Source organism: Kocuria sabuli (assembly GCF_040981185.1).
Taxonomy (GTDB): Bacteria; Actinomycetota; Actinomycetes; order Actinomycetales; family Micrococcaceae; genus Kocuria; species Kocuria sabuli.
In genome coordinates, this window is the sequence record NZ_JAVHZE010000012.1 from 55,120 (window position 1) to 109,842 (window position 54,723).

General features: G+C 74.6%; 56 protein-coding genes (2 of these 56 cut by a window edge). 23 read left to right on the forward strand and 33 right to left on the reverse strand.

The annotated features are described in order from the left end of the window. Positions 1 to 433 carry the 5' portion of a TetR/AcrR family transcriptional regulator gene (locus RE027_RS12385; protein ID WP_368808575.1) on the reverse strand. It extends 113 nt beyond the left edge of the window, so only the first 433 of its 546 coding nucleotides appear in the window; the start codon lies at positions 431 to 433; the stop codon falls past the left edge of the window. A 121-nt stretch (positions 434 to 554) separates the two neighbouring features. Between RE027_RS12385 and RE027_RS12390 the strand changes: the two genes are divergently transcribed. From RE027_RS12390 to fmdA, 6 genes are all read left to right on the forward strand, one after another. Then, the gene (locus tag RE027_RS12390; protein WP_368808576.1) at positions 555 to 2,072 is read left to right on the forward strand and encodes an MFS transporter; all 1,518 of its coding nucleotides are present in this window, start codon (positions 555 to 557) and stop codon (positions 2,070 to 2,072) included. Between the two features lie 121 nt (positions 2,073 to 2,193). Next, entirely contained in the window at positions 2,194 to 2,718 is a 525-nt protein-coding gene (locus RE027_RS12395; RefSeq protein ID WP_368808577.1) for a mycothiol transferase, read from the forward strand. Between the two features lie 223 nt (positions 2,719 to 2,941). Next, entirely contained in the window at positions 2,942 to 4,726 is a 1,785-nt protein-coding gene (locus tag RE027_RS12400; RefSeq protein WP_368808578.1) for a M23 family metallopeptidase, read from the forward strand. A 149-nt stretch (positions 4,727 to 4,875) separates the two neighbouring features. Next, positions 4,876 to 6,291, forward strand: coding sequence for an FAD-binding oxidoreductase (locus tag RE027_RS12405; RefSeq protein ID WP_368808579.1), 1,416 nt, complete (start codon positions 4,876 to 4,878; stop codon positions 6,289 to 6,291). A gap of 136 nt (positions 6,292 to 6,427) precedes the next feature. Next, positions 6,428 to 6,712, forward strand: a complete 285-nt coding sequence (locus tag RE027_RS12410) for an FmdB family zinc ribbon protein (RefSeq protein WP_368808580.1) — start codon at positions 6,428 to 6,430, stop codon at positions 6,710 to 6,712. 46 nt (positions 6,713 to 6,758) lie between these two features. Continuing rightward, entirely contained in the window at positions 6,759 to 8,012 is a 1,254-nt protein-coding gene (gene fmdA / locus RE027_RS12415; RefSeq protein ID WP_368808581.1) for a formamidase, read from the forward strand. A gap of 85 nt (positions 8,013 to 8,097) precedes the next feature. Here the strand turns inward: fmdA and RE027_RS12420 are convergent, their stop codons facing one another. Next, positions 8,098 to 8,631: an alpha/beta fold hydrolase gene (locus tag RE027_RS12420; RefSeq protein WP_368808582.1), complete on the reverse strand. Its 534-nt coding sequence runs from the start codon at positions 8,629 to 8,631 to the stop codon at positions 8,098 to 8,100. Between the two features lie 73 nt (positions 8,632 to 8,704). Further along, complete coding sequence (locus RE027_RS12425) at positions 8,705 to 9,346, reverse strand: maleylpyruvate isomerase family mycothiol-dependent enzyme (protein ID WP_368808583.1); 642 nt, start codon at positions 9,344 to 9,346, stop codon at positions 8,705 to 8,707. 74 nt (positions 9,347 to 9,420) lie between these two features. Here RE027_RS12425 and RE027_RS12430 point away from each other — a divergent pair, with 74 nt between their 5' ends. The 5 genes from RE027_RS12430 (at position 9,421) to RE027_RS12450 (ending at position 13,498) form a co-directional block, all read left to right on the forward strand. Next, positions 9,421 to 9,858, forward strand: coding sequence for a MarR family winged helix-turn-helix transcriptional regulator (locus RE027_RS12430; RefSeq protein WP_368808584.1), 438 nt, complete (start codon positions 9,421 to 9,423; stop codon positions 9,856 to 9,858). Positions 9,859 to 9,972: 114 nt separating this feature from the next. Continuing rightward, positions 9,973 to 10,965 carry a dehydrogenase gene (locus RE027_RS12435; RefSeq protein ID WP_368808585.1) on the forward strand — a complete coding sequence of 331 codons (993 nt, stop codon included), beginning with the start codon at positions 9,973 to 9,975 and terminating at the stop codon, positions 10,963 to 10,965. A gap of 27 nt (positions 10,966 to 10,992) precedes the next feature. Next, positions 10,993 to 11,409, forward strand: a complete 417-nt coding sequence (locus RE027_RS12440) for a 6-pyruvoyl trahydropterin synthase family protein (RefSeq protein ID WP_368808586.1) — start codon at positions 10,993 to 10,995, stop codon at positions 11,407 to 11,409. Continuing rightward, positions 11,406 to 12,632 carry a glycosyltransferase family 4 protein gene (locus RE027_RS12445; RefSeq protein ID WP_368808587.1) on the forward strand — a complete coding sequence of 409 codons (1,227 nt, stop codon included), beginning with the start codon at positions 11,406 to 11,408 and terminating at the stop codon, positions 12,630 to 12,632. The genes RE027_RS12440 and RE027_RS12445 overlap by 4 nt, the downstream gene beginning before the upstream one ends. After that, on the forward strand, positions 12,629 to 13,498 hold the full coding sequence (locus tag RE027_RS12450) for a class I SAM-dependent methyltransferase (protein WP_368808588.1): 870 nt from the start codon (positions 12,629 to 12,631) through the stop codon (positions 13,496 to 13,498). The genes RE027_RS12445 and RE027_RS12450 overlap by 4 nt, the downstream gene beginning before the upstream one ends. Here the strand turns inward: RE027_RS12450 and RE027_RS12455 are convergent. Beyond that, positions 13,491 to 14,258: a CDP-alcohol phosphatidyltransferase family protein gene (locus RE027_RS12455; RefSeq protein ID WP_368808589.1), complete on the reverse strand. Its 768-nt coding sequence runs from the start codon at positions 14,256 to 14,258 to the stop codon at positions 13,491 to 13,493. The two genes, RE027_RS12450 and RE027_RS12455, sit on opposite strands and share 8 nt — an antisense overlap. 92 nt (positions 14,259 to 14,350) lie before the next feature. Here RE027_RS12455 and RE027_RS12460 point away from each other — a divergent pair, with 92 nt between their 5' ends. The 5 genes from RE027_RS12460 to RE027_RS12480 all read left to right on the forward strand — a co-directional run bounded on the left by RE027_RS12460 (position 14,351) and on the right by RE027_RS12480 (position 20,477). After that, positions 14,351 to 15,238 carry a lysylphosphatidylglycerol synthase domain-containing protein gene (locus tag RE027_RS12460; RefSeq protein ID WP_368808590.1) on the forward strand — a complete coding sequence of 296 codons (888 nt, stop codon included), beginning with the start codon at positions 14,351 to 14,353 and terminating at the stop codon, positions 15,236 to 15,238. A gap of 77 nt (positions 15,239 to 15,315) precedes the next feature. Then, complete coding sequence (locus RE027_RS12465) at positions 15,316 to 16,752, forward strand: sensor histidine kinase (protein WP_368808591.1); 1,437 nt, start codon at positions 15,316 to 15,318, stop codon at positions 16,750 to 16,752. Beyond that, the gene (locus tag RE027_RS12470) at positions 16,746 to 17,438 is read left to right on the forward strand and encodes a response regulator (protein WP_368808592.1); all 693 of its coding nucleotides are present in this window, start codon (positions 16,746 to 16,748) and stop codon (positions 17,436 to 17,438) included. Before RE027_RS12465 ends, RE027_RS12470 begins: the two co-directional genes overlap by 7 nt. Before the next feature lie 214 nt (positions 17,439 to 17,652). Further along, entirely contained in the window at positions 17,653 to 20,007 is a 2,355-nt protein-coding gene (locus RE027_RS12475) for a coiled-coil domain-containing protein (protein ID WP_368808593.1), read from the forward strand. A 134-nt stretch (positions 20,008 to 20,141) separates the two neighbouring features. Next, entirely contained in the window at positions 20,142 to 20,477 is a 336-nt protein-coding gene (locus RE027_RS12480; RefSeq protein WP_368808594.1) for a DUF6907 domain-containing protein, read from the forward strand. Between the two features lie 136 nt (positions 20,478 to 20,613). Here the strand turns inward: RE027_RS12480 and allB are convergent, their stop codons facing one another. From allB to aceB, 5 genes are all read right to left on the reverse strand, one after another. Next, positions 20,614 to 22,263, reverse strand: a complete 1,650-nt coding sequence (gene allB, locus RE027_RS12485; protein WP_368808595.1) for an allantoinase AllB — start codon at positions 22,261 to 22,263, stop codon at positions 20,614 to 20,616. Further along, on the reverse strand, positions 22,260 to 23,477 hold the full coding sequence (locus RE027_RS12490; RefSeq protein ID WP_368808596.1) for a glycerate kinase: 1,218 nt from the start codon (positions 23,475 to 23,477) through the stop codon (positions 22,260 to 22,262). Before RE027_RS12490 ends, allB begins: the two co-directional genes overlap by 4 nt. 99 nt (positions 23,478 to 23,576) lie before the next feature. Beyond that, complete coding sequence (locus RE027_RS12495) at positions 23,577 to 24,398, reverse strand: bifunctional allantoicase/(S)-ureidoglycine aminohydrolase (protein ID WP_368808597.1); 822 nt, start codon at positions 24,396 to 24,398, stop codon at positions 23,577 to 23,579. Position 24,399: 1 nt separating this feature from the next. Then, positions 24,400 to 25,752, reverse strand: coding sequence for a DUF6986 family protein (locus RE027_RS12500; RefSeq protein ID WP_368808598.1), 1,353 nt, complete (start codon positions 25,750 to 25,752; stop codon positions 24,400 to 24,402). Next, a complete protein-coding gene (aceB, locus tag RE027_RS12505; protein WP_368808599.1) occupies positions 25,749 to 27,365 on the reverse strand; it encodes a malate synthase A in 1,617 nt (538 codons plus the stop codon). Before aceB ends, RE027_RS12500 begins: the two co-directional genes overlap by 4 nt. Before the next feature lie 374 nt (positions 27,366 to 27,739). Between aceB and RE027_RS12510 the strand changes: the two genes are divergently transcribed. Then, complete coding sequence (locus RE027_RS12510) at positions 27,740 to 28,504, forward strand: IclR family transcriptional regulator (RefSeq protein ID WP_368808600.1); 765 nt, start codon at positions 27,740 to 27,742, stop codon at positions 28,502 to 28,504. Positions 28,505 to 28,563: 59 nt separating this feature from the next. Here RE027_RS12510 and pucL read toward each other — a convergent pair whose 3' ends face one another. The 3 genes from pucL to uraD all read right to left on the reverse strand — a co-directional run bounded on the left by pucL (position 28,564) and on the right by uraD (position 30,359). Continuing rightward, positions 28,564 to 29,475 (reverse strand): factor-independent urate hydroxylase, encoded by a 912-nt coding sequence (gene pucL, locus RE027_RS12515; protein ID WP_368808601.1) that lies wholly within the window; start codon positions 29,473 to 29,475, stop codon positions 28,564 to 28,566. A 63-nt stretch (positions 29,476 to 29,538) separates the two neighbouring features. Next, complete coding sequence (uraH, locus tag RE027_RS12520; RefSeq protein ID WP_368808602.1) at positions 29,539 to 29,865, reverse strand: hydroxyisourate hydrolase; 327 nt, start codon at positions 29,863 to 29,865, stop codon at positions 29,539 to 29,541. Further along, positions 29,862 to 30,359, reverse strand: coding sequence for a 2-oxo-4-hydroxy-4-carboxy-5-ureidoimidazoline decarboxylase (gene uraD / locus RE027_RS12525; RefSeq protein ID WP_368808632.1), 498 nt, complete (start codon positions 30,357 to 30,359; stop codon positions 29,862 to 29,864). Before uraD ends, uraH begins: the two co-directional genes overlap by 4 nt. Before the next feature lie 192 nt (positions 30,360 to 30,551). Between uraD and RE027_RS12530 the strand changes: the two genes are divergently transcribed. Continuing rightward, the gene (locus RE027_RS12530) at positions 30,552 to 31,334 is read left to right on the forward strand and encodes an SDR family oxidoreductase (RefSeq protein ID WP_368808603.1); all 783 of its coding nucleotides are present in this window, start codon (positions 30,552 to 30,554) and stop codon (positions 31,332 to 31,334) included. A 135-nt stretch (positions 31,335 to 31,469) separates the two neighbouring features. On the opposite strand, the gene RE027_RS12535 is transcribed toward RE027_RS12530, so the two are convergent. Further along, entirely contained in the window at positions 31,470 to 32,270 is an 801-nt protein-coding gene (locus tag RE027_RS12535) for a RibD family protein (RefSeq protein ID WP_368808604.1), read from the reverse strand. A 4-nt stretch (positions 32,271 to 32,274) separates the two neighbouring features. Continuing rightward, the gene (locus RE027_RS12540; protein ID WP_368808605.1) at positions 32,275 to 32,811 is read right to left on the reverse strand and encodes a hypothetical protein; all 537 of its coding nucleotides are present in this window, start codon (positions 32,809 to 32,811) and stop codon (positions 32,275 to 32,277) included. A gap of 190 nt (positions 32,812 to 33,001) precedes the next feature. Between RE027_RS12540 and RE027_RS12545 the strand changes: the two genes are divergently transcribed. Both RE027_RS12545 and RE027_RS12550 read left to right on the forward strand, forming a co-directional pair. Next, on the forward strand, positions 33,002 to 33,265 hold the full coding sequence (locus RE027_RS12545; RefSeq protein WP_368808606.1) for a DUF3072 domain-containing protein: 264 nt from the start codon (positions 33,002 to 33,004) through the stop codon (positions 33,263 to 33,265). A gap of 24 nt (positions 33,266 to 33,289) precedes the next feature. After that, entirely contained in the window at positions 33,290 to 34,321 is a 1,032-nt protein-coding gene (locus tag RE027_RS12550) for an NAD-dependent epimerase/dehydratase family protein (RefSeq protein ID WP_368808607.1), read from the forward strand. A 46-nt stretch (positions 34,322 to 34,367) separates the two neighbouring features. On the opposite strand, the gene RE027_RS12555 is transcribed toward RE027_RS12550, so the two are convergent. The 4 genes from RE027_RS12555 to RE027_RS12570 form a co-directional block, all read right to left on the reverse strand. Continuing rightward, positions 34,368 to 35,693 (reverse strand): MFS transporter, encoded by a 1,326-nt coding sequence (locus RE027_RS12555; protein WP_368808608.1) that lies wholly within the window; start codon positions 35,691 to 35,693, stop codon positions 34,368 to 34,370. 69 nt (positions 35,694 to 35,762) lie between these two features. Next, positions 35,763 to 36,668, reverse strand: coding sequence for a hypothetical protein (locus RE027_RS12560; protein WP_368808609.1), 906 nt, complete (start codon positions 36,666 to 36,668; stop codon positions 35,763 to 35,765). Then, entirely contained in the window at positions 36,665 to 37,369 is a 705-nt protein-coding gene (locus RE027_RS12565; protein WP_368808610.1) for a response regulator transcription factor, read from the reverse strand. The genes RE027_RS12560 and RE027_RS12565 overlap by 4 nt, the downstream gene beginning before the upstream one ends. Further along, positions 37,369 to 38,784 (reverse strand): sensor histidine kinase, encoded by a 1,416-nt coding sequence (locus RE027_RS12570; protein ID WP_368808611.1) that lies wholly within the window; start codon positions 38,782 to 38,784, stop codon positions 37,369 to 37,371. The genes RE027_RS12565 and RE027_RS12570 overlap by 1 nt, the downstream gene beginning before the upstream one ends. Positions 38,785 to 38,963: 179 nt before the next feature. Here RE027_RS12570 and RE027_RS12575 point away from each other — a divergent pair, with 179 nt between their 5' ends. Further along, positions 38,964 to 40,352, forward strand: a complete 1,389-nt coding sequence (locus tag RE027_RS12575; RefSeq protein WP_368808612.1) for an acyltransferase family protein — start codon at positions 38,964 to 38,966, stop codon at positions 40,350 to 40,352. 28 nt (positions 40,353 to 40,380) lie between these two features. Here RE027_RS12575 and RE027_RS12580 read toward each other — a convergent pair whose 3' ends face one another. Continuing rightward, positions 40,381 to 40,854 (reverse strand): hypothetical protein, encoded by a 474-nt coding sequence (locus tag RE027_RS12580; protein ID WP_368808613.1) that lies wholly within the window; start codon positions 40,852 to 40,854, stop codon positions 40,381 to 40,383. Between the two features lie 268 nt (positions 40,855 to 41,122). Between RE027_RS12580 and RE027_RS12585 the strand changes: the two genes are divergently transcribed. Beyond that, positions 41,123 to 41,332, forward strand: a complete 210-nt coding sequence (locus tag RE027_RS12585) for a hypothetical protein (protein ID WP_368808614.1) — start codon at positions 41,123 to 41,125, stop codon at positions 41,330 to 41,332. A gap of 14 nt (positions 41,333 to 41,346) precedes the next feature. Continuing rightward, positions 41,347 to 41,847: a DUF1990 domain-containing protein gene (locus RE027_RS12590; protein WP_368808615.1), complete on the forward strand. Its 501-nt coding sequence runs from the start codon at positions 41,347 to 41,349 to the stop codon at positions 41,845 to 41,847. A gap of 64 nt (positions 41,848 to 41,911) precedes the next feature. Here the strand turns inward: RE027_RS12590 and RE027_RS12595 are convergent, their stop codons facing one another. From RE027_RS12595 to RE027_RS12660, 14 genes are all read right to left on the reverse strand, one after another. Beyond that, positions 41,912 to 42,163, reverse strand: coding sequence for a hypothetical protein (locus RE027_RS12595; protein ID WP_368808616.1), 252 nt, complete (start codon positions 42,161 to 42,163; stop codon positions 41,912 to 41,914). 118 nt (positions 42,164 to 42,281) lie between these two features. Further along, positions 42,282 to 43,130: an urease accessory protein UreD gene (locus tag RE027_RS12600; RefSeq protein WP_368808617.1), complete on the reverse strand. Its 849-nt coding sequence runs from the start codon at positions 43,128 to 43,130 to the stop codon at positions 42,282 to 42,284. After that, positions 43,127 to 43,789: an urease accessory protein UreG gene (gene ureG / locus RE027_RS12605; protein WP_368808618.1), complete on the reverse strand. Its 663-nt coding sequence runs from the start codon at positions 43,787 to 43,789 to the stop codon at positions 43,127 to 43,129. Before ureG ends, RE027_RS12600 begins: the two co-directional genes overlap by 4 nt. A gap of 45 nt (positions 43,790 to 43,834) precedes the next feature. After that, positions 43,835 to 44,557, reverse strand: coding sequence for an urease accessory protein UreF (locus tag RE027_RS12610; protein WP_368808619.1), 723 nt, complete (start codon positions 44,555 to 44,557; stop codon positions 43,835 to 43,837). Continuing rightward, complete coding sequence (locus tag RE027_RS12615; RefSeq protein WP_368808620.1) at positions 44,538 to 45,026, reverse strand: urease accessory protein UreE; 489 nt, start codon at positions 45,024 to 45,026, stop codon at positions 44,538 to 44,540. Before RE027_RS12615 ends, RE027_RS12610 begins: the two co-directional genes overlap by 20 nt. 82 nt (positions 45,027 to 45,108) lie before the next feature. Continuing rightward, on the reverse strand, positions 45,109 to 46,821 hold the full coding sequence (gene ureC, locus RE027_RS12620) for an urease subunit alpha (protein WP_368808621.1): 1,713 nt from the start codon (positions 46,819 to 46,821) through the stop codon (positions 45,109 to 45,111). Continuing rightward, positions 46,818 to 47,162, reverse strand: a complete 345-nt coding sequence (locus RE027_RS12625) for an urease subunit beta (protein ID WP_368808622.1) — start codon at positions 47,160 to 47,162, stop codon at positions 46,818 to 46,820. Before RE027_RS12625 ends, ureC begins: the two co-directional genes overlap by 4 nt. Positions 47,163 to 47,183: 21 nt before the next feature. After that, positions 47,184 to 47,486: an urease subunit gamma gene (locus RE027_RS12630; protein ID WP_368808623.1), complete on the reverse strand. Its 303-nt coding sequence runs from the start codon at positions 47,484 to 47,486 to the stop codon at positions 47,184 to 47,186. A 279-nt stretch (positions 47,487 to 47,765) separates the two neighbouring features. Beyond that, complete coding sequence (locus RE027_RS12635) at positions 47,766 to 48,308, reverse strand: hypothetical protein (protein ID WP_368808624.1); 543 nt, start codon at positions 48,306 to 48,308, stop codon at positions 47,766 to 47,768. A gap of 191 nt (positions 48,309 to 48,499) precedes the next feature. After that, positions 48,500 to 50,083, reverse strand: a complete 1,584-nt coding sequence (locus RE027_RS12640; RefSeq protein WP_368808625.1) for a thiamine pyrophosphate-binding protein — start codon at positions 50,081 to 50,083, stop codon at positions 48,500 to 48,502. 74 nt (positions 50,084 to 50,157) lie between these two features. After that, positions 50,158 to 51,561, reverse strand: coding sequence for an NAD-dependent succinate-semialdehyde dehydrogenase (locus tag RE027_RS12645; protein ID WP_368808626.1), 1,404 nt, complete (start codon positions 51,559 to 51,561; stop codon positions 50,158 to 50,160). 143 nt (positions 51,562 to 51,704) lie between these two features. After that, positions 51,705 to 52,361, reverse strand: a complete 657-nt coding sequence (locus RE027_RS12650) for a cyclase family protein (RefSeq protein WP_368808627.1) — start codon at positions 52,359 to 52,361, stop codon at positions 51,705 to 51,707. Beyond that, on the reverse strand, positions 52,348 to 53,694 hold the full coding sequence (locus tag RE027_RS12655) for a purine-cytosine permease family protein (protein WP_368808633.1): 1,347 nt from the start codon (positions 53,692 to 53,694) through the stop codon (positions 52,348 to 52,350). The genes RE027_RS12650 and RE027_RS12655 overlap by 14 nt, the downstream gene beginning before the upstream one ends. A 191-nt stretch (positions 53,695 to 53,885) precedes the next feature. Beyond that, on the reverse strand, positions 53,886 to 54,723 hold the 3' portion of the coding sequence (locus RE027_RS12660; RefSeq protein ID WP_368808628.1) for a sodium:solute symporter family protein. Its footprint extends 647 nt past the window's final position; only the last 838 of its 1,485 coding nucleotides appear in the window; its start codon lies off the right edge, out of view — the gene reads right to left on this strand; the stop codon is at positions 53,886 to 53,888.

Consider the following 54,723-nt stretch of genomic DNA (forward strand, 5'->3'; position numbering starts at 1 on the left):
CACCCATCTGCTGCACGGCGGTGGCGACCACGGGGTCCCCCACGTCGGCGAGGATCAGCTCGTACCACGCGTCCTCGAGCCGCTTCAGGCCCGCCCGGGCGTTCTCGTCCCCGGACTGGGCCAGGCGGGAGGCCACGATCAGGGCCCGGTCGAGCTGGCTGTCCTCGAACAGGGACGTGACGAGGAAGTACCGCGCGGCCCCGTCCGGGGCCGCGGCCATCGCCTCGAGGTCCAGGCGCATGAGCTCCTCCAGCCGCTGGAGGGTGGCGTCCACGAGGGCCCGGCGGTGGGGGAAGTGGTAGAGCAGGCCCCCCTTGGAGACCCCCGCTGCGCCGGCGACGGCGTCGAGGGTCGCGGCGCGCTCGCCCTCGGCGAGGACGAGCTGCTCGAAGGCGGCCAGGAGCTTGTCCCGGGCCACGGGTGGGCGCGGCATGTGAGGAAGACCTCCTTGGGTCGGACGTGGTGACCATTGTGCCAGCCTGTTCTTAACTGTACCGTCTAGACGGTACAGTTATGTCGCTGTGCGACCCCGATCCGACTCCCGGAGGTGAACCATGACCACTCTGCTGACGCCCCGCCCCACGGCCGGCGCACGCGAATGGGCTGCGCTCGCGGTCCTGATGATGCCCGTTCTGCTCGTATCGGTGGACAACACCGCGCTGAGCTTCGCCCTGCCCACCATCTCCCAGGCGCTCCGTCCCACCGGGACCCAGCTGCTGTGGATCGTGGACGTCTACCCCCTCGTCCTCGCAGGCCTGCTCGTCCCCATGGGCGCGCTCGGGGACCGGATCGGGCGGCGCCGGCTGCTGCTGGTCGGCGGCACCGGCTTCGCCGCCGTCTCCGCGGCGTCGGCCTTCGCGCCCACCGCCGAGGCGCTCGTGGCCGGGCGGGCCGCCATGGGGTTCTTCGGCGCGATGCTCATGCCCGCCACCCTGTCGCTGCTGCGCAACATCTTCCTGGACCCGGCCCAGCGGCGGATCGCCATCGCGGTGTGGGCCGGCGGGTTCAGCGGGGGCGCCGCCCTGGGCCCGGTCGTCGGCGGCTTCCTGCTCAACCACTTCTGGTGGGGCTCGGTCTTCCTGATGTCCGTGCCGGTGCTGCTCCCGCTGCTGGTGCTCGGGCCGCTGCTGGTCCCGGAGTCGCGTGATCCCCGTCCCGGACCGGTGGACCTGCCGTCCGTGCTGCTCGCCATGCTGGCCATGACCCCGGTGGTCTACGGCATCAAGGCGGCGACCGCCTCCGGGGAGCTCTTCCACGGTCTGCTCAGCGCGGCCTTCGGCGTGCTCGCGGGCGTGCTGTTCGTCCGCCGCCAGGCGGTCCTGGAGCACCCCGTGCTGGACCTGGAGCTGTTCCGGTCCCCGGGCTTCAGGGGCGGGGTGACCGTCAACGTGCTGGGCAACGTGGGGCTCTACGGGTTCCTGTTCATGCTCACCCAGTACCTCCAGCTGGTGGTCGGCCTCGACCCGATGACCGCGGGCCTGACCATGGTGCCCGGCCTCGCCCTGACCGTCCTCGCGGGCTTCCTGGCGGTGCGGGCCGTGCGGCGGTTCACCGCGCGGACGGTGATCACGGCGGGCATGCTGGTCTCCGCGGCCGGCTTCCTCGTGGTGGCCCTGGCGGACCTGTCCGCGGACGGGGGGCACGTGGTGGTCCTGGCAGCCTTCTGCCTGGTCGGCACCGGCATCGGGTTCGCCGAGACGCTGTCCAACGACCTCGTCCTCACGGCGGCCCCGCCGCACAAGGCCGGTGCGGCGTCGGCGATCTCGGAGACCGGCTACGAGGTCGGCGCCGTGCTGGGCACGGCCGTGCTCGGCGGCCTGCTGACCGCCTTCTACCAGCGCCACCTCGACCTGCCGGCGGCCCTGGGCGCCGGCCCGTCCGCCGCCGCGCACGAGACCCTCGGCGGCGCCGTCGAGATCGCGGACGGCGCGGGGGCTCTCGGCCCGGCCGTGCGGGAGGCGGCGTTCGGTGCCTTCACCGCGGGCATGCACTGGACGGCGCTCGTCATGACGGCCGTGGTCCTGCTCTCCGGGCTCACGGTCGCCCGCGTGCTGCGGCCGGCCACTCGCTGACGTCCCCGGCGTCGCTCCGGGCGGGGAAGCCGCCGCGCGGCCGCGCCGGACGGAGAGGCCGCGCCGGACGTAGGCTCGGCAGCGAGGACCGTCCCGGGTCCGTGCGGAAGGAGCGATCACGATGACACCGCAGGAGCTGTTCGAGGACGCCGCCCGCCGGCCGTCCCAGGTGGCGCAGCACGTGCTCGGGGGGATCTCGCCCGAGGTGCTGAACACCATGCCGGGCGGGACGGCGAACTCCGTGGCGTGGCTGGTGTGGCACGCGGCCCGGCAGCAGGACGCGCAGGTGGCCGGTCTGGCCGGCACCGAGGAGGTGTGGACGGCGCAGGGCTGGAACGGGCGGTTCGGCCTCGACCTCCCCGACTCCTCCATGGGCTTCGGTCACGGACCGGACGACGTGGCGCGGGTCCGGGTGGCGTCCGCCGAGCCGCTGCAGGGCTATCTCGACGCGGTCGTCGAGCGCACCGTGGACTACGTGCACGGCCTCACCGACGCGCAGCTCGACGAGGTCGTGGACCGGTCCTGGGACCCGCCCGTCACCCGGGGGGTGCGCCTGGTCAGCACGGTCGACGACGCCGCCCAGCACCTCGGCCAGGCCGCCTACGCCCGGGGCCTGGTGGACGACGGGTGGTCCGGACCGTTCTGACGGCTCCGGGCGCCGGATCCCGTCCGCCCCGGCGTGCGAGACCCCCTTCCCGGTCAATTGCATTTGCATCGAGTCGTTGTGTGACGAGGCGCCGATGTGGGGACGGGGGTTTCCTCGGCCGTCACCGTCCGTTCGCTTAAGCTGATCACGCTGGTCCCAGCGCCTCGATCTGCTGTTCGACTCTTCTCGTCGCCGTCCGCGACATCCTGGGGGAAACACCGTCATGCCCCGCGACTCCTCGCCTCACCTGTCCGCCGCCGCACTGCGCCGGCGCGCCTCCTCACCCGTCACCGCGCTCACCGCGTTCTCGGCCCTCGTGGCCGTCAGCGTGGCGGTCAGCTCCGGCATCTCCCCGGGCGCCGGCGAGGGGCGGGGCTCGGCCTTCGGCGTTCCGTCGGCCGTCGCGGAGCAGTCGGAGCAGGCGGAGCCGACGGACAGCCGGTGGACTCTCCTGGCATCCGGGCAGGAGCAGCCGCGTCCTGCGGCCGCACCGCTGCGGGAGGCCCGGTCGGTCTCGCCGGTCCGGGACGGTGGCGCAGGCGACGGGTCGTGGCGCGAAGGAGCGGGCCGGGGTGACGGCGGCCGGAACGCGGTGTCGACCGTGCGCCCGGGCCGGCAGGCGCCCAAGCTGTACGCGGGGGAGCTGCCCGTCAACACGATCATCGCCCCCACCGCCCCGGGCGCGGTCCTCTTCGGCGGAGAGTTCGGCTGGCGGATCGCCCCCGACCGCGGCGGGCGCGAGTTCCACAACGGCACCGACGTCTCCGCCGCGGCCGGCCTCCCGGTCGTGGCGGCCCTCGACGGCGAGGTGACGGACGTGTTCTGGGACGTGTGGGGCGGCAACCGCGTGGAGGTCACCCACGCGGACGGCCTGAGGACCACCTACAACCACCTCGAGGACGTCCAGGTGCGGGTCGGGGACCGGCTCGCGGCGTCGGAGCAGCTCGGCACGGTCGGGGCCACGGGCACCCGCGTCACGGGCCCGCACCTGCACTTCGAGACCTGGGTCGACGGACAGGCCGTGGACCCGCAGTCCTTCGACTGGGTCGACGGCATGCGCGTCATCCCCGCCTCCCGCAGCAAGTACTCCCTGGAGGTCCCCGTCCCGGACGCCGGCGACGACGAACGGGCCGCCGAGGAGCCGAAGGACTCCGCGGCCCCGACGCCGGAGGCCGAGCAGAAGGTGGCTGCGGCGAAGAAGGCCGATGCGGAGCAGAAGGCTGCGGCGAAGAAAGCCGCGGAGCAGAAGGCGGCTGCGGACGAGAAGGCTGCGGCGAAGAAGTCTGCAGAGCAGGAGTCGGCTGCGGACAGGAGCGCTGCGGAGCAGAAGGCTGCGGGGAAGCAGCCGGTGGAGGCGACGCAGCCGAATGCGCCGACGGCGCCTCAGCAGCCGGCGCCGGCCACGCCGCCGAAAACCACCACGCCACCGACGGCGCCTCAGCAGCCGGCGCCGGCCACGCCGCCGAAGGCCACGACACCGCCGACGGCGCCTCAGCAGCCGGCGCCGGCCACGCCGCCGAAGGCCACGACACCGCCGACGCCGCCTCAGCAGCCGGCGCCGACCACGCCGCCGGCTACGCCCCCGGCGACCACCACGCCGCCGCCCACACCAACGAAACCGGCCACCGAGCCGGGGGTCGCTGCACTCGTCGAAGACGCGGTGCGCGACACCGACGGCGACGGTCTCCCCGACGTCAAGGACCCTGACATCGACAACGACGGCACCGACAACGAGGACGACGACAACATCGACGGCGACGAGTTCCTCAACGACGTCGATCCCGACCTCGACGGCGACGGCCTGCGCAACGGCGAGGACCCGGACCAGGACGGCGACGGTCTGCCCGACGAAAAGGATCCCGAGCCGACGCGCCCGGCGCGCACGGCGGCCAAGACGCCCGCCGCCGATGCCAAGCCGTCCGGGAAGACCGGGAACGGCATCCCCGTCGAGGGGACCGACCCCGCGCAGGCCCCGGTGGACGAGGCCGCCGAGGTTCCCGCGCCCTGAGCGCTGTCCAGCCCCCGGTGCGTCATCCCGGGGCTCTCCCCGGGATGACGCGGGTGTGACACGGACACGGCGCGGATCCTGCACGGATCCTGCGCGGCCCCACTAGAATCTTGCCTTCGATCTGTCGATCTTCCGCGGGGGTGGTGGCGATGAGCACCACGCACCGGGGTGCCCCGGAGGGCGGGGACGCCCGGGCGCTCCAGGAGCTGCGGGAGCGGCTGGCGGGGCGCCTGGTCGAACCGGGGGATCCGGAGTACGACCGGGCCAGCAGGTCCTGGAGCAGCACGCCCGAGCTCCGTCCCCGAGCGGCCGTGCGGGCCGGCTCGGTGGAGGACATCGACCTCGCCGTGGCCGCCGCGCAACGTCTGCGGCTTCCGCTGGCGGTGCGCAGCGGCGGGTACGGCATGAGCGGCCCCGGCACGGTCGGGAGCTGCCTGGTGCTGGACCTCGGGCGGCTGCGGCACGTCGTCGTCGATCCGGCGAACCAGCTCGTGAGCGTGGAACCGGGCAGCACGCTCGGCGGCCTCGACCGCGCCACCACGGCGCACGGCCTCGCCGTCCCGGTGGGAACGGTCAGCACGGCAGGGGTCGCCGGGCTGGCCCTGGGCGGAGGCATGGGCTGGCTGACCCGCAGCAGCGGACTGACCCTCGACACCCTGGACTCCGCGGACGTCGTGACCGCCGCCGGCGACCGCCTGCACGCGAGCGAGGAGGAGAACGCCGAGCTGTTCTGGGGCCTGCGCGGCGGCGGGGGCAACTTCGGGGTGGTGTCCTCCTTCACCTTCAGCGCCCGCCGGATGCCCGCCCTCGTGCTCGCGGGCACCCTCCGCTACCGCCGGCCGCACTGGCGGGACGCCCTGCGCGCCTTCGCCCGGTGGACCCGCGACCTGCCGGACGAGCTGACCTCGATCGTCACGTTCGCGCACACGCCGCCGGGGGAGGCGGCGGGCGACGAGCCGTGGCTGGCCGTGGGGCTCGCCTGGGTGTCGGAGGACCACGCCGCGGGCCGGGCACTGGTCGACGCGCTGCGGGCCGACGCCCCACCGGACGCGGAGGACGTGGGGTCGGTGCCGTGGCTCGCGTGGCAGAGCGCGCGGGACGGCGCCTTCCCGAAGGCCTCGCGCGGGCACTGGCAGAACCTGCCCCTCGGCCGGCTGGACGACGAGGTCGTCGACGTCGTCGTCCGCCTCGCCGACGGGATCCCCGACCGGGGCGCAGGCATCGACATCCACCACCTCGGGGGCGCCTTCGGGCGGGTCGCCGAGGAGTCCACCGCCTTCCCCAACCGTTCCGCGCCGTACTGGCTGACCGTCCACGCCCTCCACCAGGACTTCTCCGAGGACGAGCGGCTCGCCGCGTTCACCCGGACGGTGCACGCGGAGCTGCAGCCGTTCGCCGAGCACGGCCAGTCCGCCGACCTCATCGAGCCGGCGGCCGACGCAGCCCGGGCGGCTCGACGGGCCTACGGGCGGGAGAAGCTCCAGCGGCTCGTCCGGCTCAAGGACCGCTACGACCCGGGCAACCTCTTCCGGGTCAACCTCAACGTCCCGCCGAGCCGCCCCTGAGCGGCCACCGGTCCGGTGCCCGCCCCGGTCCGGAGCCCCGTCATCTTGCCCGGCCGCTCGGCGCCGGCCCTTCCCCGGGGCGCGGCCCCGCACTACGGTCGGGTGCATCCGGTCCCGGCACCGAGAGGTGAGGCCCATGCCGCTCTACGAGTACCGCTGCCCCGCGTGCGGGGAGTTCGAGCTCCTGCTGAGCATGGGCGCGGCCGGGCGCGAGACCGACTGCCCCGTCTGCGGGACCGCGGCGCGCCGGCTGCTGAGCGCGCCCGGGCTCTCCCGGGCCGGCACCCCCGAGGCCCGGCTGATCGAGCGCACCGAGGCCACCGCGAGCGAGCCCGGCGTCGTCGCCTCCCCGCCGGCCGGGCCCCGGCGGCCGGCCCGGCACAGCACGACCCCCCTGCACCGCAGACTTCCCCGGCCCTGAGGGGCACCGCACCGTCCGCGCACCACCGCACACCAGGAGGCACGTCATGCCGGAGCTCATCTTTCCCCTGGACTCCTCGCGGCCCTTCGAGGACCAGCAGCTCGTCGGGCACAACCGCTGGCATCCCGAGATCCCGCCGGTGGCCACCGTACGGCCCGGGGACACCTTCCGGGTGCACTGCCGGGAGTGGTTCGACGGCGCGATCGTCAACGACGACTCCGCCGAGGACGTCCTCCACGCCCCGCTGAAGACCGTGCACAAGCTCTCCGGGCCGTTCGCGGTGGAGGGGGCGAAGCCGGGGGACCTGCTCGTCGTGGACATCCTCGACGTCGGGCCCGTTCCGCAGGAGGACTCCGGGCCGCTGGCCGGACAGGGCTGGGGCTACACCGGGATCTTCGCCCGGACCAACGGCGGCGGCTTCCTCACCGACCGGTTCCCGGACGCCTACAAGGCGATCTGGGACTTCCGCGGCCAGACGGCCAACTCCCGCCACGTCCCGGAGGTGTCCTTCACAGGCATCGTCCACCCGGGCCTGATGGGCACCGCGCCCTCCGCGCAGCTGCTGGCGCGGTGGAACCGGCGCGAGGGAGCGCTCATAGCGACCGACCCGGACCGCGTCCCGCCCCTCGCGCTCCCGCCGGAGCCCGAGGACGCCCTGCTCGGCGCGGTCCCGGACTCCGACGTCGACCGGGTGGCGGGGGAGGCCGCCCGCACGGCCCCGCCGCGGGAGAACGGCGGCAACCAGGACATCAAGAACCTCACCAAGGGCACCCGCGTGTTCTACCCCGTCTTCGTGGACGGTGCGAACTTCTCGGTGGGCGACCTGCACTTCTCCCAGGGCGACGGCGAGATCACGTTCTGCGGCGCCATCGAGATGGGCGGCTTCATCGACTTCCACGTGGACGTCATCAAGGGCGGGATGGAGACCTACGGGGTGACGGAGAACGCGATCTTCCTGCCGGGCAACACGGACCCGCAGTACAGCGAGTGGATCTCCTTCTCCGGCACCTCGGTGACCCTCGACGGCGAGCAGCGCTACCTGGACTCGCAGCTGTCCTACCAGCGGGCCTGCCTGCACGCCGTCGACTACCTCACCCGGTTCGGCTACTCCCCGGAGCAGGCGTATCTGCTGCTGGGGGCCGCGCCGATCGAGGGCCGGTTCTCCGGGGTGGTCGACATCCCGAACTCGTGCGCCACCGTGTACATCCCCACCGCGATCTTCGACTTCGACATCCGGCCCTCCGCCGCCGGTCCGCACCAGGTGGACCCGGGGATGGGCGCGCCCCACGCGGCGGCCTGATCCCCGCCCGGTCGCGCCCGGGGGATGCCACGGGGTCCCGTGACCTCCCCTGGGCGCGTCCCCGATCGGCGGGTGGGGGCGCCGGTCAGGGGAGCAGGCCCTTGTCCGTCCAGGACGTGGGCAGGTGCCCTCCGGAGGGGAGCAGCACGAGCTGGGCCGAGGGCAGCCGCTCGATGAGGCAGTGCGCGTGGGCGGGGGGCACGACGTCGTCGTCCTCGGCGTGGACCACGACGATCTCCAGGTCCGCGAGCGTCCGGCCCGCGGTGGAGGGCAGGGCGAAGCCCTGCTCGCTCGAGTCCGGGTGTTCCGGGCACCAGCACGGGGCCGCCACGGTCACGACGCGCTGCAGCAGGGTGGGGATCCGGTTGCAGAGGAAGCGCAGAACCTCCGACCCGCCGAGGGAGTGGCCCACGATCACCCACGGTTCGTCCGGGATCGCCCGCACGACCCGGCCGATCGCCTCCTGCCACAGCTCGGGGTCGGGGTCCTCGGGGCGGGGCAGGTCCGGGGCGACGACGTCGGCGTCGGGCCATTGCCTCCGCAGGGCCTCCAGGAGGAGGTTCGCGCCGGGGGCGGGCTGTGGCCCGGCGCCGTGCAGGAAGAGGATGCGCTGGACCACGGGCCACCTCGGGGACGGGGGAGGGATCGGCGGTTGCCGTCCGCACCAGCGTCCCCGCCGCCGCGTCGGGGTGTCAAGAGCCGCGAGCGGCTCCCGGGGCGAGGCGCGGCAGCCCCGGCCCGTCGAGCCGGTCGAGGGCCGCGGTGCGGCCCGTCAGCAGCAGCAGGAGTGCCTCCACGGGTCCCCGGATCTCCGGGCCGTCGCCCGCGCGCCACGCGACGTCGTCGGCCACCAGCGCCACCCCGCGCAGCCTCCGGCGCGCCCGGAACGGGAACGGCATCGACCACACCCGCTCGGCGGCCGTCCGAGCGGCCTCGGCAGGCATGGCGTGGTGCCGGCCCAGGGGCAGGGCGATGTCCTGGGTGTGCACCAGGACGTCGAGGAGGGGTTCCCGGATGCTCGTGCCCGGAGGATGCCGCCGCGACCCGTCCAGCCGCCGGTAGTCGGCCACGATCTCCTCGGCCGGCCGCTGCCCCCGGATCCGGGCGTCCAGGTACATCGCGCGGTCGAAGTCGCCGCGCCCGCGCCACAGCGCCGTCACGAGGTCGGCGGGGCCGAACTGCGGGGAGGAGATGACGTGGGCGGCGACGTCCCGCACCGCCCAGCCCGGGCACAGCGTGGGGTGCTCCCACTGCTGCGGACTCAGCGTCTCGAGCAGGTCCGCCAGCGCCGCGCGCTCCTGGTGGACGGCCTCCCAGATGGCGTCGCGGTCCATGCTAATCTCCTCCAAAGGTCAGCTTTGCTGACTAAATTTTCCGGCGGTGGGCGGCACGGTGTCAAGGGGTGGGCATGCAGGACGACGCGGGCACGAACACGGGGCTGCTGCTGTACTACCCGTACCGGGACATGGAGATCCGCGTGATGGAGACCCTGCACGCCGGCGGTTTCGAGGACCTCTCCTACGCCCAGGCGCGGATCTTCCAGCGCATCGATCCCGGGGGATCCCGCCTGGTGCGGCTGGCCGAGCAGGCCCGCGTGACCAAACAGACCGCCAGCGTGCTCGTCCAGGCCCTCGAGCAGGAGGGCTACGTGGAGCGCCGTCCCGACCCCGCCGACGCCCGGGCACGGCTGGTGACCGTCGCCGCGCGCGGCCGGGCGGCCCAGGCCGTGGCGGCCGGGGTGGTCGCCGAGGTCGAGGCGCTGTGGCGGCGGAAGCTGGGCGCGGGCCGCTATGCCGAGCTGCGACGGGCGCTCGCCGAGCTGCACGAGGAGCCCCGGACCGGCTGACCTGCCCTGCGCCGACCGACCACGTGAGCCCCAGTGACCACGCGATCCCGTGGTCGCTCGGGCCGACCGTGCTCACCCGGTGGCGCGGAGCCGCCGGCACGCCACAATGGGAGCATGACCGACGTCGCTCAGCAGCCCAGGACCTGCCGCGCCTACTGGACCGTGGAGCCCGGCCGGGGAGAGCTGCGCACGGCACCGCTGCCCGCTCCGGGCCCCGGCGAGGTCCTGGTGCGGGCGCTGCGCTCCGGGGTCAGCCGCGGCACGGAGTCGCTCGTCCACCGCGGACTCGTCCCGGCGCGCGTGCACGAGCGGATGCGGGCCCCCTTCCAGGAGGGGGACTTCCGGGGCCCTGTGAAGTACGGCTACCTGTCGGTCGGCGTCGTGGAGCAGGGCCCGGAGGAGCTGGTGGGCCGGCGCGTGTTCGCCCTCCACCCCCACCAGGACCACTACGTGCTGCCCGCCTCCGCCGTGACCCCCGTGCCCGACGACGTGCCCTCCGAGCGCGCGGTGCTCGCCGGCTCCGTGGAGACCGCCGTCAACGCGCTGTGGGAGGCCGCGCCCCGCTTCGGGGACCGCGTGGCCGTGGTCGGCGCCGGGATGATCGGGGCGTGCGCGGCCGCGCTGCTGGCCCGCTTCCCGCTGGCCCGGCTCCAGCTCGTGGACCCGCAGCCGTCCCGGGCCGGGCTGGCCGGGGCGCTCGGCGTGGAGCACGTGCTGCCGGAGGACGCGGCGGGGGAGTGCGACGTCGTCGTGCACGCCTCCTCCACCGCCGCGGGCCTGGCGCGGGGGCTCGAGCTGCTCGGCGACGAGGGGGAGCTGATCGAGATGTCCTGGTACGGCGACGAGGACCCCGCCGTGCCCCTGGGGGCGGACTTCCACGCCCGCCGGCTGCAGATCCGCGCCAGCCAGGTGGGCGCCGTCGCCCCCGCCCGCCGGGCCCGCCGCACCACCGCCGACCGGCTCGCCACCGCCCTCGACGCCCTGCGCGACCCCCGCTTCGACGCCCTGCTCTCCGGGAGCTCGCCCTTCGAGGAGCTGCCCGCGACGATGGCGCGCCTCGCCTGGGGCGCCCCGGAGGTGCTGTGCCACGTGGTGCGCTACGACTGACGACCGATCCCCGACCCGAGGAGAACCGTGTTCACCCTGACCGTCCGAGACCACATCATGATCGCCCACAGCCTCCCGGACCCCTTCTTCGGCCCGGCCCAGAACCTGCACGGGGCCACCTACGCGGTGGAGACCACCTGGGCCCGTCCCGAGCTCGACGAGCACGGGGTGGTCATGGACATCGGCGTGGCCTCCCAGCTGCTCTCGGGCGTGCTCGACGGGCTGCGCTACCGCAACCTCGACGAGCACCCGGACTTCGCGGGACGCCTGTCCACCACCGAGGTCCTCGCGCAGCACGTCGCCGAGCGGCTCGCCGCCGGGGCGGCCGGCGTCGCGGGCCTCGAGCGCCTGACCGTGACCCTGCGGGAGAACCCCGACGCGTGGGCCTCCTACACCCTCGGGCTGCCCGTGCTGAGCGAGCGCGGCGGCCCCGCCGTCCGGTGAGCACGGAGCCCGCGGTGCTCGACGTCGTGGTGCCCGACGACGGCGGACGGCCCACCGGTGGATCGCTCTACGACCGCCGGCTCGTGCAGGCGCTGCGCGCGCGCGGCCGCCCGGCCCGCCTGGTGCCGGTGGCCGGGGACTGGCCCGCCGCCGACGGCGCCGCCCGGGCCCGGCTGCGGGCGGCCCTGGGCGAGCCGTCCCCCGGCCGGGCGGTCCTGCTCGACGGCCTCGCCGGGTGCGCCGCTCCCGACGTCGTCGACGACGCCGTGCGCCGCGGCGTGCCCGTGCACCTTCTCGTGCACCTGCCGCTGCCGGCCGAGACGGGGCTGGAGCCCGCGGCGGCCGCGCAGCTCGCCCGGGCGGAGGCCGCCGCCCTCGCGGCCGCGACCGGGGTGCTGACCACGAGCGCCTGGGCGGCCCGCGACCTGTCCCGGCGCTACGGCACCGCGGACGCGGCGGTGGCCGAACCGGGGGCGCCGCGGGGGCCGGTGGCGGCGGGCTCGACCCCGCCGCGCCTGGTCTGCGTCGCCTCCCTGACCCCGCGCAAGAACCAGCTCCTCCTGCTCCGGGCGCTCGCGCCCCTGACCGGGCTCGCCTGGACCCTCGAGCTCGCCGGGCCCGAGGGCGCGCCCGCCCACGGGCACCGGCTCCGGGCGGCGGTCCGGGACTTCCCCGATCCCGCCCGGGTGCGCCTGCGCGGCCCCCTCGAGGGCCCGGCACTCGCGCGGCTGTGGACGGGCGCGGACCTGCTGCTGCTGCCCTCGACCGCGGAGACCTACGGCATGGTCGTGACCGAGGCGCTCGCCCACGGCGTGCCCGCGCTGGTGGGGGCCGGCACCGGCGCCGTCGAGGCCCTCGACGGCGGCCCGCGCCGCGCCGCGGCGCCCCGGCCGGGTGCCGCCCTCGACCCCACCGACCCGGCGGCCTGGACCGAGGTCCTCCGCGACTGGCTGACCAGCCCCGGACTGCGCGCGCAGTGGCGGGCAGCGGCGCTGGCCCGCCGCGAGCACCTGAGGACCTGGGCGGACACGGCCCGCGACGTCCTCGCGGCGATCGACGCGTGCCCTCACCCGAGCACCCGCCCGAGTCCTGACCCGAGCCCTGACCCGAGCACTCTCCCGAGCACGTTCCCGAGCGCCGGGCCGGGCGCCGGTCCGGCTCCCGGCCCCACCCGCGTTCCGAGCCCCGATCCCACACCAGAAACCAGGAGGCCGTCACCATGAACCCGTCCCTGCCCGACCACCCCACCCCGGACCGGCCCGTCGCCGGCGACTGGCTGGCGCTGCGCGAGCCCGCCGACGCCGCGGCCCGCGAGAACTCCCTGCCCCTGATCGACCGGCTCGTCCAGTACTGGGAGGGACTCCTGGCCGAGGACGCCCCGGCGGAGGAGCCGCTCGTGGTGGTGGACCTCGGCGCCGGCACCGGTGCCAACCGTGCCTGGCTGAGCCGGCACCTGCCCGGCCCCCAGCGCTGGGTCCTGCTCGACCACGACCGTGCGCTGCTCGACCGTGCCGTGAGCGCCGCTCAGGAGGGCGGTGCCGACGTGGTGCCCGTCCTCGCCGGGGTGGAGGAGCTGTCCCGGGTGCTCGCGGAGCACCCGGGCTCCCGCCGGCTGGTCACGTGCTCCGCGCTGCTCGACCTGCTGAGCGGGGAGCAGATCGAGGAGCTCGCCCGCGTCCTCGCCGCGGAGGCCGTCCCGGCGCTGCTCGCCCTGACCGTCGACGGCGAGGTCCTGCTGGACCCGCCCCACCACTTCGACGCCCCGGTGCTGGGGGCCTTCGAGGACCACCAGCACCGCGGCGAGCTCGCCGGGACGGCCGCCGTGCGGCTGGCCGCCGAGGCGCTGCGGGAGCAGGGGATGGTCGTGGACGTGACGCCCACCCCGTGGTGGCTGTCCGACCAGGAGTGGGTGCGACCCCTGCTGGAGCGCTTCCTGGCCGACCGGGCCGACGCGGCCGTGGAGCACCGCCCGGACCTCACTGCTGAGGCGCACGCCTGGCTGCGGACCCGCCTGGTCGACTGCGCCCGGAGGAAGCTGCGGGCCACGGTGGGGCACGCGGACGTCCTGGCCCTCCCGCCCGTCAGCTGAGCCCGCGCGCCGACCGCTCCAGCCGCAGGACGTCCCGCCCGAAGGACACGAGGAGCAGGGCCAGGGCTGCGGCCGTGGCGGTGACGGCCAGCGGCAGGGGGATCAGGGGGACCAGGGCGCCGAGCAGGACCCCGCCCTGGATCCCCGCCACCACGCGGCGGTAGGACGAGAAGGGCAGCGGGCGGCGCCAGGCGGGGCGCACCCGCAGGCCCAGCAGGAACAGGTAGCGCAGCGCCCCGATCAGCAGCACCCACCACGACCCCGGCAGCCCGAGCCGGGCGGCGACGGCCAGGGAGAGGACGAGCAGCAGGGCGGCGTCGACCTCCTGGTCGAACCGCGCCCCGGCGCGGGTCGCGGTGCCGGTGCGGCGGGCCACCCGGCCGTCGATCCCGTCGAGCACCCAGGCGGGCAGGGCCAGGGCGACCACGGCCCAGCACCACGCCCCGGCGGGCCCGTCCGCCGGGGTCGCGAGCACGGGGACCAGACCCGCGGGCAGCAGCGCCGCGCACAGCGCGACCAGCACCGAGCGCGCCATCGTGACCCGGTCGGCGGGCCCGTAGGGCTCGGTGCGACGGCGGACCGTGCTGCGCACCACCGCGCCCAGCACAGCGAGGCCCAGCAGCACGGAGAGCGCCAGCACGGCCGGCGTCGTGCCCGTGGCCGCGCCCAGCACGACGAGGCCCGATCCGAGTGCCGCGAAGGCCAGGACGCCGTCCCGGCGGGCGGAGGGAGGGGGCGCGGTGGGTGGGGCCAGCGGCATGCGGTCGCCTTCCGGGTCGGGGCTTCTCATCCTGTGCGGGGCGGTCCGCGGCGTCAATCCGGGCCGCCGCCGGCGATGGCTAGACTGCGCCCATGCCCGCCGAGACCACGCCCGCCCGCCGCGGGCGTCGTCCTCTCCGTCGTCTCCTGCTGCCGGCCGTGCAGGCGCTGGCCGGACTGGTCCTGCTCGCCGCGCTCTTCCGGGTCCTCGGCGCGGAGGCCGCGCGCAGCGCCGTGGGCGTCCTCAGCCCCCTCACCGTGGTGCTGGCGCTGGCCGCCGGGCTCGTGGCCACGGCGGCCCAGGCCCAGCGGTGGCGGCTCGTGGCCCGCGGCCGCGGTGCGAGGATCGGTTTCCGGGAGGCCCTGGGCGAGTGCTGGGCGGCGGGGCTCGTCAATCTGCTCCTGCCCGGAGGCGTGTCCGGGGACGCGGTGCGGGTGCTGCGCCGCCGCCGGCGCGGCGACACCTGGCCCGGGGCCGGAGGTTCCGTGCTGGGGGAGCGGCTGGCCGGAACCTCCGTGCTCCTGGCCGCGGGTACAGTCCCGGCCCTGGCGGTCGGCCCCTGGGCCGCCGCGGCCTTCGGCGCCGGGGCGCTCACGGTGGCGGCGGTGGCGTGGCGCGCCACGAGCGGCTCCCCGGCCCGGGACCGGGCCGCCGTGTGGGTGCTGTCCGTGCTGGCCTGGGCCTGCTACCAGTGCCTGTTCCTCCTGGCCGCGGTGCGGACCGCTCCGCAGGAGACCCTCGCCGGACTGTGGGGCACCACGGTCCTGGGCCTGGCGGGCATGTCCGTGCCCATCGGGATCGGCGGCTGGGGGCCGCGGGAAGGGATCACCACGCTTGCGGCCGTGGCGCACGGAATTCCGGCGCAGACCGGGTTCTCCATCTCCCTCGGCTACGGGCTGCTCGCCCTGGTCTCCGCCCTGCCGGGGGCGTTCGTGCTGGCCGGCTGGCTCCGGCCGGTCGGGAGCAGGACGGGGGCGTAGGGGCGGCTCCGCGCCACACCGAGAGAAACGCATGGATGTGCCGTCCCGGCGGACCCGACGACCGTAGGATCCGGTCCATGCGATCCCCCACCGCGCCGATCGACGGCCCCCCGGGTGCGGGCAGCCGCCGATCTGCTGTCCGGCTGAGCACGGCCGGTTGGGTGGCCGGGCTGCTGGTGACCGCTCTCGTGCTGTGGAGCCCCCATGTGCTCTTCGGCTACCACAACCCCTCGTTGCACCTGATCCTGGACTCCGTGGACGCCTGCGTGGCGCTGCTGGTGGCGTATCTGCTGCACGAGCGGTTCGTCCGTCGCGGCCGCATGCAGGACCTGCTGCTCGCGCAGGGGCTCGTGCTCCTGGCAGTGGCCGGTCTGGGTCTGACGGCTGTCACGGAATGGCTGGCCGGCGGGCAGCAGGGCGCTCTGCACGTCTGGCTTCCGCTGTCCCTGAGGGTGGCCGGCGCCGCCCTCATCACGGCGGCCGCCCTGGTGCGTCCCGGGCGGCTTGCCCCTCGCACGCGGTGGCCGTGGACGGTGATCGTCCCCGCCGCGGTCGCCGGGGTGGCCGCCGCGTCCCTGTGGGCGTGGCGGGAGCGGCTGCCCGCGGCCCTCGACGCGACCGTGGCGTCCGCACCTGCCCAGCAGGAGCTGCTCACCGGCCACCCGGTGCTCCTGGCCGCGCAGGGCGGAACGGCACTGTGCTTCGCCATCGCCTCGTTCCTGTTCACGGCCCAGGCGGCACGACGGGCGGACTCCCTCCTGGACTGGCTGGGACCGGCCTGCGCCCTGGCCGCCTTCGCCCGCGTCAACTACCTCCTGTTCCCGTCCCTGTACACCGACTGGCTCTACACCGGTGACCTGCTCCGCACGGGGTTCTACCTGCTGCTCCTGGTGGGAGCCCTGCGGGAGATCGAGCAGTACTGGAACGCGTACTCCCGGGCAGCGGTGCTGGAGGACCGGCGCCGGCTCGCCCGGGAGCTGCACGACGGCGTGGTCCAGGAGCTCGCGCTCATCCGGATGGAGGGACACGGGCTGCCCCGGGGTGAGCCGTCCCGGGAGCGGATCCTCGGCGCGTGCGACCGGGGACTGGACGAGGCGCGGGCCGCCGTCCACGCGCTCGGCCACGACGGTGACGAGCCGCTCGATCTCGTGCTGCGGCGCGCGGGGCGAGAGATGGCCCAGAGGTACGGCATCCACCTCGAGGTGGAGGTCGACGACACCGTCGACGCCGACCCGGACCAGCAGCACGCGCTCGTGCGCATCGCCCGTGAGGCGGTGGCCAACGCGGCGCGGCACGGCCGCGCCGGGCGGTTGCGCCTGCGGCTGGTCCGCGACGGCGACCGCCGCCGCCTGGTCGTCGAGGACGACGGCGCCGGGTTCGACGTCCACCGCGCCACCGGGGCGGGCGCCGGGTACGGTCTGATCAGCATGCGGGATCGGGCGCGGTCGCTGCCCGGATCGCTGGAGGTGCGCTCGGAACCGGGCGGGGGAAGCGAGGTGACGGTCACGTGGTAGACGGTGACGCGGTGGAGCTCGACGCGCTGGCCGGCGACGCGGTCGAGGAGGAACGGATCCGGGTCGTGATCGCCGACGACCACGCACGGGTGCGGGCGGCGGTGCGCCGGGCGCTCGAGACCGGCGGGTGCGAGGTGTGCGCCGAGGGCGCGAGCGCCGACGACGCGGTGCGGCTGGCCGTCGAGCACCGCCCGGACGTGGCGCTGCTCGACATCCACATGCCCGGCAGCGGGATCCGGGCCGCCGAGCTGATCAGCCGCAGCCTGTCCCGGACTGCAGTGGTGATGCTCACCCGGTCGGACGACGACGAGGACCTCTTCGACGCGCTGCGGGCGGGTGCGGCCGGATACCTGCTCAAGGGTGCCGACCCGGCGACCCTGCCGGGTGCCCTGCGCGGCGTCCTGGCGGGGGAGGCCGCGATGCCCCCGGCGCTCGTCACCCGCGTCCTGCAGGAGTTCCGCGCCCCGGGGCGGCGGATGTTCCGGCGCACGTCCGACGTCGCCGGCAAGCTCAGCCCGCGCGAGTGGGAGGTCATGGAGCTGCTCGCGGAGGGGCGCTCCACCGAGGAGGTGGCGGGCAAGCTGTTCGTCTCTCCGACGACCGTGCGCGTCCACGTCTCCACGGTGCTCCGCAAGCTGCGGGTCAAGGACCGTGCGAGCGCCTTCCGGGTGCTCAAGGGCGAGTAGGGCCCCGCTCGGCGCACTGCGCGCGCTGGTCCCGGAGGAACGGGTTTCGTAGGAATCCGCCAGCGTTCAGGCATTTGAACGCGAGATCGGTGCGCCGGGGCACCCCGTTTACCAAGTTGAACGCGCGAGCATCCCCCAGCGCGCCGGACGTGCCACAGACTCCTCACAGAAGCCTGCTCAGGGGGAGCGGGCTGAACGATCTGGGGGAACCATCATGTCTTTCACACGCACTCCTGCGACGTCGTCCGGCACGTCCTTCCAGCGCGTGGCCGGCCGCGCCGTGGCGGCACTGGCCGTCTCCGCCGTCTTCGGCGGGATCGCAGTGGGTGCACCGGCGCACGCTGTGCCGTCGTCCACCACCTCGGTCGGCGGAGTCTGCAACGGCGTGGTCAACCAGGCGGCGCACCGCGGCACGGTGCAGCAGAACCTGCTGAAGGCGGCCGCGAAGAAGAACGCGGCGCAGATCACCCGGCTGCAGGCCGAGAGGGCGACGCTGGCGAGGACAGCAGAGGAGCTCGCCGCGAAGATCACCGCGGAGCAGAAGGCCCTCGACGAGCTCGATGCCCGGGACGGGCAGCTCACCACCGACATCGCCGCCGTCACGGAGGAGCTCGCGGCGCTGCCCGCCCAGCAGACCGCGGCCGCCGTGGCCGTGGCCGACGCGAAGGAGGCCCTCGCGGAACTGCAGGCCCAGCGCACCGCTGTGCAGGATCAGCTGGAGCCTCTGCAGGCGGGCCTGGCGGCCGCGCAACAGGAGCGCGACGGCCTCGAGCTGGGAGCCGCGGCGGCCGCTGACGACAGCACCGCCGTCCAGCAGCGGATCGCCGCTGCCCAGGTCCAGCTGGGGACGCTGGAGGACGCCGCCAAGGATGCCGCGGACGCCCTCACCGCGAAGGGCGACCGGATCAGCGCCGTCCAGGGGGAGCTGACCGCGCTGGAGAACGCCGCCGGTGAGTCCGCGGCCGCCCTCGACGCCGCCGAGGCCGCGGTCATCGCGGCCGAGGAGGAGCTGCAGCGGCTGGAGGACAGCGGCACCGCGGCCCAGGAGAAGCTCGACGCCCAGCGGGCGAAGATCGCCGGGGCGCAGGGGACCCTGGCCTCGGCGCAGGACGAGGCCGAGGCGGCCGCCGGGGCGCTGGCCGCGCAGCAGGCGGAGATCACCCAGGCCGAGGGCGAGCTGACCGGGCTGCAGGACGCGGCGGAGAAGGCCACGGACACCCTGGCCGCCCAGCAGGCGGAGATCACCCGGGCTCAGGGCGAGCTGACCCCGCTGCAGACCGCCGCGAAGGCCGCCGCCGACGCCGTCGCCGCCAACGCCCGGAAGATCGAGGCGGTCAACGCCGAGGTGCTCAGCATCGAGGACGACCTCAGGTCGAAGAACGCGCAGATCACGGAGAAGCAGGCCGAGCTGGAGCAGGCCCGGGAGGAGCTGAGGACGCTCCAGGCGCGCCAGAGCTTCCTGACGAGCGAGATCGACCGGCTGAAGAAGCTCAACGGCGGCAGCAAGGCCGAAAGAGACGCCCGAGCGGCTCAGATCGCCGCCTACGAGACCGAGCTCACCACGGTCAAGACTCGGATCACCGACAAGAGCACGACGATCTCCGGGCTGCAGGGGGACCTGGCCACGCTGCAGTCGGCGGTCAACGAGCTGAGCGCCCAGCTGACGGCCAAGCAGGCGGAGAGCGCCGAGCTGCAGCGGCAGGTCGCCCCGCTGCAGGCGTCCCTGGCGACAGCCGGCACGGCCGTGAGCACGAAGCAGGCGGAGATCCTCGACCTGCAGGGGAAGCTGCCCGGACTCGGGGCCGCCGCGACCGACGCGAACACGGCGGTGACCGTCCAGCAGGCGGAGCTCGCTGAGCTCCGGGGCGAGCTGCCGGCACTGCAGAACGCGGTCGCCGCCGCGGAGGACGCGGTCACGAAGCAGGAGCAGCTCGTCGCGGATCTCGAGGCCGCCCTGCCGGAGCTCACGGCAGGCGTCGAGGAGGCCGGGCCGCGGATCACCGAGCAGAAGGCGGTGCTGGCCGGCCTGCAGTCCGATCGCGCCGAGGCCCAGGAGACCCTCGAGGCCGCGGACGCCGCCGTGACCGCCAAGGCGGCGGAGGTCGAGGAGCTGCAGGCAGAACTTCCGGCACTGGACGCCGCGGCGAAGGACGCCGCGCAGTCCGTGACGGCCAAGCAGGGGGAGATCACCGCGCTCAACACCGAGATGGACGCCCTGGTCGCCGAGCTGGCCGCTCTGAACGGACGGATCGCGGCGAAGGAGGGAGAGGTCCTCGGCCTGCAGCTCCGCGTCGGCCCGCTGCTGGACGAGCTGACCAAGGCCGACGAGGAGGTCACCGCCACGGAGGAGAAGCTGAAGGCGCTGCAGGCCCAGGTGGTCGCCCTGGACGGACAGGTCAGCACCGCGCAGGCCAAGCTGCGCGACCTGGAGGCGCAGAAGAAGCAGAACAAGGCCGCGATCGCCGATCAGACGGCCGTCGTCAAGGAACGGCAGGCCCAGCTCGGCGACCTCCAGCGGCAGATCAGCGCCATCGACGCGAGCATCGCCCTCGGTGGCTGCGCCGCCTGACCACCGGCTCCGGACAACCGGGAACGGAAGAGGCACCCATGACGGGTCGGGGCCCGGGCCGATCGGCTCGGGCCCCGACCCGCACGGACCGTTCCCGCAGGGCTGATCGCACGGTCGGGGAGAGAGGGACGGACATGTCCGGAGAGACGTACAACCCGTCTGTGGCGCCGAGGTGCCCGGACTGGTGCGTCGCCCCGCACGGCCGCTACCGCGGCGAGGAGGACTGGATCCACTTCGGGGAACCGCTGCGCCTGACCCGGGACGGCATTCGCGCCCAGCTGTGCCTGTCGGTGGATCCGGCGACCGGTGTGCACGACGGCCCCCACGTGCTCATCGGGGCCACCGAGTACTCCCCGGTCGCCGCCGCGGCGCTGGGCCGGGCACTGACGGGACTGGCCGAGCTGGGCCTGGAGACGCCCTCCCCGGCGGCTCCGCCGGGGAGCCCGGACCTCCCGGTCTCCGGTCCCTGAGCGCCCGCCCGGACCGGGGCGTCCGTCGGGCCGGGGTGTCAGCGGGTGTTCATCGCACGAGCGCGGGGGCGGGCACCTCCCGCCGGACGTCCCCGGCCGGCAGGGCGGACGGCCGAGGACGCACGGGGTCCGTGCGTCAGCTCTCCCCGCGGCGGAGGAGCCGACCGCGCGGCGTCGCGAAGTCCACGGCGGCGCCCCGGAGAAAGGTCTTCCGGACCGTCCCGGACAGCGCCTTGCCCTGGTAGGGGGTGATGGGGTTCCTGTGGTGCAGCCGGCCGGCGTCGACCACGAAGGCGTCGTCGGGCGCGAAGACCACCAGGTCCGCGTCGTAGCCCGGGGCGAGCCTGCCCTTCGTGCGCAGGCCGGCCCGCCGGGCGGGGCGGGCGGACATCCACTCCACCACGCGCTCCAGCCCGATCCCGCGGCGGCGGGCCTCCGTCCAGATCAGGGACAGGCCCAGCTGCAGGGAGGAGACCCCGCCCCAGGCCACGCCGAAGTCCCCGTGGTCGAGGTCCTTCAGGTCCAGGGTCGAGGGGGAGTGGTCGGAGACGATGAAGTCGATGGTCCCGTCGAGCAGCCCCTCCCAGAGCAGCTCGCGGTTGCCGACCTCCCGCACCGGCGGGCAGCACTTGAACGCGGTGGCGCCGTTGGGCACCTCCTCGGCGAGCAGGGTGAGGTAGTGCGGGCAGGTCTCGACCGTGATGTCCAACCCGTCGCGCTTGGCCGTGGCGAGCATGGGCAGGGCGTCGGAGGAGGACAGGTGCAGGATGTGCGACCGTGCTCCCGTCCAGCGGGTCCGCTCGATGACCTCGGCGATCGCCAGGTTCTCCGCCCCGCGCGGACGCGACTTCAGGAACGTCTCGTAGACGTCGCCCTCCGGGTGCGGAGCACGGTCGATGGCCCGGGAGTCCTCGGCGTGCACGATCATCAGCGAGTCGAACGTCTTGAGATCGGCGAGGTCCTCCTCCATCTCGTCGGCCTCGAGGTGCGGGAACTCGTCCACCCCGGAGTGCAGCAGGAAGCACTTGAAGCCGAAGACGCCGTCGTCGTGCAGCTCGCGCAGGTGGGGCCTGTTGCCGGGAACCGCCCCGCCCCAGAAGCCGACGTCCACGAAGACGTTGTCCCGGGCGAAGAGGCGCTTGTACTCGAGCGCCGGCACGTTCACGGTGGCGGGGATCGAGTTGAGCGGCATGTCCAGGACCGTGGTCACCCCGCCGGCCGCGGCGGCGCGGGTCGCGGAGGCGAAGCCCTCCCACTCGGTGCGGCCCGGTTCGTTGATGTGCACGTGGGTGTCCACGAGACCCGGCAGCAGGTGCTCGTCGTCGGCCAGCTCCAGGACCTCACGGCCGGCCAGTCCGGCACCCAGGGGCTCGACGGCGACGATCCTGCCGTCGAGCACGCCGATCTCGCGGGCCGCGAAGCGGTCGCCGCAGGAGACGTTCCTGCCCCGGAGCACGAGGTCGAACTCACGGTGGCCGCGAGTGCCGTCGTCGCCGGTGCGCGGGGCGTCCGCGGCGTCCTCGGGCCGGCCGTGCTCCCGGTGGTGGTCGGCGATGAGGCGCCGGATCCGGTCGGGGTCGTTGACGTCCTCGCTGACCGCCAGCCTGTGCTCCTGCTCGGCCTCGTGGGCGTCGTGCGCCGTCGCCGGTCTGGTCGCCGAGCGGGCCGAGTCCTCCTGGGCGATCCCGTCCCGGTCCTCCGGCATCGGGGACGGACGCCCGGTCGCGTCCGCAGGGGCGCCCCCCCGGCCGTGCTCCGGCTGCTCCGGGTCCTGCGGCGGCGTCATGCACGCCCTCCCGGGTCGGGGGTGACCGCACCGGGTGCCGGGGCGGTCAGCGGGGGCTGCGCGGCGCCGAGCAGACCGGGGAGGTCGCGGGCGAGCCGGGCCCCCACGGACTCCAGCAGCCGTGCGGCCTCCCGCATGCACGTGCGCGGGTCCGGCTCGAGCTCGGTCAGGGCGTAGGTCCGCAGGAAGCCGGCCTCGCGCAGGGCGCGCGGCTCCAGGGTGGTCCGCCCGCACACCGCCACCGCGGGCACGCCCGCGGTGCGGGCCGTGTCGAGCACCCCCAGGGGGGTCTTCCCGCCGAGGGACTGCTCGTCGAGGCTGCCCTCGCCGGTGACCACGAGGTCCGCGCCGGCGAGCTGTCCGGCGAGGCCCACGAACTCCAGGACCACCTCGACCCCCGGGCGGCGGCGGGCGCCGAGCACGGCGAGCGCGGCGTAGCCCACGCCCCCGGCGGCCCCGGCGCCGGGGGCCTCGGCCGCGTGCAGCGCGGTCTCGCCGAGGGCGTCCGCGAGCCGGTCCCGGAAGACCGTCAGAGCGGCGTCGAGCGCGCGCACCTGCTCGGGGCCCGCGCCCTTCTGCGGGCCGAAGACCGCCGCGGCGCCGCGCTCGCCCAGCAGCGGGTGGTCCACGTCGGCGGCCAGGACGAACTCCGTGCTGTCCAGCCGGGGATCGAGACGGGTGAGGTCCACCCGGTCGAGCCGGGCCAGGGCGGCCCCGCCCCGGCCGAGCTCCTCGCCGGCGGCGTCCAGCAGCCGGGCGCCCAGGGCCTGGAGCAGCCCGGCGCCGCCGTCGGTGCAGGCGCTGCCGCCGATGCCGAGGACCACGCGCGCGGCCCCGGCGTCGAGGGCGGCGCGGACGAGCTCGCCCGTGCCGCGGCTGGTCGCGCCGCCGGCGTCCAGCACCGGCTCCCCGTGCTCGTCCACGGGCAGGGCCGCGAGCCCGGAGGCCAGGGCCATCTCCACCACCGCGGTGCGGTCCCGCAGGGCGAACTCCGCCTCGACCGGCTGCCCCACGGGACCCGTCACCGTGACGGGCCACGGGGCGAACCCCGCGCCGAGGGCGGCCTCGAGGGTGCCCTCCCCGCCGTCGGCCACGGGCAGCCGGAGCACCTCGGCCGCGGGGTCCACCGAGCGGATCCCGGCCTCGAGGGCCGCGGCCACGTCGGGGGCCTCGAGGGACCCCTTGAACTTGTCGGGTGCGACGACGATGCGCATCTGCGTCCTCCTGTCCTGGTCGGTGCCGGCACGGGGCCGGCGGATCGGTCGAGCGGGGCGGTCGCGACGGGGTGTCCCCGCCGCGACCGGCCCAGGGGGTCAACGCAGCTTCATCTGCCGGTTGACGTCCTTGTAGAGCAGGTACCGGAACCGGCCCGGACCGCCCGCGTAGCAGGCCTGGGGACAGAAGGCCCGCAACCACATGAAGTCGCCGGCCTCGACCTCGACCCAGTCCTGGTTGAGACGGTAGACGGCCTTGCCCTCGAGGACGTACAGGCCATGCTCCATCACGTGGGTCTCGGCGAAGGGGATCACCGCGCCCGGCTCGAAGGTCACGACCGTCACGTGCATGTCGTACCGGACGTCGTCCGGGTCCACGAAGCGCGTGGTCGCCCACTTGCCGTCGGTCCCCGGCATGGGGGTCGGGGCGACCTCCTGCTCGTTGGTGACGAACGGCTCCGGGACCTCGATGCCCTGGACGTACTCGTAGGCCTTGCGGATCCAGTGGAGACGGGCGGGCTCGTCGCCGGTGCTGCGCACGGTCCACTCGCACTCCGGCGGGAGGAACGCGTAGCCGCCGGGGGCGAGCTCGTGCTCCTCGTCCTCGACGGTGAGGGTGAGGGACCCCTCCATGAGGAACAGCACGCTCTCCACGCCGGACTCCGTCTCGGGCCGGTCGCTGCCGCCTCCGGGGGCCACCTCCACGATGTACTGCGAGAAGGTCTCCGCGAAGCCGGACAGGGGCCGGGCGAGCACCCAGACCCGGGTGCCGTCCCAGAAGGGGAGCCGGCTGGTCACGATGTCCCGCATGGTCCCGCGCGGGATCACCGCGTAGGCCTCCGTGAACATGGCCCGGTCCGTGAGCAGCCGGGTCTGGTCGGGGTGGCCTCCGTGCGGGGCGTAGTAGGTGGGGTCGGTCATCTCAGGTGCCTCCAGGGGTCGGGGTGCGCCCAGGGTGCCCGGGGTGGGCGAGGGCGGCCAGCTGCTGCTCGCCGAGACCCGCCGCGGCCTCCAGCTCGTCCTCGCCGATCGCGCCGCACAGCACACCGCGGTGCACGAAACGGGCCAGGGCGCGGGCGGTCGCCGGCTCGTCGGCGACGTCGGCGGCCTCGATGCCCGGCACGGACCGGTTGCGGTACGCCTGCAACCGGTGCGCGGCCGCGTCGAACGAGCGCCGGTAGAAGGCGTAGTTCGCGAGGAACCGGGTCGGCAGCTGGTGCGCGTGCAGGTCCCAGCCCTGGTACAGGGCCCGCTCCAGGGAGCGGCGGACCAGGCGCGCGTGCAGGGCCCAGGCCTCGCGCCGCTGGGCCGGGTCCCCCACGGGCAGCCGGTTGGTGGACCCGTCGGACAGCCGCACGCCGGTGCCGGCCACCGCGACCTGCATGACCTGCTTCGCGTGGTCGGCCACCGGGTGCTCCAGCGACTGGAACTCCGCGGCCACACCGAGCGACGCGGAGTAGTCGTAGGTGCCGTAGTGCAGGGCCGTGACCCGGCCACCGGCCGTGCGCAGCATCGCCGGGATCGGGCACGTGCCGTCGAGCCCCAGGACCATCGGGGCCGTCTCCACCTGGATCTCGAAGCGCAGCCGCCCCTCGGGCAGTCCCAGACCGTCCTCCAGCGCGCGGCACGCCTCGACCATCACCTCGACCTGCGCCACCGTCGAGACCTTCGGGAGGGTCAGGACCAGGCCCGGCGGCAGCCCGTCCTCGGCCACCCCCGACTGCGCGAGACCGCCCTCGCGCACGAGGGTGCTCACGAACAGGTCCAGCGTGCGCAGGCCCCGGTCCCGGGTCGCGGCCTCGAGGCACTTGAAGCGGATGCCCGCGAACGCCGGCGTGGAGGAGTCCGCGCGGTGCCGGGCCAGGGCCATCGCGGCGACGGTGCGCGCGGCGCCGACGGCGTCCCGGTCCTCCTCGGCGCCGGGGCGATCGCCGTAGCCGTCCTCGAGGTCCAGGCGCAGGTCCTCGACCGGCTCCTCGCGCAGCTTGCGCTCCGTGCGGGACACGACCTCTCCGCGCAGCGGCCCCTCCACCCCGGCCAGCTCGGCCAGGGCGGAGAGCCCTCCGGCCTGCTCCGCGGCGGTCAGCGCCGCCTCGCCCCACTCGCGGGCGGTGGCCGGGGTGACGAGGTCGGCGGGGACGTAGCAGGTGTGCAGGGGCTGCCGCGATCCGTCGTCGCCCGGGAAGCAGCGCTCCAGGGCCGCGTCGGTGTCCTCCAGCAGCCGCTCGGCGCGCCGGCCGAACGCGGCGGGCAGGCTCGTGGGCGGGCCGCTCACCGGCCCTCGAGGAGGTCGTAGGCGGGCAGGGTGAGGAAGTCGACGTACTCCTCCTCGAGGGCGAGGTCGGCGATGAGGTCGGCGGCGGGCGCGAAGTGCTCGTCGTAGGACTCCTGGCCGACCTCGTCCCGCAGCACCTCCCGCTGCCGCTGGAGCTCCTGTGCGACGAGCTCGCGGGTCGCGGTGTTGCCGGTGTCCTCGTAGACCACGCCGTTGCGGATCTGCTGCCAGATCTGCGAGCGGGAGATCTCGGCGGTCGCGGCGTCCTCCATGAGGTTGTGGATCGCCACGGCGCCGTTGCCGGACAGCCACACGGCGGTGTAGCGGATCGCCACGTAGAGGTTGGCCGCGAGCTCCTGCTGGGTGCTCACCCGGCCGGCGCTGGGGACGTCGAGCAGCTGCTCGGCGCTCACCTGCACGTCCTCGCGCAGCCGGTCGACCTGGTTGGGCTTCTCGCCCAGCACGCCGTCGAAGACCTCGCGGCAGGTGGGCACCAGGTCCGGGTGGGCCACCCACGAGCCGTCGAAGCCGTCCTCGGCCTCCCGGGTCTTGTCCGCGCGCACCTTGGCGAACGCCGCCTCGGTGGCCTCCGGGTCCCGGCGGTTCGGGATCACGGCGGCCATGCCGCCCATCGCGAAGGCCCCGCGGCGGTGGCAGGTCTGCACGAGCAGCTCGGTGTAGGCGCGCATCAGCGGGGCGGTCATGGTGATGGTGGAGCGGTCCGCCAGCACGAACCGCTCCCCGGCGTCCCGGAAGTACTTGATGATGCTGAACAGGTAGTCCCAGCGCCCGGCGTTGAGCCCGGAGGCGTGCTCGCGCAGCTCGTAGAGGATCTCCTCCATCTGGAACGCCGCGGGGATCGTCTCGATGAGCACGGTCGCCCGGACGGTGCCGTGCTCGATGCCCAGGTGCTCCTCGGCGAAGGTGAACACGTCGTTCCACAGCCGCGCCTCGAGGTGGGACTCCAGCTTCGGCAGGTAGTAGTAGGGGCCGTGGCCGTTGGCGAGCAGCAGACCCGCGGTGTGGAAGAAGTGCAGGCCGAAGTCGACGAGGGCGGCCGAGGCGGTCTGCCCGTCCACGGTGACGTTGTGCTCGGGCAGGTGCCAGCCGCGGGGCCGGGTGACCACCACGGCCAGCGGGGCGTCCTGGCGCAGCGCGTACTGCTTGCCCTCCGGGGAGGTGAAGCCCAGGGTGCCGCGCGCGGCGTCGCGCAGGTTGAGGACGCCGTCCACCTGGTTGTGCCAGGTGGGGCTCGAGGCGTCCTCGAGGTCGGCCAGCCAGACCTTCGCCCCGGAGTTCAGCGCGTTGATCGCCATCTTGGCCGGCGAGGCCGGCCCGGTCATCTCGACGCGGCGGTCCTGCAGCGCGGGCGGGGCCGGGGCGACCGTCCACTCGCTCTCCCGGATCTCCCGCGTCTCGGGGAGGAAGTCGAGGGAGCCGGTGGACGCGGCCCGGCGCCGGTGCTCCTCGCGCAGGCCGAGCAGCTCGGCCCGGCGGGGGGCGAAGCGGCGGTGCAGCTCGGCGACGAACTGGAGGGCGTCGTCGGTGAGGATCTCGCCGGCGCGGTCGAGGCCCTCCGGGACGGTGTGCTCGACGGTGCTCGTGGGGGTCATGGGAGTGCCTCCTGGTGGCTCGTGGGTCCGTGGACGGACGGGTGCGGGTCGGGGACCGGGCGTGTGCGGCGTCGGCGGTGGCCTTCGCGGCGGCACCCGCACCGGGTGTGCGGGTCCGCACGTCCTCCGGCCGCCTGCCCTGCACGTTCGGGGTCGTCGAATTCCTGGGACGGGACGTCACCCCGGATCCACCGGGAAGTCTGGGACGAACATTTCATCCATATCATGGAATGAAAATTTCGTATTATGGACATTATGGGACACTGGGGAGGAAGGCAAGGCATTCCGGTGGCCGGTGGCACGGCGCGTCGGCCGGTCGGCGGGCGAACGGTGCGCCGCGGCAGGAACGTCGACGAACGGACGAGCGGGAGACCATGACCACACGACCGGGAGCGGGCGGTGTGCAGTCGGTGGAGCGGGTGTTCCGGTTGCTCGAGGCGATCACCGCGGCCGGCGGCGAGATGTCGCTCAGCGAGCTCTCCGCCGCCGTGCAGCTGCCGCTGCCCACCATCCACCGGCTGCTGCGCACCCTGGTGCCCTCCGGCTACGTCCGCCAGCTGCCCAGCCGCAACTACGCGCTCGGCCCGCGGCTGATCCTGCTGGGCGAGGCCGCCGGGCGTCAGTTCGGCTCCGCCGCCCGCACCCGGCTGGACGAGCTGGTGCACGAGCTCGGCGAGTCGGCGAACATGGCCGTGCTCGACGGCCGGGAGGTCGTCTACATCGCCCAGGCACAGTCCAGCCGGTCGATGCGCATGTTCACGGAGGTGGGCCGCCGGGCCGACACCCACGACACCGGGGTGGGCAAGGCGATGCTCGCGACGCTGCCGGACGAGCGGGTCCGCGCCATCGTGGGCACCGCGGGCCTGTCCACGCCCACGCCGAAGAGCATCGGGAGCCTCGAGGGGCTCTTCGAGGACCTCGGCCGGATCCGGGAGCGCGGCTACGCGATCGACGACGAGGAGACCGAGCTCGGCGTCCGCTGCTACGCGGTGGCCGTGCCCGGTGCACCGACCCCCACGGCCGTCTCCGTCTCCGGGCCCGTGTCCCGGATGGACGAGGAGTTCCGGCGCCGGGCCGTTCCCCTCCTGTGCAGGACCGCGGAGGCGATCGCCTCCGAACTCGTCCCCGCCCCGCTCTGAGCGGCGGGGAGTCCCGCCGGCTGTGCCCGTCCGCCCTCGGAGGCCGTCCCCGGCGCCCATCAGCAGAAGCCGGCGATGCCCGCCCAGGCGTGCTCGTTCTCGGGCGCACCCTTGCGCTGGATCGTCGCCTCGATGAGCCCGAAGGGACGGTCCGCCGCGTAGTGGGTCTCGTTGTCGTTCGGGAGGTCGCAGAAGCCGAGGTCGTAGACGAAGTGGTGCTTGTTGGGGCAGGAGAACTTGATCTCGTCGATCTCCGGGTGGGCCTCGATGACGGCCTTGCCCATGAGGTAGAGGGTCTCCTGCAGCGCCCGCGAGTAGTGGTCGGTGAACCTGGTGAGGATGATCTCCTTGACGTCCGCGTAGACGGCGTCGAAGTCCACGTCCGTGCTGCTGTACCGCCAGCGGGTGGCCACGTCCGTGGACATGATCCGGTCCTCGGTCTCCGGGAGCGTGGTGTACCGGTCCTTGGGGTAGCCCGTGAACCCGGACCCGGTGGACTTCAGGACCGTCAGGTCCTGGAACCCGGAGATGACGCTCCGCGACCCGCCCTCGGCCACGACCACCGCGGTGCGCACCTCGTCCTTGTTCCGCACGAAGCAGTGGTCGTGGTCGCCGATCCGGCTCCAGGCGTGCTCCTGGGCGGCCCAGCGGCCCCCGGTGATCCACTCGAACTCGCCGGTGAAGTGGTCGGCGAGCTGGAGCAGCAGCGCCTCGGGGGAGTCGATCCCGTACTGCTGCACGAAGGCGAAGACGGTGTTCTTCTGCGTGTCGGTCGGCACGCAGCGGCTGTTGTCGCCCTGCGTGTGCACGGCGTCGAGGTCGCCGCGCAGCTGTGAGGTGACCACGAGGTCCCGGATCTCGTGGCGGTCGGTGTCGCGGTCGATGCGCACGACGTGGTTCTCGGCCTTGCCGTACTGGTTGGCGCCCAGGACGACGGTGTCCGTGCTCGTGCGGTTGACGACGTCGGTCATGACGAGAGCTCCTCGGGAAGGTGGGATCTGCTGGCGGAACGGGCGGGACCGCCGACTCCTGGGTCAGCTGCCCCGGTAGGTGGAGAAGGCGAACGGGCTCAGCAGGAGCGGCACGTGGTAGTGCCTCTCCTCGGCCTGCACCGTGAAGTGCACCGTCACGGACGGGTAGAACGTCGGCTGGTTCCTGGCGGCGAAGTACTCGCCCGTCGCGAAGGTGATCCGGTAGTCGCCGGACTCCAGGGTCTCCGGGCCCAGTGCTGCCACGCGGCCGTCGGGATCGGTCTCGGCGGTCGCGATCGAGGTCCCGTCGGGCGCCTCGAGGGCCACGGCGACCCCGCGGGCGGGGGTGCCGGTGACGGAGTCGAGGACGTGGGCGGTGACGTGGCTCATGGGGTGACGAGTCCTTCGAGTCGGAGGAGCGCGATCTGGCGCAGCTGGTCGGCGACCACGGCACGTTCCGTCCCGGGATCGTTGGCCATCCGGGCGGAGAGGTGCTCGAGGATCTCCTCGGGGGTGCGCCCCGCGGCGCGGATGAGGAACACCCGGCCGAACTTCTCCTCGTAGGCGAGGTTCCCCTCGCGCAGGCGCCGCCGGACGTCGGCGTCCGTGGGGTCGACCGCGGACTGCTCCGCGCGGGAGAAGCCGGCCTCCCGGTGGGATCCCTCGGCGCGCTCGCCGATGCGGGGGTGGTGCGAGAGGGCGCGCTCGACCTCCTCGGGCGTGAAGGGCTGCGCCGCGGAGCGAGCCGTCCCGAGCAGTGCATCACGGTGCGAGAAGGGCCGGGCGTCGACCACCGCCTCCAGCCAGCGCGGGATGTCGAGCGCGGGCCGGACCGCCTCGACCGCCTGGGTCCTGCCGAGGGAGTTGAACTCGCTGAGGTGCATCGGCTCCGCCATCAACCCTTCTGTGATTCCATGATGTGGAATGATTCTTCCGCGTATACAGTGAAGTGGACCACACGGTCGAAGTCAATGGTCTCATCCGCCTGTTACCGAGGTCTTGCAGGCAGGTGCCGAGAACGGAACTTCCGTTTCGCGAGCAGCCCGAGGGCTGCGAGGACGTCGAGGGAGCACGGGATGGGCGAGGCAGAGGGCCGGCGCGAGGACCCGGACGCGGTGGAGAAGGTGCTCGTGGTGACCGGAGCCGGCTCGGGGATCGGCCGCTCCGTGGCGCGCACCTTCCTGGCCGCCGGATGGGTGGTCGTCCTGGCCGGCCGGCGGCGGGACGCGCTGCTGGAGACGGCCGCGGGGGCGCCGGGGGCCCGGATCGTGCCGGTGGACGTGGCCGACGCACACAGCGTGTCCTCGGCCTTCCGGGAGATCGAGCGGCTGACCGGGCGAATCGACGTGCTGTTCAACAACGCGGGCACGTTCGGGCCCCGCGGTGAGGTGGACGAGATCGACCCCGTGGAGTGGCAGCGCACCCTGCAGGTCAATCTCACCGGGACGTTCCGGTGCTCGGCGGAGGCCTTCCGGATCATGAAGCAGCAGCGGCCCCGGGGCGGACGGATCATCAACAACGGCTCGATCTCCGCGCACGCGCCCCGTCCGCTGTCCGCGGCCTACACCGCGAGCAAGCACGCCGTCACCGGCCTCACCCGCTCGCTGGACCTGGACGGCCGCCCCTACGGCATCACCTGCGGCCAGATCGACATCGGCAACGCGGCCACGGAGCTGCTGGCGGGCCTGGGCACGGACGGCGGCGCGCTGCAGGCCGACGGCACGCTCCGCCCCGAGCCGAGCTTCCCCGTCGAGGAGGTGGGGCGGGCGGTGCTACTCATGGCCGAGCTCCCCCCGTCCGCCACGGTGAACTCGCTCGTGCTCACCGCCTCCGGGATGCCGTTCGCCGGGCGCGGCTGAGCGCCGCCGGCCGCGCCCGGCGAGGAGCTCCTCCCGGTCGGTCGTCCGGAGGAGGTCCGCGCGTCCACAGGCAGCGGGGTCCGGAAGGGCCTCGAGAGGTGATCCTGGCCCGCACCGCCCGTCGGCGTACCGGGCTCAGGTGCGGAGGGTCAGCTCGGTGCACACGTCGTCGCCGAGCTGGAACCTGCGCACCGGGGCGCGCAGGGCGCCGGAGAGGTGGTCCGCGCCGCGGAAGCGGATGCCCGGCACCCCGTCGCCGATGAGCATGGGCGCGGTGGTGAGGTAGAGCCGGTGCAGCGCCCGGGCCTCCAGGAAGCTCGAGACCGTGCGCCCGCCGCCCTCCACGAGGACCCGTTCCAGTCCCCGGTCGGCGAGCGCCGCCAGGACGTCCCCGGGCGCCAGGCGGCGGGACGCGGCGGGCATCCGCAGCACGACGACGTGCGGGGCGGGCGCCGTCGGCACCGGGGCGTCGTCGCCCACGACCCAGACGGTGGGGGCCGCGCCGTCGGTGAGCACGGCCGACCCGGCCGGGGTGCGCGCCGAGGGGTCGAGGAGCACCCGGGTGGGGTGGGGTCCGGGCACCGCCCGGACGGTCAGCAGGCAGTCGTCGGCGGCGACCGTCCCGACCCCCACGACCACCGCGTCCACGAGCGCGCGCAGGCGGTGCAGGTGCTCGCGGTCCTCCGGGCCGGTCACGTACTCGGCGTGCCCGGTGCGGGAGGCGATGAAGCCGTCCAGGCTCTGGCCGAGCTGGGCGATCACCAGGGGACCTTCGTGCAGCACGAGCGGCCCGTAGCGCTCGACGAGCTCCGCGTCCGCCGGCGCCGCGGGATCGACGCGGCCCGCCAGCAGCCGCTCCCACGCGCCGGCGGCCCCGGGCGCGGCGGCAGGGGCGCCCTCCGCGGGTCGCGGCACGGACCGGCGGCTCTCGACCACGGGCTCAGCTCCGGGCGAGGAACCGGTCCCGGGCGGTCTCCTCGGCGATCGCCCGCAGGCGGTCGTACTGGTCGGCGGCGCCGGCCTCGAGCGTCCGGAGCTCCTCGGCGTCGAGCCGCGGATCCACCGTGACGAGCTCCAGGAGGGTGACCCACATGCTGCGCTTGGCCACCACCAGGGACTGCAGCATCTCGAGCTCACCGTGGGCGGCGATCCCGGCCCGCTCCCGGATCCGGCTCAGCGGATTGAGGCGGGACGCGACGCCGGTGACGGTGCCGAGTCCCTTGACCACCTTGCGCCGGGCGGAGCCCAGGCGGTCGATCATCGCCTCGAGGCGCTCGATGTCGTCCTGGATCTCGCGGTGGAACTCGGCGAACCGGTCCTCGTAGCGCGTGCCGGCCCAGGTGCGGGCCGCCTCGTCGAAGAGCCGCACCCCGGACAGGGCGCCCATGTAGTGCCCGAGCATGTAGGCCTCGAGCTTGTCGTCCTGGAGCCGGGCGCCCGCGGCGCCGTTGCCGCCGGTCTGGGACTGTTCGCTCATCTGCTTCTCCTCCGTGCGGTGCTGGTGTGCGGTGCCTGCCTGCGGTGCCGGGCGCCGACGCTGGTCCCCCAGACTACTGACTCCACCGCTGCGGCGGCAGGACCGCGGGGCCGGGACCGCCCGGCGCCGGGACCGCAGGAGCGGGAGGACCGGGGGCGATAATCATAAGCGATATGACTATCATGGGCGCATGACTGAGAACGCGAACGGCACCCCGGACCCCGACGAGCAGGAGACCATCGGCGCCTCCAGCCCCGAGCCGGGCAGCGGGATCGACCGCGACCCGGACGAGTGGGCCACGGGCGAGGAGCCCATGACCACCGCGCAGCGCAGCTACCTGGACACGCTGGCCCGCGAGGCCGGGGAGGAGCTGCCCGCGGACCTCACCAAGGCCGAGGCCTCCAAGCACATCGACCGCCTGCAGGGCCAGAGCAACCGCGTCCAGGACCAGTAGGTCCGGGCGGAGAGGAGGAGCGCGGTGAAGATCGTCGTCCTGGGAGCCACCGGCAACGTGGGCACCGCGCTGCTCCGGCGGCTGCACGCCGCCCCCGAGGTCACACAGATCGTGGGAGTCTCCCGGGAGGGCCCGGAGCGGGAGGGCGAGCCGTACGACGGTGTCGAGTGGCACACCGTGGACGTCGCCGAGAAGGAGTCCACCGGGCGGCTCGCGGAGATCCTGCGCGGGGCGGACGCGGTGGTGCACCTGGTGTGGCTGATCCGCCCGAACCGCGACTTCGCCCTCATGCACCGGACGAACGTCGACGGGCTGGTGCACGTGCTCGACGCCGTGCTCCTCGCCGGTGTGCCCCACGTCGTCTACCCGTCCTCCCTCGGCGCCTACAGCCGCGGTCCCAAGGACCGGGCCGTGGACGAGTCCTGGCCCGTGGGCGGGGTGGACACCTCCCACTACAACGTGCAGAAGGCCGAGACGGAGGCGGTGCTCAACCGGTTCGAGGAGGCCCACCCCGACGTCCTCGTGACCCGGCTGCGGCCCGGCTTCCTGTTCCAGGCGCCCGCCGCCCCCGAGATCGGGGACTACTTCTTCGGCGCCCTCGTGCCCAAGGGGCTGATCGCCCGGCTGCGCCTGCCGGTGCTGCCCTTCCCGGAGCGGTTCCGGTTCCAGACGCTGCACACCGACGACGTCGCCGACGCGTTCTGGCGGGTCATCCTGCACCGGGCGGGCGGGGCGTTCAACATCGCGGCCGAGCCCGTGCTCGGTCCCGACGGCGTGGCCCAGGTGCTCGGCGCCAAGCGGATCCTGCCCGTGCCCCCGGCCCTGGTCCGGGCGCTCGTGGCGATCACCTACCGGCTGCGGCTGCAGCCCACCGATCCCGGCTGGATCGACCTCGCGGACGCCGTCCCGATCATGGACACCACGCGGATCCGCGAGGTGACCGGCTGGTCGGAGACGGTGAGCTCGCTCGAGGCGCTGCGGCAGCTCGTGGACCACCTCGACGGCCGCGAGGGCCTCGGCAACCGGGAGCACCGGCCCAAGTCCCCTCTGGTGTAGCCGCACCGGCCGCCCGGTCCGGACGTGCCCCGGGCGGCCGGTCGGGTCAGCGCCCCGGGCGCTGGAGCAGGGCCAGCGCCGCGCTGAGCAGGACCATGGTGCAGGCCGCGCCGACCGCGGCGGCGAACGCGCCCCGGTGCCCGGCGGTCCCGGCCAGGACACCGGCCAGCGCCGCGCCCACGGCGGAGCCGAGGACCACGCCGCTCGCGAGCATCGTCATGACCGTGCCCAGCCGCTCCGGCCGGGCGACGTCCCCGCCGATGGTGTAGATCGTGACCATCGTGGGTCCCACGGGCAGGCCGGCGAGCAGCAGCACCACGAGCATCGGCCCGATCCCGCTCGGCAGCAGGAACAGCAGGCTCAGGGCGGCCATGGCGCCGGCGCTGACCACCCAGCGGGAGGCGGGCCGGAAGCGCTGCGGCCACCACGCCACGGACAGCGCGGCGGCCGCCGAGCTGATGCCGAGCACGGCGTAGAGCAGGCCGGTCGCACTCTGGATGCCGAACTCGCCGCCGAAGGCGTTGAGGCCGTTCTGCACGGCGCCGAAGAACGCGCCCATGGCCACCATCCCCAGGACGGGGAGCAGCACGAGGAGCCGTTCGCGGCGGGTGACGGGACGGGCGGCCGCCCGCCGCCGTTCCGCGCGCGAGACGGCCGGGACCGCCAGGCGCGTGGGGTGCACGGCGAAGGACGTGACCATCGTGAGCGTCAGGACCGCCGCGAGGACGAAGGGGGACCAGGGGGCGACCAGGGAGGCCAGGAGGCCCACGAGGGCCGGGCCGAGCACGAAGGTCAGCTCGTCGGCGGTGGACTCGTAGGACAGGGCGGTGTCCAGCTCGCGCCGGTTCCCGCCGACCAGTCCCCGCCACCGCACCCGGGCCAGCGGGCCCACCTGGGGGCAGGTGGCGCCCACGAGCAGGGACGCGCCGAGGAGCAGCGGTACGGCCGGCGCGCCCGGCCCTCCGGGGGCGTAGGCGGTGACCAGCAGCAGCGCGATGGCCACGGCGTGGGCGAGGGCGGAGACCAGCAGCACGGCCCGCTGGCCCACGCGGTCGGCGAGGTGGCCCATCAGGGGGCCGCCCAGCGCCGACCCGACCCCGACGGCGCCGGCGGCCAGCCCGCCGACGACGTAGGAGCCGCTGACGTCGGTGGCGAGGGTGAGCGCCCCGACGGTGAGCATGGCCAGGGGCAGACGGGCCACGAAGGCGATCGGCAGGAAGTCGCGCCCGGCGAGCTGCAGGAGCCGGGCGTACCGGCCGCCGGACGAAGGCGTCGTCCAGCGGCCGGTGTCGTGCTGGGCCGGCGCGGAGTGCTCCGCGGTGGGGGCCGGGGTGGCGTGCTCAGCCGGGGAAGAGGCGGTCAGGGGGTTCACAGGGGTCCTCGGAGGATGTGCGCACCGTCCCCCCTCCCGGTGCGCCCGACCCGGACAACGGGGTCCAGTCTACCGCTCGACCGACCCGCGGCCAGGGGCGGAGGACCGGTCGCCGTAGGTGATCTCCGCCGCCCCCACGGCCGAGGAGACGTACAGGCAGGGGCGGTCGTCGGGGACGGCGGCGCAGACCGTGGCCGCCGTCAGCTCCTCGGGGTCGCGCTCGTCCGCGCCCGCCACCGAGGGGGTCCACCAGGCGGCGTCCGGGACCGCGGTCTCGATGGCCCCCGCGCGGGTCGTGACGGACACGCGCCGGGGCGCCTCGCCGAGGAGCCGGACCTCGGTGGACCCGACCTCGGTGTGCACGTCCAGGTCCTCGCGCACCCGGACCCCGTCGAGCTCGACGGCGCCGACCTCCGAGGCCGCCCACAGGGTGCGTGCGCTGCCGCTCACCTCGATCACGCCGGCCTCGGTGTCGAGCCGGACGTCGCCGTAGTCGCCCTCGACGCTCAGGGCGCCGGCGTCCCCGGAGAGCCGCAGGTCCACGGGTTCGCCCTCGGCCGGGACGGTGATCCGCACGTGCATCCCGTTGCCGGCGCCCGGCCAGGAGCCCGACGGGAGGGCGTCGATGCTCAGCCGGCCGTCCTCGACGCGGGGCTCGGGGGCGCTCTCGAGCCGGAACCCGGCGTACACGGACTCCACCCGCAGGTCGGGGACGTCGGCCGTCACGACCTCGATGACGGCCGACCGGCCGTCGACCACGACCGTGTCCACGGACTCGGTCACGGTGGTGTCCACCCGGTGCTCCTGGACGGACAGGGACGCGGCCGCAGTCGCGCCGCCGGCGCCCAGCAGGAGGAGGGCGCCGAGGCCGCCGAGCACGGCGGTGGGGACGAGCCAGGCGGTGCGCTCGGTCTCGCCGACGACGTCACGGGCGGCGGGGGGCGCGGGGGCGGGGTGCTCGGGAAGGGTGCTCATGGCCGGTGCTCCTGGTGGGACGGGTGGGCGGACGGGGAGTGGCCGGGCCCGGGGTCGGGGTAGCCGAGGTAGCGCAGGACCGCGCGGACGCGGCGGTTGCCGCCGTCCTCGTGGGCGAGGCCGAGCTTGGTGAACACGGAGCGGATGTGCTTCTCCACGGAGGACTCGGTGAGGAACAGGTTCGCGGCGATCGAGGCGTTGGACAGGCCCTGGGCCATGAGCGCGAGCACCTCGTGCTCCCGCGGGGAGAGCAGCTCGAGGTCCTGCCGGTGCCGTGAGCGCACCAGCAGCTGGGAGACGACCTCCGGGTCCAGCACGGTGCCGCCGGCCCCCACCGTCTCCACGGACTCGAGGAACTGCTCCACGTCCGCCACCCGGTCCTTGAGCAGGTAGCCCAGGCCGTCCCGGCGGGAGGCGATCAGCTCGGAGGCGTAGCGCTCCTCGACGTACTGCGAGAGCACGAGCACCGCGATCCGCGGGTGCTGGGAACGGACGAGGACGGCGGCGCGGATCCCCTCGTCCGTGAACGTCGGCGGCAGCCGCACGTCCACGAGGGCGAAGTCCGGCTCGTGCTGCTCGACGGCCCTGAGCAGGTCCTCCGCGGTGTCGACGTCGGCGACCACGTCGTGGCCGGCGTCGGTGAGCAGACGGACGAGCCCCGCGCGCAGGAGGACGGCGTCCTCGGCGATGACGATGCGCATCAGGATCCCGCCCCCCGGGCGACCGGCAGCTCGACGGTCAGCTCGGTCGGCCCGCCCGCGGGCGAGTCGAGGAAGAAGTGCCCGCCCGCGGAGCGGATCCGGTCCGCGATCCCGGACAGGCCGCCGCCGGGGACGACCACGGCGCCGCCGCGGCCGTCGTCGGCGATCCGGGCGACCACCCGGGTGCCGCCGGCGGGGTCCGTCTCGAGGCCCACCCACACGGAGGCGGCGTCCGCCCCGGCGTGCTTGACGACGTTGGCGAGGCCCTCGGAGACCGCGAAGTACACGGCCGCCTCGGTCTCGGGGGCCAGGCGCGGCACCCGCACGTCCACGGCGACCGGGACCGGGGACTGGGCGGCCACAGCGGACAGGGCGGCGTCGAGCCCCCGGTCCTCCAGCACCGCGGGGTGGAAGCCCCGGGCCAGGCGCCGCAGCTCGGTGATCGCGGCCTTGGTCGTGGCGTGCGCCTCGCCGATGAGGTCCTTGGCACCGGCGGGGTCGTGGTCGATCCGCCGCTGGGCCATCGACAGGTTCATGGCCACCGACACCAGCTGGGGCTGCACGCCGTCGTGCAGGTCGCGCTCGATCCGGGAGCGCTCGGTCCGGGCCCCGCGGACCGCGGTCTCCCGGGCCGCCGCGGCCTCGGCGGCCCGGCGGCGCAGCTCCGCCTCCTCGTCCACGCGCAGCAGCAGCCGGGACAGGCCCCGGTGGGCGGCCACGGCGAGGACCACGACGAGCAGCCCGAGGAGGGCCAGGGCAGCCCCGGTCAGGACCACGGCCCAGTCCGGCCAGGTCCCGACCAGCTCGGAGGGCCAGAACGGGTTGTTCGGCGCCGCGTACAGCGGCGCGAGGGCCAGGGCCACGGCGGCCCCGGTGCCGGCCAGCGCGCCGACGGCCAGCCAACCCAGGACGGTGGTCAGGACGAGGTGCAGCAGACCGGTCCAGAACGCGGCGTCGGAGACGTCCAGCCACCACTGGTGCAGGATCCGCCATCCGTCGGTGCGGGGCGAGCGGCGCCGGTGCGGGGTGGGCAGGTGCAGCCCGAACGCCGCCTGCGTGCGGCGGCGCTCGACCCACTCGATCCCGCGGACCGCGTAGATCGCGGCCACCAGCAGCACCAGTCCCACGACCGCGGCGAGGGAGGCGAGGCCGGCGGTGACGAGGGAGACGAGGGCGGTCAGCCACAGCGTGCCCAGCGCGGCGTCGACCACCAGGTCGGTGCTGCCGAAGAAGAGGGTCCTGGCGGACCACGGTCCCCACTCGTGGAAGCCGGTGCCGCCGGCGGGGACGGCGGGCCGGGACCCGGTGGCGGGGCGGTGGGCGGCGCCGTCGGCGGCCGTCCCGGGGTCGGGGGGGCTCCCCGCGCCGCTCCACGGTGCGGACGGCAGGGGCCGGGTCTCGTGCGGTGTGCTCATGGTCCTCACGCTACGGTCGCGGACCCGCCCCGCACTGCGACGTTCTCCACCTGTTACGACTGCGGATATCCGCAACCGGGTCCGGGGGACGGGCACCGGCCGCCGCGCCGGCCGGAGCACGACCTATGCTTCCCCCAGCACCGGCGTTCCCGCCGCTCGTCCCGCGAGGAGAGACCACCATGACGACAGGTCCGGGCGCGGACGGCGCCGCGCCGGCAGCTCCGGTCGGCGCCGTCCGGGCGTTCCGCGACGGCCGCCGGGGCCCGGCTCCGCCGCCGGGCGCCGGCGTGGCCGGGACCGTCCGGGCGCCCGGCCCGGCCGCCGTGTCCGCGCAGCGGGACCTCGTGCTCGACGCCGCGCGCACCGGGTGCCTGCTGGTGGTCGTGCTCGTGCACCTGCTCATGGTCACCGTGACGGCCGACCCCGGCACCGGCGGCCCCACCACGGTCATGGTGCCCACGCAGCAGCCCTGGTACTGGTGGGCCACCTGGATCCTGCAGGTCATGCCCCTGTTCTTCGTGCTGGGCGGACATGCCTCCGTGCTGTCCTGGCGCCGGCACACCGCCCGCGGCGGGGACGCCGCCGGCTGGGTCCGCGCCCGCGCGCTGCGGCTGCTGCGGCCCGCGGCGGTGCTGTGGGCCGTCCTGGCGCTCGGCTGCGGGGCGGCCCTCGCCGCCGGTGCCCCGCCGGAGCTGGTGCGCACCGTCGTCCAGGGCATGGGCATGCCCCTGTGGTTCCTGGCCGCCTACCTCGCCTGCCAGGCGCTGCTGCCGCTCACGGCCGGTTGGCACGGACGCGCCCCCGGGACCACCGCAGCCGGGCTGCTGGCCGCGGTCGTGGCGGTGGACGCCCTGCGGATCGGCACCGGGGCCGCCTGGGTCGGGCTGCTCAACCTCGTGCTCGTGTGGCCGCTCGTGCAGCAGCTCGGCTTCCTCCGGGCGGACGGCTGGTTCGCCGGCCGCCGGCCGGCACAGCTGCTGGCCGGCGGGGGCCTGTGCGTCGCGCTGCTGGCCGGGCTCGTGGCCACCGGGCGGTACGCCCCGGACATGCTGACGAACCTCAATCCGGCCACCGTCTGCATGGTCCTGCTGGGCGTGGCGCAGGCGTGCCTGCTGCAGCTCGCCGCACCGGCACTCGGGGCGCTGATGCGCACCCGACCCGCCCGTCTGGTGGCGTGGGCGGTGGGCGGGCGCGCCATGACCGTCTACCTCTGGCACCTGCCCGTGATCGTCGCCGTGGCGGCCGTGTGGTTCCTGGCCGGCGGGCCCGATCCGCAGCCGGGCTCCGCCGCGTGGTGGGCCTGGCGGGTCCCGCTGGGCGCGGTCGTCGCCGTGGTGCTCGCCGTGCTCAGCGTGCCCCTCGTGCGGGCCGAGCGGCGTCCTGTGGCCCTGCCACCGGGGGACCGGGAACCGGCCGCGCCCGTGGTGGCGCTCGCCGTGCTGCTCGGCTTCCTCCCGCCGTTCCTGCAGATCAGCTGGTGGCTCTCGCCGGTGCTGGCCCTGGCCGGCGCCGTGCTCACGGCAGTGGCGGTCGCCCTGCTGCGGCGCGGCCGTCCCGCGGCCCGGTGAGCTCCCCGCGTGCGGTGGAGGGGGCGCCTCAGCCGGAGTTCAGGACGTTCGCGCCGAGGGCCGCCAGCGTCCCGAAGGCGGCGCCCCACAGGACGATGGAGACGATCTGCCAGCCGATGACGGCGTTGCGCGGTGCGCCGAAGGAGACCATGGCGGTCGCGGTGATCTGGCTCGGCAGGATGGTCTGGCCGAGCAGGCTGACGCCGGCCACCCCGTACCGGTCGAACGCCCTGCGGAGCTTCAGGCGCTTCGGCGACGCGTCCCGGACGTCGCCGGCGAACCTCCGCCGGATGCGGTGCGCGCCCAGGACGAGCACCAGCATGGATGCGACGTTGCCGACGACGGCGGCCGCGACGGCCACGGGCGGGCTGATCCCGGCCAGGACGCCGATGACCGAGCCGAAGTAGGACTCGACGAACGGAACGGCCCCGGCCGCGACCACCCCCAGCCACTGGAGCAGCGGCGGCATGGAGGAGGTGAAGTCCTGCAGGGCGTCGATCATCGGGATCCTTCGGGGAGCGGTGGCGGTCGGCCGTGCCGGTGCGGCCGGCCTCTCCCGGCACGCTATCGGGGCGTAGCCCCGCTGGTCCTCCCCCGGCAGGCGGAACGCCCGGCCGCTTGGGCGGGGCGGGCCGTCGGAGGGCGCCGGTCGGCTCGGTCCCGGGGAGGAGACGGCGGGCCGGCCGGTCCCGAGCGCCCGTGAAGCCCTGGCCCATGACCACGTGGGGCCGGGGTTGGTGGGGGCGCCGGTGCGCCGAGAGACTGGACGCATGGATGCAGTACGGGGCGGGAGCGACGGCGTCCCCCACGCCGACGACGAGCAGGGCCGGCCCGCCGGTCCGTGGGTGGAGGACGACCGGCAGGGAGGGGTGGTGCGGGGGGACGGCGTGGCCGGCGCACGCCACGGGCGGTGGCAGCGCGTCCCGGCCTCCGGCGCCCTGCGCTCGGAGGGCGACCGGGACCGCGGGTGCCCCGCGTGAGGCGCTTGCGGCCCGTGCCGCTGGAGCAGCGCCGGCTCACCTACCCAGAGGTCGGTGCGACCGCCGGTGCGCTGCCGGACGGCTACGACCACCTGGTGCGCTCCCGCACCATCGGCACCGGGGACGCGGTGTTCCACGCGGCCGCCGAGCGGTTGATGGGCTGGGAGATGCACCGGTCCGCGGGGATCGACGTGCGGCCCACGGCGCAGCGGGCGGCCGTGGGCGCCCGGGTGCTGCTGCGCCTGGGGTGGGGCGTCCTGCGGATCGGGGCCGCGTGCGAGGTCGTGCTGGTGCTCGACGAGCCCCGGCGGCAGGGCTTCGCCTACGGCACGCTGGACGGACACCCCGAGCGGGGCGAGGAACTGTTCTGTCTCGAGCGGCGCGACGACGACACGGTGGTGCTGGGCATCACCGCCTTCTCCCGCCCGGCCGCGTGGTGGGCCGCGGCCGGGGCCCCGGCCGCCCGGCGGGTGCAGGAGCGGGTCACGCAGCGGTACCTGGGGAGTGTGCTCTGACGGTCCCGGTCGTCCGGGCGGCTCGGAGGTCCGGGCGGTCCTGGGAACCGGGCGGCCCCGGCACTCAGCCGGCGGGGAGCAGCGGGCAGCGGCGCAGGCGGTGCTCCCGCAGGGAGATCAGCCGGAGGGTCCCGATGCGGTCCTCCTCCAGCCACAGCACCCCCAGGTGGGGCGCCACCTGGCTGACGGTGCCGGTGCAGCGCAGCCGCCGGTGCTCCCAGACCTCGACCCGGTCGCCGGGCGTGAGCCGGGCCGGGCCGAGGACCCAGCGGGCGGGAGCCGTCGTGGAGGCGGTCGTGGTGGTGGGCGCAGTCACGGGGGAGACCCCTTCCGGGTCGTGCGGCGGGACCCCTCCATCCTCGTCCCCGGATGTGGCCGCGGCGTTTCCGGGCGGTTGAGATCGGGTGTCCTCCCCGGCCGTGCGCGGGGACCGGTCAGTACTTGCGCAGCGCCACGCGGCCCTGTCCGGTCCACTGCGCGCGCAGCAGCGCGGAGACGTCCAGGAGCAGCTCCGTCAGCTCCTCGGAACCGGGCCCCAGCGCGCGAACCACGAGCCCCGGCACGGGCAGCTCGGAGATCCCGCAGCGCAGCCCCGGCAGCCGCTGCTCGGCCGCGGCGAGCAGCTCGTGGACCCGTTCGACCAGGGCACGGTCCACGCGCGGGTCCACGACCAGCAGGGAGCCCAGGTGGGTGCGGCCCTCCAGGAAGCCGAGCTCGGCGACGGCGTCCTCCCCGGGGCGCAGGCGGAGGTTGTCCAGCACGACCGTGCGCCCGCCCATCACCACCTCGGTGCGCAGCACCACGCTGCGGTAGCGGAAGACGGTCCCGTCCGCCGCCCACCCCGGGGTGACCACCTCGCCCGCCACGAGGCAGGCGGAGGGGTCCATCGACACGGTCGTGGACTGGACGTAGTCCGCGTCCTCGTAGGCGATGAGCTGGTCCGGCAGGTACTCGAGCACCGCGCCCGGGCCGAGTGCGAAGCGCACGTCCTGCCGTGCGGCAGCGGCCGGGGTGCGATAGACCTTGGTCGCGGACTGGGTGGTGACCAGGGCGGTGCCGGCGGCCTCCACGGCGACGTCCAGCTCGTAGCGGTCCCCGCCGAGGTATCCTCCGCCGGGATTGACGACGACGAAGCACGGCTGCCCCGACCCGTCCAGGTGGTGGGGGCGCAGCACGCGCAGGGCGCCCTCGTGGAACTGCCGGACGGCCACCGTGCGCCGTCCGCGCGGCGCCAGGGTCAGTGCGAGCCGGCCGGTCGGCGCGGCGGCCGCGGCGGCGGTCACCGGGCCATGTCCAGCATCAGGACGTCGTGCCGGATCCACGCCAGGATCTGCTCGAGGCCCTCGTCCGTGCGCAGGTTCGTGAAGCAGAACGGCCGGTCCCTGCGGAACACCGCCGAGTCCGCGGCCATGACATCGAGGTCGGCGCCGACGTGCGGGGCGAGGTCGGTCTTGTTGATCACGAACAGGTCGGACTTGATCATGCCCTGCCCGGCCTTCCGGGGGATCTTCTCGCCCTGGGCCACGTCGATGATGTAGATCGAGAAGTCGACCAGCTCGGGGCTGAACGTGGCCGAGAGGTTGTCCCCGCCGGACTCGACGAACACGATCTGCAGGTCGGGGTGGGTCCGGCACAGCCGTTCGATCGCGGCCTCGTTCATCGAGGTGTCCTCACGGATGGCCGTGTGCGGGCAGCCGCCGGTCTCGATGCCGACGATCCGGTCCAGGGGCAGCACGCCGTTGCGGGCGAGGATCCTGGCGTCCTCGATCGTGTAGATGTCGTTGGTGATCGCGGCCATCGAGACCTCGTCGATCAGCGCCCGGGTGACCCGCTCCACGAGCTGCGTCTTGCCGGCGCCCACGGGGCCGCCCACGCCGATGCGCACGGGGCCGCGGCCGGTCGGTGCGGTAGGGGCGGGAGGGGCGGGAGGAACGGTGGTCATGGGAACTCCTGGGTCGGTGCGGTGGACGGTGCGGTGGACGGTGGGTCAGGACATGAACATGCGGGCCCGCTGCCAGGCGTGGCGCATCTGGGCGATCTCCAGCCCGGGGCTGGTCGCCCCGAACTCGTCGTCGGCCATGCGCCCGATCCGCTCGACGCCGCGGGCGACGTCGTCGTGCAGGGCGCGCAGGACGCGCTGGCCGGCGTTCTGGCCGATGGGGATCCCGCGCACGGCGTTCTGGGTCAGGGACGTCACGGTCGAGAAGAGGTACGCCCCCGCCAGATGCTCCCAGGCCACGCCGAGGTCGGCGCCCACGAGGGCGAAGGCCACCGCGGGGCTGCCCCGGCTGGTCCCCGCCCGCAGCCGGTCCGCATAGGCCGTGAGCCGGGGCGAGGGGAAGTTCTCCGCGCCGATCTCGGCCATCCGCCGGCCCATCGCGGAGGCGGCGTCCCGGATCTGGACGGGCAGGGCCTGGGCGGCCAGCAGGTCGTCGGCGCGCCACACGGCGTCGTCGTCCGCCGCCGTGGCGACGGCCCGCACGGCCCAGCCCTCGGCGGGCACCACCTGGTGGTGCAGGCAGTGCCGCACCCACGCCAGGAAACCCGGCTCGTCGCCCACCGTGCCGTCGTCGATGTAGGTCTCGAGGCCCAGGGAGTGGGCGAACGCGCCGGTGGGCAGGGCCGAGTCGCACAGCTGCAGCACGGCCAGCATCCCGGCGGGGCCGGGAGCGGCGGCCGCGGGCGCGGGCTCAGTGGGTGTGCTCGGCATGGCGGAACGGGATCTCCATCTGCCGTTCGACGCGCGCGAAGCGCACCCCGGCCTCCCGCAGGAAGGCCTCGGCCGTGTGGTCGTACTGGACCAGCATGAGGCCGTCGTGCCCCGGCAGCTCCGGGACCTCGGCGCCGGGGCCGAGGAACTGGGCGGGCAGGTGCCGGTTGCCCAGCGAGTGCGCCACGAAGCCCATCTGCTCGACCGTGGCCGGCGCGACGACCAGGACGTCGGTGGGCAGGGTGGAGACCACCACGGCGTTGGAGCCCTCCCGGTGCAGGATGTCACCGTCCTTGAGCTCCCGCCGCTCGGCCAGGCGGATGCCCACCTCGGTGCCTTGGTCGGTCACGACCCGCTGGACGCGCTTGCGCAGCTCGGGCCCGGACAGCGCGATGCGCTCCAGGTGCAGGCCGGAGCGCTCCTGCTCGGTGAGTTCGGCCAGGTTGCCGACGACGGCTTCGACGATCACGGGTGCGGGTCCTCTCGGGGTGTTCGGGGTGCTGGGGGCGTCCGGGACCGGCCGGGTGCACCGGGCGGTGCCGGCGGGCCGGTCAGAACAGGAAGTAGCGCTGGGCCATGGCCAGCTCCTCGGCGGGCTCGCACGTGACGACCTCTCCGTCGACCCGGACCTCGTAGGTCTGCGGGTCCACCTCGATCTCCGGCGTGGCGTCGTTGTGCCGCATGTCCTTCTTGGACAGCCCGCGGATCCCGCCGACGGCCAGCACGCGCTTGCGCAGGCCCAGGCGCTCGCCGACGCCCGCCTCGACGGCGGCGCGGGACATGAACGTGATGGAGTTGGCGTGCGGGGCGGTGCCCTTGGCGCCGAAGGCGTCGCGCATCAGCTGCGGCTGCGGGGTGGGGATCGAGGCGTTGGGGTCGCCCATCAGGGAGTGCACGATCTGCCCGCCCTTGAGCACGAGCTGCGGCTTCACCCCGAAGAACACCGGGTCCCACAGCACGAGGTCCGCGAACTTGCCGGTCTCCACCGAGCCCACGACGTCGGCGATCCCGTGCGCGATCGCCGGGTTGATCGTGTACTTGGCCACGTAGCGCTTCAGCCGGGCGTTGTCCCCCCGGCCCGTCTCCTCCGGCAGGGGACCGGTGCGCCGCTTCATCTGGTCGGCGAGCTGCCACGTGCGCAGCACCACCTCGCCCACGCGGCCCATGGCCTGGGAGTCCGAGGACGTCATGGAGAAGACCCCGAGGTCGTGCAGGACGTCCTCGGCGGCGATCGTCTCGGGCCGGATCCGGGAGTCGGCGAACGCCACGTCCTCCGGGATGTCCGGGTTGAGGTGGTGGCAGACCATGAGCATGTCCAGGTGCTCCTCGGCCGTGTTGCGCGTGTAGGGCAGCGTCGGATTCGTGGAGGAGGGCAGCACGTGCCCCAGCGCGGCGATGCGGATGATGTCCGGGGCGTGCCCGCCGCCCGCGCCCTCGGTGTGGAAGGTGTGGATCACCCGGCCCGCGATGGCGGCCATCGTGTCCTCGAGGAAGCCGCACTCGTTGAGCGTGTCGGTGTGGATGGCCACCTGGACGTCGAACTCGTCGGCCACGCCCAGGGCGGTGTCGATGGACGAGGTCGTGGCGCCCCAGTCCTCGTGGATCTTCAGCCCGGCGGCCCCGGCGAGGATCTGCTCCGCGAGCGGGCCGGGCGCGGAGGCGTGGCCCTTGCCGAGCAGCCCGAAGTTCATGGGGTAGTCGTCGAGGGCCCGGAACATCCGGGCCAGGTGCCACGCGCCCGGGGTGATCGTGGTGGCGTTGGAGCCCTCGGCGGGTCCGGTGCCGCCGCCGAACATCGTGGTGACCCCGGAGGACAGGGCGGTGCCGATCTGGTCGGCGCCGATGAAGTGGATGTGCGCGTCGATCCCGCCCGCGGTGAGGATCCGGCCCTCGCCGGCGATCACCTCGGTGGAGGCCCCGACGAGGATGTCGACGCCGTCCATGATGTCCGGGTTGCCGGCCTTGCCGATCGCGCTGATCCGACCGTCCCGCAGCCCCACGTCCGCCTTGTAGATCCCGGAGGCGTCCAGGATCACGGCATTGGTGATCACGGTGTCCACCACGCCGTCGTCCCGCGTCAGCCGGCCGTTGTGGCCCATGCCGTCCCGGATCACCTTCCCGCCGCCGAAGACCACCTCGTCCCCGGGGACCGTGAGGTCGCGCTCGACCTCGAGGAACAGCTCGGTGTCGGCCAGGCGCACCAGGTCCCCGGTGGTGGGCCCGTAGAGGCTCGTGTACTGGGCGCGGGACATCTCGTGGCTCATGCCTGCTCCTCCCCGGCGGCGGGGCCGGCCGGTGGATCCAGCGGACCGTTCACCCGGTTCGCCAGGCCGTGCACCTCACGGCGTCCGGCCAGGGCCACGAGACGCACCCGCTTGCGGTCGCCGGGCTCGAAGCGCACGGCCGTGCCCGCGGGGACGTCCAGGCGGAAGCCCCGGGCCGCCTCCCGGTCGAACTCGAGGCCCGGGTTCGCCTCGGCGAAGTGGAAGTGCGAGCCCACCTGCACGGGGCGGTCGCCGCGGTTGACCACGTCCACCTCCGTGGTGGGCCGCGCGGCGTTGATCAGCACGGGCTCGGGCCGCAGGACGTACTCTCCGGGGATCACGGGGGCTCCTTCGCCGCTGGGTCAGCGGATGGGGTCGTGGACGGTGACGAGCTTGGTGCCGTCCGGGAACGTCGCCTCGACCTGGACCGAGTGGATCATCTCCGGCACGCCCTCCATGACGTCCTCGCGGGCGAGGATCGTGGAGCCCCAGGACATCAGCTCGGCCACGGTGCGGCCGTCCCGGGCGCCCTCGAGCAGCTCGGAGGTGATGAGGGCGACGGCCTCGGGGTGGTTGAGCCGCAGCCCGCGGTCCCGGCGCCGGCGTGCGAGGTCACCGGCGACGACGACCAGCAGCTTCTCCTGTTCGCGGGGTGTCAGGTGCACGGTTCTCCTCGGGGACGGCGGGCGCTCGGGGCTGGGGCCACGCTATGGTCCCCGTGTTACGGGTGCGTGCACACCGTGTTTCGGTGACGTGGCGCGGCCCCGGCCCCGTGCGCCGCGGACCGTTCGGCGGGCGACCGGACCGGGTGCGCAGCTCTCCGGTGCCCACCCACGACGAGGGACCGTGCGGTCCGGGAGCACGGCGAGTGCTCCCGGACCGCACGGCCCCCCGGTGCGGTGCTGCGGACCGGCCGCGGGTCCTCGACCCGGCCGGCCGGGGCCTCACTCGGCCGGCTCGGTCACGGTGACCTCCGTGGCCTGGACGTAGGACTCGCCCTCCATGTCGCTGAGCTCGTCCCCGAGGTCGACACCGAGGTCCTCCTCGGCCGCGGCCACGTCCAGCGACGCCTGGAGCGTGCCGGTCACCTCGACCAGGGCGCCGTCCTCGATGTCCGGCAGGTCGGCGTCGTGCAGCACGAGCAGGGAGCCCAGCTCGACGTCGTTCGGGTCCGAGAGCTGCAGCGCGTTCGGCGTGACGGCGTCCTCGACCTCACCGGTGAGGGTCACCTCCTGGCCCTCGTAGAGCGCCCGGTCGTCGGAGAAGTCCCGGGTGTAGGCGCCGTTGTACGGAGCGATGACGTCCGCCGCGGTCTCATCGCCCTCCTGCGGGGCCGGCGAGGACTCCAGGACCTCGCTCTCCTGGACGTCCTCCACATCGACGCCGGTCTCGGGCTCGTTGTTGCCGCAGCCGGCGAGTCCGAGGGCCGCGACGGCGAGCACGCTCGCGGCAGCCTTGCGGGTGGTGGTGCGTTCACGTGTCTTCACGATGAGCCTCCTGGTTTCGGCCGTGGTCCCGGACCGGCGGACGCCGCGCGCCCCGGGTCGTGCCCCTCCACCGTAAGCAGCCTTTCCGACCGTTCACAAGGCACGACGGCGGACTCCGGGGGTCTTCCACGAGCCCTCCGGGAGCACTCTGCGCAACTTGTGACCCGCGCGTGATGCACCCGCCCGCCGGCTCAGACGCGCAGGTGCACCAGGCTGGGGCCGCGCACGGCGAGCGCCTCGGCGACCTTCTCGGCCAGGGTCTCCTGGGTGGCCTCGAGGCCCACGGCGCCGAAGGCCTCCGCGAGCGCCGGCCAGTCCGGCTGCCGCAGGTCCACGGCCAAGGGGTCGATGTCCCGGTCGGTCATGTTCTGCCGGATCTCGCCGTAGCCGCCGTTGTCCACGCAGATGATCGGCAGGTCCAGGCCCAGGTCCACGGCCGTCATCAGCTCCTGGACGGAGAACATCAGGGCGCCGTCGCCCACGAGGCAGACCACCGGCCGGTCCGGCGCGGCGAGCTTGGCCCCGATGGAGGCCGGCAGCCCGTAGCCCAGGGTCGCGTAGGTCCCCATGTAGAGCAGGGAGCGCGGGCGCCGGGCGCGGAAGAACGTCGTCGAGCCCAGATAGGTGACCTGGGAGGAGTCCCCGGCGACGATGGTGTCCTCGGGCACCACGGACATGATCGTCTCGTTGAGGGCGGCGAGGTCGGGCGCCCAGCGGCGGCCCTCGTCGTCGAGCCGGGCGAAGACGCCGGTGAGGTCCCGCGGGGGCCGGGGCTCGAGCGGGCCGATCGCCGCGATCAGCTGCGGGACCACGGCCGCGGAGTGGCCGGGCAGCTCGATGTCCGGGTCCAGGTTGCACAGCATCTGGTCCCGCATGATGTCCACGCGCACGATCGGCCCGGCCGGGGTGATGTCCCCGCCCCACAGCTCGGCCTCGCCCACCTTCGACCCGATGACGAGCAGGGCGTCGGCCGAGCGCAGGAACTCGTGGGCGGTGGCGAGGCGCAGGTCGGCGCCCAGGGAGAGGCGGTGCCGCTCCGGGATGGCGCCCTTGCCGTTGGTCGTGGTGATCACGGGGGCCTCGAGCAGCTCGGCGAGCTCGAGCAGCCGTTCCCCGGCGGGCAGGGAGCCGCCGCCGGCCAGGATGACGGGGGCGCGGGCGCCGCGCAGCACCTCGGCGGCGTGGCGCACGTCCTCGGCCGGGGCCGGCTGCGGGGCGCCCAGCCTCCGCGGGGCCACCTGACGGTCGGTGACGTCGAGCTCCGCCTCCAGGACGTCGAGCGGGATCTCGATGTGCACGGGCCGGGGCCGGGAGTGGGCGAAGTCCCGGAAGGCGTCGTGGACCATGGTCACGGCCTCGGCGCCGCTGGTGACCCGGCGGCTGCGGCCCACGATCGCGTCGACGGCCGCGGACGGGTTCTTCGTCTCGTGCAGCGAGCCGATGTCCCGGAAGTCGTGGCCCACGGGCCGGCCGGGGGACAGGATGATCATCGGCCGGGACTCGGCGTAGGCGGTGGCCGCTCCGGAGAGCGAGTTGAGCAGGCCGGGACCGGAGGTGGTGATGACGACCCCCGGCAGCCCGGAGACCTGGCTCCACCCGTCGGCCCCGTAGGCGGCGCCCTGCTCGTGGCGGGTGGTGACGGCCCGGATGCCCAGCTCGCGCAGCGGGCGGTAGAACTCGAGCGAGTGGGTGCCCGGAATGCCGAAGACGGTGTCGACCCCGTAGCCCCGGAGGGTCTCCAGCACGGCGCGGGCGGTGGTCCTGCGGACGGTCATGAGCGGTCCTCCAAGGGGTGGGGTGCAGTGGGCGGGGATCCCGTGCGTCGGGCGTGCCGGTCCTCGATGGTGGGTCAGTCGTTGACGTAGAGCAGGCGCTTGTTGACGAACTCGTCCATCCCCAGCGGCCCGAGCTCCCGGCCGTAGCCGGAGCGCTTGACCCCACCGAAGGGCATCTCGGCGCCCTCGGCCTCGGCGGCGTTGACGTTGGCCATGCCGGCGTCGAGGCCCTCGGCGAGCCGGCGCGCCCGGTCCGGGTCCGTGCTGAACACGGCCCCGCCCAGGCCGTAGGGGGTGTCGTTGGCCAGGGCGAGGGCCTCCTCGTCACCGGTCACCTGGTAGACCACCGCCACGGGGCCGAAGAGCTCCTCGTGGTGGGCGGCCATTCCCGGGGTGATCCCGGTGAGCACGGCCGGGGCCAGGTAGGCGCCCGGGCCCTCGAGCACCTGCCCGCCGGCGTGCAGGGTGGCCCCGGCCTCCACCGCGTCCCGGATCCGGGCCGCCAGGTTCTCCGCGGCGGCCCGGGAGGACAGCGGGGCGTAGGTGCCCGGGGCGTCTTCGGCCGGGTCGCCGGGCACCAGCGCGGAGGCCTGGCGGGTCAGCTCGGCCACGAACTCGTCGTGGATCCCGGCCGTGACGATCATCCGCTTGTTGGAGTTGCACGACTGGCCGGTGTTGGCCATCCGGGTGGCGAAGGCCGCCCGCGCCGACTCCTGCACATCGTCCGTGTCCAGGACCACGTAGGGGTCGGACCCGCCCAGTTCCAGCACGACCTTCTTCAGGTTCCGCCCGGCGATCTCGGCGACCTTCGCCCCGGCGCGCTCGGACCCGGTCAGCGAGACCCCCTGGACCCGGGGGTCGGCGATGATCCGGGCGACCTGGTCGTGGGAGGCGAAGAGGTTGCGGTAGGCCCCGGCCGGCACCCCGGCGTCGTCCAGCAGCTGCTGGAGGGCCAGGGCTGAGCGGGGGCAGGACTCGGCGTGCTTGAGCACGATGGTGTTCCCCAGGACCAGGTTGGGGGCGGCGAAGCGGGCCACCTGGTAGTAGGGGAAGTTCCACGGCATGATCCCCAGCAGCACCCCCACCGGACGCTTCTGGATCACCGCCCGGCCACCGCCGGAGGTGGGAATCGGCTGGTCGGCGGCCAGGGCCGGGCCCTGGTCGGCGAAGTAGCCGAAGATCTCGGCGCAGAACTCGACCTCGTCGCGGGCCTCGGAGAGCGGCTTGCCCATCTCCTCGGTGGCGATCACGGCCAGCTCCTCGGCGCGCTCGGCGAACAGCGTCCCGACGCGGGCGGCGACGGCCGCCCGTTCCTGGATCGGCCGGGACCGCCACGCGCGGAAGGCGGCGCCGGCGGCGGCGAGGGCTTCCTCGACCTGGGCGTCGGTGGCGGTGGCGTACTCGGCCAGCACCTGGCCGGTGGCCGGGTTGACGGACCGGTAGGGGGACGAGGCGGTGGCGGGGGCATCAGCGGTCATGGCGGGGGCTCTCCTTCTCGGGGATCGGATGGCGTCGACGGCGTCGGGGCCGCCGGGGCGGGGGACGTCGGTACGGGGCACTCCGGGGTGCGGACGGGGCCGGTCCTGCCCGGTCGCCCGTCCCGGGGACGGCGGAGCGGGGCTCACAGCTGCATCGCCACCGCCCGCACCGGGGAGCCGTCCAGACCTCGCAGTCGCAGCGGCAGGGCGCTCAGCAGCGGATCCCGCCAGGTGACGGCGTGGAGGTTCGTCAGGTTCTCGATGATCGCTCCGCCCGAGCCCAGGACCGCCGCGTGCACCGGCAGCTCGAGCGGGCCGGTCGAGGAGGCGTCCGGGGTGCGGTCCGGGTTGAGGGTGTCCACGCCGAGCACGCGCACGCCCGCGGCGAGCAGGTGCCCGGCGATCTCCTCGTGCAGCACCGGGTGCGCCAGGTAGCGCGGCGTGCCGAAGTGCCGGGACCAGCCGGTGCGGAACAGCACGATCGTGCCGGCCCGGACGTCCTCCAGCTGCGCCCGGACGTGCTCCCAGCGGATCACGTCGTGCTCCCCGAGGCCCGGCACGTGCACGATGCGCGCCGGTCCCACCAGGCGGGAGAGGTCGATCGCGTCCACGGGCGAGCCCCCGTCCACGGTGTGCAGCGGGGCGTCCACGTGCGTCCCGCTGTGCGTGCCCAGGTGCAGCTCGGCCACCTGGAAGCCGTCCTGCGGGAAGGACGCCGCGAGCCGGGTGTCCACGGGCGGGTCCCCCGGGAAGACCTGCATGCCGGCCTCCACCGGCTGGCTCAGGTCAACGAGGCGCATCCGCGGTCTCCTCCGGCTCGCCGAGCTCTCGGGACCCGTCCGGCGCCACGGTGTCGTCCACCGCGTCACAGAGGTGGCGCTGCACCGGGCGTCCCGCCACGATCGTCCCGGCCGCGCGGGCCCAGCCCAGGTAGAGCGCGGCGGAGAGCACGAACGTGGGGATGGTCGCGCCCACGGGGCTCGGCAGCACGTAGGTGAGCACGAGCGAGGAGGCCGCGCCGAGGGCCCACACCACCACGGCGGCGGGATGGACCCCGCCCCGGTACCAGTACCGGCCACCGCGTCCGCGCAGGATGTCCGCTCCGTAGGCGCCGCGCTTGACCACGTAGTAGTCCACCAGCATGATCGCGAAGACCGGGATGAAGAGCGAGCCGATCAGGACCAGGAAGCTGGTGAACTGGTCCAGCAGCCCCAGCCAGGTGGCACCGAGGATCGACACGGCCCCCAGCGCCAGGGCGGTGGGCAGGAACCGGAGCCTCCGGGACGGGGTGAGGTTGACCACCGAGGAGACCATGCCGTAGACGACCATGGTGTTGGTGGCCATGACCGACAGGAAGATCACGACCGCCAGGGGCGCGCCGAAGGCGGCGACGAGCACCGTCGGGTCGAAGCCGACCGCCTCGCCGCCGTCGAGCACCACGTAGGCGACGGCGGTCGCGCCCAGGCTCATGGCCGCGACCGTGGACAGGACGTATCCCGTGCCGGAGCCGATCATGCCCGCGGGCTGGGTCCGGGCGAGGCGGTTGAACTCCGCGGAGAGCACGGTCCAGGAGATGGCCGTGGCGATGACGACGTCGAGGACCGCGATGGAGGACCAGCCCGCTCCGGTGTCCACGGGCAGGGCGGCGAAGCCGGCCACCGGGTAGGAGGTGAACGCCACCGTGAAGATCCAGGCCATGATCCCCAGGATCACCACCGCCAGCCACGGCTCGATCCGGGCGATGCCCTCGTGGCCGAGGACGGCCAGCGCCACGACCAGGGTCTGGCAGAGCACCGAGAACAGCACCGGGTCGGAGTAGCCGGTCGCCTGCTCCACCAGGAAGTTCACGGTGACGCCGGCGAGCATGGCCTGCACCCAGCTCCAGCCCATGAGGATGACCACGTTCGCGGCCACCGGGAGGAAGGAGCCGCGCAGCCCGAAGGAGCCCTTGGTCAGGGACATGGTGGGGAGGCCGGTGCGCGTGCCCATGTTCCCCACGAGCACCAGCACCGTCCCGCCGATCAGCGTGCCCAGCACGATCATGCCCAGGGCCGTGGGCCAGGACACCCCGGGCACGAACAGCGTGCCCGTCAGCAGGGTGGTCACCACGAGGTTGGCCGCGAGCCAGATCATCCCGATCCGGCCCGCCCCCAGCGTGCCCCGCAGCGGACCGTAGCCCTCGGAGTTCTCGTCGAGGTGGTCCGACAGGCGGGACCAGGCGGACCTGTGCCCGTCGGCGGCGGCCCGTTCCACCGTCCGGCGGGCCGGCGGGGAGGACGTCCGCTCCGCTGCGGCGTCCGCTCCGGGGGCGCCGGGCGCCCCGGTCACGGCCGGACCTCCGGGCGCTCGGCGCCGGCCGGGCCGGAGCCCGCGAGACGTTCGTTCCAGGACTGCCGCACCTGCGCGGACGTGGGCCGGGACAGCAGGGAGACGACGACGTAGACGATCGCCGAGCTCAGCAGGCCCAGGTAGATCGGGGCGTTGGCCAGCACGCCGAAGAACACCATGGACGCCAGGACGACCACCGAGCCGACGAGCATCGACAGCGCCGCGCCGAGGCCCGTGCCGCGCCGCCACACGAGTCCGCCGAGGATCGCGACGAGCAGGCCGCCGACCAGGATGTCGTAGGCGATGGTCAGCGCGGTGACGGTGTCCGAGACGAAGATCGAGATCGCGGTGATCACCACCCCGAAGACGAGCATGTAGAACCGGTCGGTGCGCAGCTCCGCGGCGTCGTCCGCGGCGGTCGCGTCCTGCCCGGCCGGGGCGGTGCCTCGGCCGGACAGGGCCTTCAGGGTGGGGACGACGTCCACCCGCGCCACGGTGGCCGAGGCGATGAGGGCGCCGGAGGCGGTGGACATCATGGCCGCGACACCGGCGGCCAGCACGACGCCCCCGAGACCGACCGGGACGTACTGCTGGGCCATGGTGGCGAAGGCGTCGTCGGGGGAGGCGAGGTCCGGGGCGAGGACGGCGGCTGCCATGCCGATCACCGCGCCGGCCACGCCGTAGACGCCGACGTAGACGGCGGACGTGAGCCCGCCCCAGCGCGCGACCTCGGGGGAGCGGGCGGTGAAGACGCGCTGCCAGATGTCCTGGCCGATGAGCATGCCGAAGCCGTAGACGACGAACATGGTGATGATCGCCTGCGTGCCCATGCCG

What these genes read in the sequence shown, in the direction of transcription:
- RE027_RS12570 (WP_368808611.1), bottom strand. Translation starts at nt 38,784, where the DNA reads ATGAGCACACCGCACGAGACCCGGCCCCTGCCGTCCGCACCGTGGAGC.
- uraD (WP_368808632.1), bottom strand. Translation starts at nt 30,359, where the DNA reads ATGCACCTCAGCGAGTTCAACTCCCTCGGCAGGACCCAGGCGGTCGAG.
- RE027_RS12530 (WP_368808603.1), top strand. Translation starts at nt 30,552, where the DNA reads ATGGGCGAGGCAGAGGGCCGGCGCGAGGACCCGGACGCGGTGGAGAAG.
- RE027_RS12450 (WP_368808588.1), top strand. Translation starts at nt 12,629, where the DNA reads ATGAACCCGTCCCTGCCCGACCACCCCACCCCGGACCGGCCCGTCGCC.
- RE027_RS12540 (WP_368808605.1), bottom strand. Translation starts at nt 32,811, where the DNA reads ATGAGCGAACAGTCCCAGACCGGCGGCAACGGCGCCGCGGGCGCCCGG.
- aceB (WP_368808599.1), bottom strand. Translation starts at nt 27,365, where the DNA reads ATGACCCCCACGAGCACCGTCGAGCACACCGTCCCGGAGGGCCTCGAC.
- RE027_RS12395 (WP_368808577.1), top strand. Translation starts at nt 2,194, where the DNA reads ATGACACCGCAGGAGCTGTTCGAGGACGCCGCCCGCCGGCCGTCCCAG.
- uraH (WP_368808602.1), bottom strand. Translation starts at nt 29,865, where the DNA reads ATGAGCCACGTCACCGCCCACGTCCTCGACTCCGTCACCGGCACCCCC.
- RE027_RS12495 (WP_368808597.1), bottom strand. Translation starts at nt 24,398, where the DNA reads ATGACCGACCCCACCTACTACGCCCCGCACGGAGGCCACCCCGACCAG.
- RE027_RS12435 (WP_368808585.1), top strand. Translation starts at nt 9,973, where the DNA reads ATGACCGACGTCGCTCAGCAGCCCAGGACCTGCCGCGCCTACTGGACC.
- RE027_RS12575 (WP_368808612.1), top strand. Translation starts at nt 38,964, where the DNA reads ATGACGACAGGTCCGGGCGCGGACGGCGCCGCGCCGGCAGCTCCGGTC.
- RE027_RS12650 (WP_368808627.1), bottom strand. Translation starts at nt 52,361, where the DNA reads ATGCGCCTCGTTGACCTGAGCCAGCCGGTGGAGGCCGGCATGCAGGTC.
- RE027_RS12580 (WP_368808613.1), bottom strand. Translation starts at nt 40,854, where the DNA reads ATGATCGACGCCCTGCAGGACTTCACCTCCTCCATGCCGCCGCTGCTC.
- RE027_RS12610 (WP_368808619.1), bottom strand. Translation starts at nt 44,557, where the DNA reads ATGCCGAGCACACCCACTGAGCCCGCGCCCGCGGCCGCCGCTCCCGGC.
- RE027_RS12430 (WP_368808584.1), top strand. Translation starts at nt 9,421, where the DNA reads ATGCAGGACGACGCGGGCACGAACACGGGGCTGCTGCTGTACTACCCG.
- RE027_RS12640 (WP_368808625.1), bottom strand. Translation starts at nt 50,083, where the DNA reads ATGACCGTCCGCAGGACCACCGCCCGCGCCGTGCTGGAGACCCTCCGG.
- RE027_RS12465 (WP_368808591.1), top strand. Translation starts at nt 15,316, where the DNA reads ATGCGATCCCCCACCGCGCCGATCGACGGCCCCCCGGGTGCGGGCAGC.
- RE027_RS12560 (WP_368808609.1), bottom strand. Translation starts at nt 36,668, where the DNA reads ATGAGCACCCTTCCCGAGCACCCCGCCCCCGCGCCCCCCGCCGCCCGT.
- allB (WP_368808595.1), bottom strand. Translation starts at nt 22,263, where the DNA reads ATGACGCCGCCGCAGGACCCGGAGCAGCCGGAGCACGGCCGGGGGGGC.
- RE027_RS12480 (WP_368808594.1), top strand. Translation starts at nt 20,142, where the DNA reads ATGTCCGGAGAGACGTACAACCCGTCTGTGGCGCCGAGGTGCCCGGAC.
- ureC (WP_368808621.1), bottom strand. Translation starts at nt 46,821, where the DNA reads ATGAGCCACGAGATGTCCCGCGCCCAGTACACGAGCCTCTACGGGCCC.
- RE027_RS12545 (WP_368808606.1), top strand. Translation starts at nt 33,002, where the DNA reads ATGACTGAGAACGCGAACGGCACCCCGGACCCCGACGAGCAGGAGACC.
- RE027_RS12425 (WP_368808583.1), bottom strand. Translation starts at nt 9,346, where the DNA reads ATGGACCGCGACGCCATCTGGGAGGCCGTCCACCAGGAGCGCGCGGCG.
- RE027_RS12510 (WP_368808600.1), top strand. Translation starts at nt 27,740, where the DNA reads ATGACCACACGACCGGGAGCGGGCGGTGTGCAGTCGGTGGAGCGGGTG.
- pucL (WP_368808601.1), bottom strand. Translation starts at nt 29,475, where the DNA reads ATGACCGACGTCGTCAACCGCACGAGCACGGACACCGTCGTCCTGGGC.
- RE027_RS12405 (WP_368808579.1), top strand. Translation starts at nt 4,876, where the DNA reads ATGAGCACCACGCACCGGGGTGCCCCGGAGGGCGGGGACGCCCGGGCG.
- RE027_RS12645 (WP_368808626.1), bottom strand. Translation starts at nt 51,561, where the DNA reads ATGACCGCTGATGCCCCCGCCACCGCCTCGTCCCCCTACCGGTCCGTC.
- RE027_RS12455 (WP_368808589.1), bottom strand. Translation starts at nt 14,258, where the DNA reads ATGCCGCTGGCCCCACCCACCGCGCCCCCTCCCTCCGCCCGCCGGGAC.
- RE027_RS12390 (WP_368808576.1), top strand. Translation starts at nt 555, where the DNA reads ATGACCACTCTGCTGACGCCCCGCCCCACGGCCGGCGCACGCGAATGG.
- RE027_RS12565 (WP_368808610.1), bottom strand. Translation starts at nt 37,369, where the DNA reads ATGCGCATCGTCATCGCCGAGGACGCCGTCCTCCTGCGCGCGGGGCTC.
- RE027_RS12490 (WP_368808596.1), bottom strand. Translation starts at nt 23,477, where the DNA reads ATGCGCATCGTCGTCGCACCCGACAAGTTCAAGGGGTCCCTCGAGGCC.
- RE027_RS12475 (WP_368808593.1), top strand. Translation starts at nt 17,653, where the DNA reads ATGTCTTTCACACGCACTCCTGCGACGTCGTCCGGCACGTCCTTCCAG.
- RE027_RS12400 (WP_368808578.1), top strand. Translation starts at nt 2,942, where the DNA reads ATGCCCCGCGACTCCTCGCCTCACCTGTCCGCCGCCGCACTGCGCCGG.
- RE027_RS12460 (WP_368808590.1), top strand. Translation starts at nt 14,351, where the DNA reads ATGCCCGCCGAGACCACGCCCGCCCGCCGCGGGCGTCGTCCTCTCCGT.
- fmdA (WP_368808581.1), top strand. Translation starts at nt 6,759, where the DNA reads ATGCCGGAGCTCATCTTTCCCCTGGACTCCTCGCGGCCCTTCGAGGAC.
- RE027_RS12410 (WP_368808580.1), top strand. Translation starts at nt 6,428, where the DNA reads ATGCCGCTCTACGAGTACCGCTGCCCCGCGTGCGGGGAGTTCGAGCTC.
- ureG (WP_368808618.1), bottom strand. Translation starts at nt 43,789, where the DNA reads ATGACCACCGTTCCTCCCGCCCCTCCCGCCCCTACCGCACCGACCGGC.
- RE027_RS12585 (WP_368808614.1), top strand. Translation starts at nt 41,123, where the DNA reads ATGGATGCAGTACGGGGCGGGAGCGACGGCGTCCCCCACGCCGACGAC.
- RE027_RS12655 (WP_368808633.1), bottom strand. Translation starts at nt 53,694, where the DNA reads ATGATCTGGCTCGCGGCCAACCTCGTGGTGACCACCCTGCTGACGGGC.